Below are 56,453 nucleotides of genomic sequence, written 5' to 3' on the forward strand. Positions count from 1 at the left end.
CGCCCTGGTCAGCGTCTGGCAGGACAAGCACGCCGTGACAGACATCAGTGACCAGCTCGAGACCCAGGCAACCATGGACGCGGATGACCCGATGTTGGCCGACGTGGCCCCTGCTCTGCGCGATGCCTTTATTTCCGGCATGGCATCCGTGCATGACGCGGGACGGCTGCCGGCGGAGTTCCGCGGCCTGGCCAACGGCCACGAGGGCAGCCACCACTTCCTCGTGGACGACTTCGTCACCGCCATCAACACCGGCACACTGCCTCCGGTCAACGCCTGGGAAGCGGCCCGCTACACGCTTCCCGGCATTGTGGCCCACCAGTCGGCCCTGCGCGGCGGCGAACGCCTGCCGGTGCCCGACTTCGGCGACGCTCCGGCAGAGCTGCCCCGCCCGGTACTTCGCGAGTCCGCCAAGTGAAACGCCGATAGCATGGTTGCCATGCCGCACCCGACCTCACAAGCCAAGCCCATCACACGCGACGATGTTGCCCGGCTGGCAGGGGTCAGCAGCGCCGTCGTTAGTTACGTGGTCAACGGCGGGCCCCGGGCCGTTTCCCCTGCGAACGAGGCCAAGGTGCGGCAGGCAATCAGGGCGCTGGGCTACCGGCCCAACGCGGCAGCCAGGGCACTTGCCTTAGGTTCCAGTGAGATGCTCGCCATGATCATCCCCGATGCCCTGAATCCGTTTTTCGCCTCGCTCGCCCGCGCCGTCGAGAACGCCGCGGCCGAGCGGGGCTACACCCTCCTGCTGGCGGACTCTCAGGCTTCGCTGCGGACAGAGCGCCGCCTCATCAAGAACTTCGCCGCCCGGAAGGTGGACGGACTGTTCCTCTGGAGCGAACTGTCCGATCCCGATCTGATGGACCTTGAACAGGCAGACATCCCCGTAGTGCTCCTGAACCACAGCACCGACCTTGCCACAGCAGGCAGTCCCGCCGTCATGAAACACAGCGCGGGAGACCACGACGCCAACTCCGTCGGAGTAGCCTTCCGGGACGGAGCGCGCATGGCGGTTGAGCACCTCATCAGCCACGGCCACGAACGCATCGGGCTGGTCATGGGCAACACTGCTGGCGGCGACCTCGACGCACGCGAGGTCGGGTGGCGCCAGGGCATTCAGGACGCCGGCCTCACCCCGGGCCCGATCGTTCGGGTTCCGTTCACCCGCGAGGGCGGGTACCGCGCCGGGCAGGAGCTGCTGGCCCGCAGCGAGCGGCCGACCGCGGTCTTCGTCAGCTCCGACCAGCAGGCAGTTGCTCTGCTCTGCGCCCTCCAGGAGGGCGGCCTGCGGGTGCCGGAGGACCTCGCGGTGTTCTCCTTCGACGGCTCACCCGAAGCTGAATACACCTGGCCCCGGCTCAGCACAGTCGCCCAGCCCGTCAAGGACATGGCCCAAGCCGCCCTCGATGCCCTCCTGGCGCCGCCCGGAAAAGAAACTCAGACCAATATCTTCCCCGCCGAACTCGTACTGCGCACTTCCTGCGGCTGCCACTGAAACACACGGCTTCAACGCTGCGCTAAGGCGACAACCTGCCGGGGGGCCGGCATCCCCCAGCACTGGGAGAACCCGCCCCTCCGGGGTGCACGTCCGTCCGCAACCGCCCACCGGCGGGTGCGTTTCCTTGATGACCGGAAGCCACCCGGCAGCCGCCGCGGCCGCCACCTGCGCGCAGCGTACCCCACCGATTACCCACAAAGGCACCCAACGTCATGACTGCTAATCCCGCCCACGAGGATGACATCTTCAGGCCCGCCATCCACTACACGGCCAAAAACACCTGGCTGAACGACCCGAACGGGCTCGTCTACCACGAGGGCATTTATCACCTCTATTACCAGAACAACCCCTTCGGGAACGTTTGGGGCAACATGTCCTGGGGCCACGCCACCTCGGTGGACCTGGTCAACTGGGACGAGCAGCCCGTGGCCATCCTCTGCGACGCCGAAGAGGACATCTTCTCCGGCAGCATCGTCATCGACCAGTACAACACCAGCGGCCTCGGCAACGGGCAGGCCGCCCCGCTGGTGGCAATTTACACCAGCGCCTACAAAGACAGCTCAGCCCGCCGCGGCACACAGGCCCAGTCCCTGGCCTGGAGCTCCGACGGCGGCTACACCTGGACGAAGCACCAGGGCAACCCCGTCCTCGACAGGAACTCCGCAGACTTCCGCGACCCGAAGGTGTTCCGCTATAGCGGGCCCCCGGGCAGCTATTGGGTCATGGTGGCAGTCGAAGCAAACGAGCACAAAGTGGTCATCTATAGCTCCGATAACCTTCGGGACTGGCACTACCTCAGCAGCTTCGGACCCGCCAACGCCACCGGCGGCGTCTGGGAGTGCCCTGACCTTTTCCCCTTGCCACTGGACGGCGACGAAGAGCAGACCAAATGGGTTCTCACCGTGAATCTCAACCCCGGAGGGCCCAATAGCGGATCAGGGGGCCAATACTTTGTCGGCCACTTCGACGGCGTGGCCTTCACATCCCAAACAACAGTCACCGACGGCAGCAACCAAACGGCCGACCTCGACACCTACCACTGGCTCGATTGGGGGCGTGACTACTACGCGGCCGTCTCCTTCAACGACGCACCCGACGGGCGCCGTCTCATGGTCGGCTGGATGAACAACTGGCAATACGGCGCCGCCATCCCGACCTGGCCATGGCGCAGTTCCATGTCACTCGTACGCGAAATCTCCCTGGTCACACATCAGGGCCAGCCCCGACTGTCCCAACGGGTCGCCGACGAATATCGAACCGGCAACGCACTGTCGGTGAGCACCTGGGCTGATCTTGCAATAGATGAAGGAATGCGCCACCTGCACACCGGAGCGCCGGTAGAGATCATCGAGGTGATCTTCATCCCGGGATCCGCAGGGGAATTCGGACTCATCATTCGAGGCAACGGCACCGACGGCACACGCATCGGCATCCGTCCCTCCGAGAACCGGCTCATCATGGACCGGAAAAGCTCCGGCAACACGGAATTCCATGACGCCTTTGCTTCCACCGATACGGCACCACTGAAACAGGACTCTGACGGCTCATACACTCTCACCCTCTTCATCGACCACTGCTCAGTGGAAGTCTTCGCCCAAAACGGGCTGGTCACCATGACAGGCCTGATATTTCCCGGGCCGGACAGCACCCGTCTGTCGCTATACGCCAAAGGGGGGACCGCCACCGCCCCCTGCCTGAAAGTGACGCGACCCGCGGAGCCACCAGTGCGAATCGAAGAGCCACTGGTCCTGAGTCGGTAGCGCTTAATGACCAATGAGTAGGGCTTCCCATGGGCAATTCCTTAGATGTAATCCATCGCGACCAGAACAGTGCCAAGCAAGATGCCGCGGCCCAATCCGTTGTCAATTTCGAGGCGGCCCGAGTGAGAGATAGCGCCTGAGGCCCGATGCGCGGGCCGACGACTACCTGAGCCACGTACTGCTTCAAGGAGCGCCTAGCCTTCGCCCGCTCAGGTGTGATGAGGTTTTGAAGCGCCGTGTCGATCCCTGGCAGATAGCAGTCCTCGCCAGGAGTGAAGAACAGACGGCACTCAACGATTGTCGAGTCCACCATTCGCTTGTCGAGCCGCTGGTCTCCGATCCCGGTAATGCGCCACGTGTCCGCAGATTGATCCCCTTCCGGACATGTAGTGGCCGTGCAGACGACTTTGGACATTGCGTGCAACGACTTCGGAAAATGACAGCTATTGTGCTCTGCGCCACACGCATCCATAATAAACGAAAGCCTTTCGTTTAGCTGGGCTCCCAAGAAAGGACGGACTAGTGCCGGATACCCAAACCAGACCACCGACGTCGTCCGCGGACGGCGCCCTCAAGCGCAATGCCCTCGGTACGGGCGGCATCGCCTTCCTCGTCATCTCGGCAGCGGCGCCGCTGACCGTCATGGCAGGCGTGGCGCCGGTAGCCATCGGCGTGGGCGGCATCGGCGCCCCGGCCGGCTACCTGCTGGCGGGCATCGTGCTCACCCTCTTTGCCATCGGCTTCATGGCCATGACCCGCCACGTCAAGGCATCCGGCGGATTCTACACCTACATTTCGCTGGCCATGGGCAAGACCGTGGGGCTGGCCTCCGCCATCCTGGCGATCGTCTCTTACAACTGCCTCCAGATCGGTGTGTACGGCCTCTTCGCCGTCCAGACCCACGACATGTTCAAAGTGCTCTTCGGGCTCGAGGTGCCGTGGCCGGCCATCGCGCTGGCCGCCGTCGCAGCCGTGTGGTTCCTCGGCTACCGGGGGATCGACGTAGGGGCTAAGGTACTCGGAGTGCTCCTCGTGGCCGAGACGGGCATCCTCGCCGTGATGGGAGTGGGCATCCTCAGCAGCGGCGGAGCCCACGGGATCAGCGTGGGTTCCTTCAGCCCGGACCAGGCGTTCGGACCTGGCGTCCTGGCGATCCTTGGCATCTGCTTCGCCGCCTTCATGGGCTTTGAGTCCACCGTGCTGTACCGTTCCGAGGCCCGAAACCCGGACAAATCCGTGCCGCGGGCCATGTACATCGCCGTCGGCTTCATGTCCGTTTTCTACGCCTTCATTGTGTGGACCGTGGTCCAGGCGTACGGCGAAGACCGCGCCGTGCAAGCCGCGGGTGAACTGGGCGGCGGGATGTTCTTCCAGACCATCAACCACTACGTGGGCCCGTGGGCGGAAGTGGTCATGTACCTCCTGATCGTCACCAGCGTCTACGCTTCGCAGCTGGCCTTCCACAACGCCATCAACCGCTACGTGTACATGCTGGCCCGCGACGGCGTGCTGCCCGCCTTCCTCGGCCGGACCCACCACCGGTTCCAGTCCCCGCACCGGGCAGGCCAGCTGCAGACCGACCTGGCCGCGTTGGTCATCACCATCTGCGCCCTGCTCAACGCAGATCCCTACCAGCAGCTGCTGATCTGGGTGAACACGCCGGGAATTTTTGGCATCGTGGGGCTCCAGGGTCTGGTGTCGGTCGCGGCGTTCCTCTACCTGCGCCGGAACCCCGCCGCCGCGACGCACAAGCTGATGGTGCCGCTCAGCCTGGCCTCGGCGATTCTGCTCTTCGGTGTGGTGCTGCTGATCGGCCTGAACATCGAGCTGCTCACGTTCGCCGACGCACTGACCAACACCATCCTGATCCTGGTGACGCCCCTCGTCTTCATTGCCGGGCTCCTGGCCGCCCGCTGGGTGCGCCGCCACCGTCCCGCGATCTTCGCGCAGATTGGAAGCTTCGAAACCCATGAATCCTGATTTGATCATCCTGGCCGATACCATCCACACGATGGATGGCAGTCCCGCCCAAAGTCCTGCGCTGCAGGCGGTGGCAGTCCAGGACGGCGTGATTGCCGCCGTCGGAAGCCGTTCCGACGCCGAAAACTGGCCGGCCGCGGAGGTCATCGACTTCGGTGCCGCCGTGCTGACGCCCGGGCTGGTGGACTGCCACATCCACCCTGTTTTCGGACTGGAACTGACGCGCGGCACCGACCTGTCCGGCGCCGCCGACCTCGCCGGCGTGCGCGCACTGTTGCGTGCCGAAGCGGAAGCAGCCCCCTCGGGGGACTGGGTGCGGGGCTGGGGCCTGGACCCCAATGTGTTCGGATCCGCCGCGGCCCATCGCGAGCTGATTGACGACGTCGTCTCCGGGCGTCCGTGCCTCATCCGCCTCTTCGACGGGCATTCCGCGCTGGCCAGTTCCGGGGCACTCGAACTGGCGGGGATCACCGGACCGCGGGCGTTCGACCAGGCGTCAGAAGTGGTGTGCGACCACAGCGGCAGGCCCACCGGGCTCCTGCTGGAGGCCGCTGCCATCGAACTCGTGGCACAGGTAATGCCGGCGGAGTCCTTCGACGAACGGAAGGCGAGGCTGGCCGAATTCTTCACGCAGTTCGCGCGGTCCGGGCTGACGGGGGCGCACGTGATGGACTGCGGGGAGGGTTCACTGGAGCTTTTCCGGGCACTCGAAGACGACCTGGACGGCGGGCTCCCGCTGCGCCTGCGGATCTCGCCGTGGTGCATGCCCGGCAGCGGCGAGGAAGACTGGCAGCGGCTTGCGGAACAGATCGGACTCGGCGGACGACGCTGGGAGGTGGCAGGCATCAAGCTGTTCGTTGACGGGACGGTGGACAACGGCACCGCGTGGCTGTTCGAGCCCGACGCTTATGGGGCGTCGGTGGCCCCGTTCTGGCCGCGCCCCGAGGAGTACGCGGCCGCGGTGCGGTACTTCGCCGGCCGTGGCATTCCCACGGCCACGCACGCGATCGGCGACGCCGGAGTGGCTGCAGTCCTGGATGCCTTCGAGTCCCTGCCTCCCGGCGGACCGTCCGCCGTGCACCGGATCGAACACCTCGAAACTGTGCCGGACGCCCTCATCGGAAGGTTCTCCCGCTCGGGCCTGGTGGCCAGCATGCAGCCCACCCACTGCACGCACTACTCCCGCGCCGACCACACCGACAACTGGTCCACCCGGCTCGGACCGGAACGGGCCAATAACGCCTGGCGGTGTGCGGACCTCCGCGCGGCGGGAACCACCCTGGGGCTCGGCTCCGACTGGCCCATCGCTCCGTTCGAACCGCTGCCCATCCTGGCGGACGCGCAATTACGACGGCGGTCTGGCCGCCCGGGCGAACAGCCGATCGTTCCGGGCCAGGCCCTCACGGCACTGCAGGCGCTCGAAGGCTACACCTCGCACGCTGCCATGGCTGCGGGGGAGTGGGCGGTCGCCGGGTCAGTCACCGTGGGCAAGCGTGCGGATTTCACTGTGTTCGACGTCGATCCGCTCTCGGTTGCCCCGGATGACCTGGCTGCCGCTCACGTGTTGGCGACGCTCGTGGACGGACGGGTGCAGCACCTGGCGGTGGAGGCGGTCAGGTAGACCGTGGCAGCGCCGACGCGCTGCCGGCGAAAGGGTGCCCCGGCAGGACGGTCAGCCTTCCGAGTGGGCGCGGACGTCATCCTCCAACGCCGTGCGGAAGCCCAGGTTGCGTGAGACAGCCCTCGCCGTGGCCCGCACGGCGGGAGCCAGGACATTCGCCGGAGTGGTCCCGTCCGGGACGACGATCGAAAGCGCGGCCACCACGGTGCCCTGTGCATCGAAGATCGGCGCGGCGACGGATACCGTCAACGACGGCGCCGACCGCCGGATCATGGCGATGCCGGTCCGGTGCACGTCGGACAAAGTCCTGCGCAGCTGGCCCTCAGGCATGGCCTCCACCCCCGGCTCGATGTCCGCCGGAGCTTTGAGGATGCGTTCCTGGAAATTTTCAATGAGTGAAACGCGGGAATGGCGGAACCGCCGGCAACGCGGGGTCACCTAGGGCCGCATATTGTGTCCGGAAGCGGCCGTAAGTGACCCCGCGTTGCCTGAGTTGTCCAGCGGCAGGTCGTCGTTGTCCATGTCAGGCGGCGGGGACTGCAGCAACCTCCGGAAGGTCCGCCAGCAGTTCTTCAACGGTGGGTGGATTGGCGCCTGGCCGGCGGACGGTGATGGCTGCGGCCTTCGAGGCTGTTCGTCCGAGGGTTTCCAGTACGGCCGGGGCCAGGCCGTCCGTTCCGCGGGCCAGCAGTCCGTAGATCAGTGCGGCCATGTAGGAGTCGCCGGCGCCGATGGTGTCGGCGACCACCGACCTGATGGAAGGGATATGCAGCTGTGTGGCCGGGGTTGCCAGCAGGGACCCCTCGGAGCCGCAGGTCACGACGGCCAGTCCTGCGCCCAGTTCGAGAATGCGCTTCGCCGTGTCCTCGAGCTCGAGTCCGGGGTAGAGCCAGTGGGCGTCTTCGTCGCTGAGTTTGACCACGTCGGTCAGCGGAACCAGGTCCTCGAAGATTAGACGGGCCTGGGCCTGGCTGCCGAGGAGAGCAGGCCGGATGTTGGGATCATAAGTGACCATGCATTCACGRTGCGCCTGTTCCAGGAGCGCCTTGACCGCGGCGGCGCCGGGTGCCAGGAAGGTGGCGATCGAGCCGGTGTGGAGCACCTTGGGGAGGAATGCCGGGGCAACCTGCGGGAGCTCCCAGCTGATGTCGAAGTCGTACGTGGCGGAGCCGTCGGCGGCGAGGGTGGCGGTGGCGGAGGCCGTGCGGCCCTGGGATGTGGAACCGGGGAGGAGCTCGACGCCGGCGCGGCTCAGGTGCGCTTGGATCGCTTCGCCGCGGTCGTCGTCGCCGATGGAGGTCAGGAGGGCGGCGCGGACGCCGAGGCGTCCGAGTCCGTAGGCGACGTTTGCCGGCGATCCGCCGGGGTGCTCGATGGTGCCCTCGGGGGAGGTGACGACGTCGACCAGCGCTTCTCCGATGACGATGACATCAGGGGTTGTGGCGGGGGTGCCAGTGGGTTGGGTCTGGGGCATTGGGGGGCCTTTCATGGAGCCGTCCGCGGACCTGGTGCAGGCCCGCGGACGGAGTTGGGAGAGAGTCGGTGGTGCACTTCCGGACTAGGCGGTGGCCGCACCCGTCATGATTGCCACCGCATCGGTCATGCTGTGCGACTGCGGCGTGATGGTGGCCGCGCACTTGCCCAGGCGCTGGATGTGGATCCGGTCGGCCACGTCGAACACGTGGGGCATGTTGTGGCTGATCAGGATGACCGGCAGGCCCCTGTCCCGGAGGTCCCGGACCAGCTGCAGGACCTGGTTTGATTCCCGCACACCCAGGGCTGCTGTCGGCTCGTCGAGCACAACCACCTTGGAGCCAAACGCCGCGGCGCGGGCCACGGCGACAGCCTGGCGCTGGCCGCCGGAGAGGTTTTCCACCGGCACCGTCACGTCCTGGAGCGTGGAGATGCCGAGCCTGGTCAGCTCTTCCTTGGCTTTGCGGCGCATTCCCTTGGTATCGAGGACGCGGAAGATCTTACCCAGCGGTCCGGGAACCCGCTCTTCCCGCCCCAGGAACAGGTTGGAGGCGACGTCGAGTGCCGGTGACACGGCAAGGTTCTGGTAGACCGTTTCAATGCCGTGGACGCGGGCGTCCTGCGGGCGCTTGAAGTGGACCTGCTGGCCGGAAACGAACAACTCGCCCGAGTCAGGGACCTCGGCCCCGGTGAGGCACTTGATGAGCGTGGATTTTCCGGCGCCGTTGTCGCCAATGATCGCCAGGACTTCGCCCGGGTACAGGTCGAGGCTGACGCCGTCCAGGCCCACCACGCGGCCGAAGGTCTTGACGAGGTTCCTGGCCTGCAGGATCGGCTGGCGGACCTCGGTCTTGGCCGGCTGGAATTCTGTGGCGGTCATGATTTCACCTTTCGGATCCACTGGTCGATCGACACAGCGAGGATGATGAGGACGCCCACGGCGAGGGTCTGGTAGAGCACATCGAGGCCCGCCAGCGAGAGGCCGTTGCGGAACACCCCGACGATCAGCGCCCCGAGGAGGGAGCCCCAGATGGAGCCGCGCCCGCCGAAGAGGCTGGTTCCGCCGATGACGACGGCGGTGATGGAGTCGAGGTTCAGGTCCACGCCGGCGTTGGGGCTGGCTGCGTTCGTGCGGCCGATCTGGATCCACGCGCCGACGGCCAGCACGGCCCCGGCTGCGAGGTAAACGCTCATCAGGACCCGGTTCACCGGGATACCGGCCAGGCGGGCGGCTTCCTTGTCATCGCCCACCGCGTAGACGTGCCGGCCCCAGGCGGTCTTGCCGAGGATGAACGCGACCGCGATGTAGAGCAGGAGCATCATGACCACGCCGGTGGAGATCCGCACTGGGCCGACCGGGAACGTGCTGCCCATCCACGTCAGCAGGCCGGGCATGGCCGAGCCGCGGACTGTGGAGCCGCCGGAGTAGAGAAGCGTCACGGCGATGAAGATGTTCAGCGTTCCGAGCGTGACGATGAACGGAGGGAGCCGGAACCTGGTGACCAGGAAACCGTTCAGCGCCCCCGCCGCCAGACCCACGACGAGGCCGAGGAGCAGAGCGAGCGGAGCGGGCGTGCCGCTGCCGACGGCCAGCTGTGCCACCACCATGGAGGAGAGGATCATGACGGCGCCCACCGAGAGATCGATGCCGGCCGTGAGGATGATGAGGGTCTGGGCGATTGCGAGGGTTCCTACCACCGAGACCTGCTGGGTGATCAGGGACAGGTTCTCGACCCGCAGGAACCTCTCATTGAGGAGCCCGAAGACCACCACCGCAACAAGCAGGACAATGGCCGGGCTTAGTGCGGGATAGCGGTGGAGGATGTTGCGGATTCGGCTTAGCGGGGTCTGGCGGTCGAGGAATTCCTCGGCGGGGTCTGCATGCCCTGCGGTGGGCGGGCCTGCGGTCTGTTGCTGGGTCACTGTTGCTCCTGAACTTCAAGGTCCTGCTGGGGCTGGGGCTGGTTCGGCCGGGGCCGGTGCGGCGGCTGCTGCTTCTGCAGTCAATTCTCCTGCTGTGAACCGCGGGAAGATACTGAATTTTCAGCACCTTCCCGCGGTGTGAGGTTCACGCGGGCTACTTGCCCCAGCAGATCTTGGCGGCGTCGGACGTGGTGATGCTCTTGACGCCGTCGGCGGCCTTGTCCGTGACGAGTTCGACGCCGGTGTTATAGAAGTCCAGTCCTTCTGAGTTGGCTGGCTTCTTGCCGGTCTTGGCCAGCTCAACGATGGCCTTGACGCCCAGTTCCGCCATCTTCACCGGGTACTGCTGGGCAGTGGCGCCGATGACGCCGGCCTTGACGTTGTTGACGCCGGAGCAGCCGCCGTCAACGGAGACCACCAGCACGTCCTTTTCCTTGCCGGCGGACTTCAGCGCCTCGAAGGCACCGGCCGCAGCCGGCTCGTTGATGGTGTAGACCACGTTAACGTTCGGATTCTTGGCGAGGAGGGTTTCCATGGCGGTCCGGCCGCCGTCTTCGGCGCCCTGGGTTGCCTGGCTGCCCACGATCTCGTAGTCGCCGCCCTTGCCGCCGGTGTACTTGCCGGTCTTGGCCTCGTCACCGTTCTTCTTCTTGTCCGCGGTGTCGATGCCCAGGCCGGTGAGGAAGCCCTGGTCCCGGTTGTAGTCGACCGAGACAACCTTGTCATCGAACAGGTCCAGCAGCGCGATGGTGGCCTTCTTGCCGGCCAGCTGCGCGGCGGTCCACTTGCCGATCAGTTCACCTGCCGCGAAGTTGTCGGTGGCGAAAGTGATGTCGGCGGCGTCTGCCGGGTCCGGCGGAGTGTCCAGGGCGATGACGAACAGGCCGGCGTCCTTGGCTTTCTTCAGCGCATCCACGACGGAAGGGCCGTTGGGGGTGATGAGGATGCCTTTGTCGCCCTTGGAGATTGCATTTTCGATGGCCTGGATCTGCGTCTCCTCGTCGCCGTCGGCCTTGCCGGCCGCGAGCTTCAGGTCCACACCGTCGGCTTCGGCGGCCTTCTTTGCACCATCCTGCATGGAAACGAAGAACGGGTTCGAGGTGGTCTTAACAATCAGGGACACACCGACCTTCTCGGCCGAAGAGCTTCCGGACGACGAGGTGGATGGGGAACTCCCGCCACAAGCGGTGAGGCTGAGCGTGCCGAGGGTCAGGACTGCACCGATGGCAAGCAGGCGGTGGGCGACTGTCCGCGGGGCTTTGGAACTCAACATTGAATCTCCTGGTTTCGTGGCACTTCTGGTGCCTGACAACGATGTCATGCATCATGTAATCAAGATCACGGGGTACAGTCAAGAGAAATTTCGATGATGAAGGACCAGCCAATGACAACGGTGTCTAATCGTTACCAACCTGAAGCGACAAAGAACCGGCCCACAATGCGCCACGTCGCGGCACTGGCCGGCGTCGGCATCAAAACCGTCTCGCGGGTGATGAACGATGAACCGGGGGTGTCCGAGGCAACCCGCCAGCGCGTACTCGGCGCCTCCCAGCAGCTCAATTACCAGCTGGACATGGCAGCGGGAAGCCTTCGCCGGGCCGGTCGCCAGACCCTTTCCATCGGTCTCCTGCTGCCAAGCGTGTCCAACCCCTTCAGCGGCGAGATTCACCGCGCCCTGGAGGACTCCCTGACCGCCCGAGGCATTGCGGTCTTCGCCGCCAGCCTCGATGACGACCCGGAACGGGAGAAGGCCCTCGTTGCAGCTTTCCTGGGGCGGCGTGTCGACGGCCTGGTCCTGACGCCCATCGCGAAGAGCCAGTCTTACGTCATTCCAGAGCACTCACGCGACCTGCCCATGGTCTTCATCGACCGTGAACCGGTGGGCATTGAGGCGGACGCCGTGGTGACGGACAACGCTGTCGGAGCCGCCACGGCCGCCGGCCACCTGATTGCACACGGCCACAGGAAGCTTGCCTACCTGGGTGACCGCACAGACATCCAGACGGCCCGCGAACGCCGGCGCGGTTTCATTGAGGAACTCGGCCGGGCCGGCATCGCGACGTCCTCCGTTCCGGTGCTCGAAGGCCTCCACAACGAGGAGTCAGCCCGCCAGGCGGCCCTTGAGCTGCTCAGGTCCGACGATCCGCCCACCGCCATCTTCTCCAGCCAGAACCTCATCACGTTCGGTGTCATGCGTGCCCTCAAGGAGCTCGGTGCCAGCAGGAAAGTGGCACTCGTAGGGTTCGACGACTTCACCCTTTCGGACATGATGGATCCCGGCATCACCGTCATTGCCCAACATCCCGAGAGAATCGGGAAGCTCGCCGCAGAGCGGCTCCTGGCCAGGATCGACGGCGATGAACGGGCCCCGCAGACGTACGTTGTTCCGTCGGAGCTCATTGAGCGTGGATCAGGGGAACTCCGCCCACCGCACTGAACCGGGCCGCTCTTTGCCGGTCCGCCCTTGATCCGTCACGATTTCAACCACCCGTACCGAACCTTGAAGAGGAGAAAACCATGACCAAAACGCTGTACGCAGAATTTACCGTCAAGCCCGGAAGCGAAGACCGGGTAGCGGAAATGATGCGCGAACTGACAGACCACGTCCGCCGAGAACCGGGCAACCGACTGTTCCTGCCGTACACCCGGGAAACCAACCCCCGGGAGTACTTCGTCTTCGAGGTGTACGACGACGATGCCGCCTTCCAGGAGCACATCAGCGCCGATTATGGCGCCCGGTTCAACGGGGAACTCGCGGACCACATCGAGGAGGACGGCTCGGTCCTGACCTGGCTGCAGCCGGTCGCGTGAAGACGGGGGTCCCGCCCGAAAGCCGAAGACCCTGAGTCACGGCCCGAACCTGAACCCCAGGGTCACGCGCAAAGGCTGAAGCCTGGAGCCACAGCCCGAAGGATGTGCACGGAGGAGTGAGCAAAAACGGCCGGTGCCCGCATCTGATGCGGGCACCGGCTTCGGCTACCGGCGGTTCTTCTTGACCGTCGGCGCCGGGACAAACATCGACTTGCTCAGCGGCGTGACGGACACGGACTTCAACTGCGCGGTGCCCCCCTCGGCAAACAGCGACACTTGGCTGGCTCCCTGTTCGGGGAAGACCTGGTCGGTGACGGTCCGCAGGCCGTTCTGCGCAAATACCTCCACTGATGACCGGTCAACGTAGATGCGCAGGGTCACGTTGCCGCTGGCATCCAGGCTGACGGGCGCCGAGTCAACCGACGCGAAGAGCGGGTGGAAGGCGGTATTTCCGGAGTTTCGCCGGTCCACGTACACCTCGCCCGCCGCCCTGTCATAGCCGATGACCGTGGAGGAATTGCCGTTGCCCAGCACGGTGATCCCCGCCTTCGCGGCCGTGCCGGGCGCGAGAGTGACGTCGATCCTTTGGACCTGGCCCCAGGCTGCTGGCGGCAGGGCCTGGGTGCCTGGGGTTATGCTCCGTGCCTTCTTTTCGGCGTAGCTCACCCTTGTGCCGAGGGCGTCCACCTGCTGGACGGCCTTCTGGGTCAGGCGGGGTCCGGCGGCGGTCTGCGTGAGGGCAACCTCGCGGGGTAGGGACATGGCGCTCCGCCACGGCGACGTGGGAATGCTGTTGGCGTAGTCCCAGTTGTTCATCCAGCCGAGCATGATGCGCTTGTCCTGCGGCATGTTGCCGAAGGAGACGGACGCGTAGTAGTCCCTGCCGTAGTCCAGCCAGTCATAGGTCTGCAGCCGGGGCGTGGCGGGCCGGGGTGACGCCACGAACTCATCGGCAAGAATGTGGCCCCAGCCGAACCGGTTGTTATCCACCACCCGGATGCTCGCCTGCCGCCCCTTGAATTCCGAGACGTTCCAGGACTCCCAGTCAAGGACTTCGCTGTTGGCGCCCGTGGCGCTGCGGACAACCTTCCCGTCGACCACGAGGTTGACAGTGGTTTCGTCGGAGCGGGGAACGGCAGCCTGGTCGGTGAGCATGACGTGGTCCAGCGTGAGGTGCCCCCAGCCGCCTGTGGCCTGGTCAACGACCCTGAGCTGCGCGGTCTGCCCGGCAAACGCCGAGACGTCCCAGCCTTTCCAGTTGAGGGCGCCGGCGTCGTCACCGGAGAGAGTCCGCACCACGGTGCCGTTCACCAGCAGTTGCACCTCGAGCACTTGTCCTGACCCTGCGTCTCGGTGCCCGCCTCCCACGAGCATGCTCATGAAGTTCCGGGACACAGTGAACGACGGCGATGTCATGGTTCCCTGCCTGTCGTCACCGGGTGCGCCTCCGGTGTCGAACGTGTTGATGCGCTTGGCGCCGATGTAGAAGTCCCCGCCTGCTGTTGAGGGTTGGAACGCGGGGGCCAGATCCGCCGTACCGGTCCAGCCGGCGTCGGCCAGGGTGGTTCCGTCAGGGACCTCGAAGCCGCTGAACAGCAAGTCGCCGGGAGGTGGCGTGTTGTCCAATTTGTCCGAGATACGCGGATGCTGCCCGCCGCCCACAAGGAAGTTGAGGTAATCGCTGTTCACGGTGAACGCCGGTGAGCTCATCGAGCCCAAGGGCCAGTCGCCGTCGTTAAAGGAATTGATGAGGCCGGCGCCGGCAAAGCCGGTGACGGCGTTCTGCCCAGCTAGTGCCCCGCCGGCCGGGGCGTCCGCAAACGGCCCGTTCTTCCAGTTCCCCGGCTCGTTGTTTGCTGTCCAGCCGTTGTAAGTGCCGTCGTTGAAGCCGGCCAGGGACGTCCCGGCCGGCAGCGAGTCGCTGGCCTTGGTTGACTCCGACTTAAAAGTGGTCCCGTCGAAGTTGCCCACGAAGTACTGGCCGGCTGAGCCTCCGGCCACGCCGCCCGGGTTGATGTTGACCACCATGACCCACTTAACCTTTGCGGGATCACCGTCGACCGCCAAGGGAAACAGGTCGGGGCATTCCCAGAGCCCTCCCGTGGCGTTCGCCGGCCCGAACTCGCTGAGGAGCGCCCAGTCCTTGAGGTTGCCGGACTTGTACAGGAGCACCTTGTGCTCGGTGGCCTCGACGGCGGCCATCACCCAGTAGCCGCCGCCGGTTGGGGACTTGTACCAGAAGACCTTGGGGTCGCGGAAGTTCGCGGAGTTGCGGTTGAGTACCGGGTTGGCGCTGTACTTGGTCCAGGTCTGACCTTGGTCCAGGCTGTAGGCGAGCGACTGCGCCTGGAGTCCTCTATACGGCGAGGCATCCTTGTAGGCGCTGGTGAAGACGGCCACCATGGGTGGGTTTGCAGCGGTACCGAAGCCGGATGTGTTGTCCCTGTCCACCACCACGCTTCCGGAGAAAATGTCCTGCTGGTCATCGGTGGGGATGGCCAGCGGCTGCTCCTTCCAATGTGCCAGGTCTGTGGACGTGGCATGGCCCCAGGACATGTTCCCCCACGTGTTTCCCGATGGGTTGTGCTGGTAAAACAGGTGGTAAACGCCGTTGTAGTAGACCATCCCGTTGGGATCGTTCATCCAGTTCTGTTGAGGCGTGAAGTGGATCGCTGGCCTGTACTGCTCGTCTCCAACTGCCTCCGCAGCCGACGCCGGACCCGCCCCGGCCAGTGCCGCGGCCAGGGTGAGTCCCACCAGAGTCAGGGCAGAACATGTCTGCATTATTCGAGATTTTTTGCTTTGCATTTCGTTGAGGTCGCCCTTCATTGCGCGTGCCTTTATCCAAGACAACGTTGTCAGTGTGTGGAACGCTAAATTAAGTCCACGAGACAAGTCAACGGATTGACAAGGACTCCCATTGACACATCGGCGTCCGTTCAAATCTGACACCGTTGTCCACGCGGACTGTTCGGCCGCGGCGCACACCGAGGCGGCCGGTTGTTAGTGTGGGAAGCATGAAACGACGTCTCCTCGCTCTCGCCATGGTTCCCACGCTGCTGCTTCTGGCGGGGTGCGGCCAAGCTCAGGAGGCCGTGCAGAATGCGGCCAGCTCGGCCGCGTCCGGAGTTGCCAACGCCGCGGCAGACCAAGTCAAAAGCCAGATCTGCGCGTTGCTGAAGGACGGCCTCGTCAGCGCCTCGGACAAGGCCGCGCTCACCGGACTCGTGGCCGGTGCCGATACCGCGGGGGTTCCGTCCGAGATCACCGCCCCGTTGAAAGAGATCGCCCAAGCCGGAGACGAAGTGCCCAGCGAATCGGTGAAACAGCTGCAGAAGGCGTGCGCTGCCGGCTGATTCCGCGGTGGCCCCGACCTGTGCTGACGGGCCCGCAGTCGCTTGAGAGCGGCCTGGGGGTGCCGGGCGCCCCGCCCGGCCGTCCGTGGGTGTGGCCCCTGTCCCTCCCCGCCCTGCAATAATCGGAACCAACCGTTGCCTGGCAGCCGAATAGCGCCGGTCGCAACGGGAGCACTGCAAGTTTTGGCCGATCTAAGCAGACGAGGCGGACATCAATGAAGGCTTCCAGCCAGCAGCAAGCGCCAGGTTCCGGAGTAGCAGCAGATCCATCTGCTGCTACTCCGGCAGCGGGAGTCCATGCGCCCGGCAGTTCCGCTGACGCCGAAGCAGCCGGCTCCGCCCCTGCTGACGCCGAAGCAGCCGGCTCCGCCCCTGCTGACGCCGAAGCAGCCGGCTCCGCCCCTGCTGACGCCGAAGCAGCCGGCTCCGCCCCTGCTGACGCCGAAGCAGCCGGCTCCGCCCCTGCTGACGCCGAAGCAGCCGCCGCCCCAGCTGGCACCGGTTCCGTGAGCCCCGAGCTGTTGCACTGGCTCGCAGACGCCCACGGCGTGGGGACCACCTATCAGGGCTGGGACGGGCTTCCGCACGAAGTTGCACCCGCAACGTTGATCCGTGTCCTGGCGGCCCTTGGGGTCCAGGCCCACACCGACCAGCTCATCGAGCATGCCCTGGCCGAAGCGGAACTGGCGCCGTGGCGGCGGATGCTGCCTCCCGCCGTCGTGGTTCAGGAAGGGACACCCGTCCAGGTGCCGGTGCACGTCAGGAACGGTTCCGCCGTCCGTGTCAGCGTCATTACCGAGGACGGGCGTGAGCTCGACGCCCCGCAGCAGGACATCTGGATAGAGCCGCGCGATGTCGACGGCGTGACTACCGGCCGCGCAACCTTTGAGATGCCGGCGAACACCGGACAAGGCTGGCACACGCTTCGCGCGGAGTCGGAGGGCAAGGTTGCCGAGGCCACCCTTGTGGTGGTTCCGTCGAGGCTGACCACTGCCGCGCCGCTCGAGGAGCGCCGCGGCTGGGGCCTGGCCACGCAGCTGTATTCGGCGCGGTCCAAGCGGTCCTGGGGTGTGGGCGACTTCGCCGACCTGGCCGAGCTTGCGGCGCTTGCCGGTTCCCGCGGCGCCGACTACGTGCTCGTGAACCCGCTTCACGCGGCTGACCCCGTGCCTCCGGTGGAGCCTTCGCCTTACTCACCGTCCACCCGCCGCTTTTTCAACCCGCTCTACCTCCGTATCGAGTCGATTCCGGAGCTGGCGTACCTGAAGCCGAAGAAGCAGGCTGTGGTCCACGGCCTGATGAAGCAGGCGCGGAAACTGAACAACGACTCCTCGCGGCTGGACCGGGACACGGCGTATGGCGCCAAGCTGGCTGCGCTGGAGTTGCTCTACGGGGTCCGCCGTTCGCCCTCCCGGCAGCGTGCATTCGGGGAATTTTGCCGCGGGGCCGGGACCGGGCTGGATGACTTCGCCCTGTGGTGCGCCATCCGGGAAGATATCGACGCCGGCGATCCGTTCTGGACCGATCCTGCGGCAGCCCTGGGCTCTCCTCTCGTGGAGAAGTTGCGGATCGAACTTTCGGACCGGATCGATTTCCACCGCTGGCTTCAGTGGCTCTGCGATGAACAGCTCGAGTTCGCCCAGGCCGCAGCCAAGCGCGCCGGAATGCGCCTCGGAGTCGTGCATGACCTCGCCGTCGGGGTGGACCTCCAAAGCTCCGACGCCTGGACACTTAAGGGAGTCCTCGCCTCCGGCGTCAGCGTCGGGGCGCCCCCGGACATGTACAACCAGCTGGGGCAGGACTGGCACCAGCCGCCATGGCATCCCACCCGCCTGGCCGAGGCCGGCTACCGGCCCTTCCGCGAGATGCTGGCAACGATTCTGCGGCATTCGGGCGGGATCCGGGTTGACCACATTCTGGGGTTTTTCCGCCTCTGGTGGGTGCCCGCGGGCAACTCTCCGGAGAACGGGGCCTACGTCCGCTTCGACCATGACGCCATGATCGGCATCCTCGCGCTTGAGGCGCAGCGTGCCGGCGCCGTGGTGATCGGGGAGGACCTGGGCACCTTTGAGCCGTGGGTCCGCGACTACCTTGCCGCCCGCGGCATCCTGGGGACCTCCATTTTGTGGTTTGAGAACGACGGCGATGCTCCGCTCGCACCCGAAAAGTACCGTCTGCAGGCACTCTCCAGCGTGAACACCCACGACCTTCCGCCGACGGCGGGCTACCTCGCCGGCGACCACGTGACGCTTCGCAGCGGGCTGGGGCTGCTGGAGCGGTCAGCGGAGGAGGAGCGCATCGAGCACAACGCGACGCTCGAAAAGATGATGCTGCTGCTTCGGCAGCGTGGGCTGCTCCCGGCCGATGGCGCCGGTACGGAGGAGGAACGGATCGAGGCCCTGCACCGGTTGCTGGCGCAGACCCCGTCCGTGCTGCTTGGCGTGGCGCTCGTGGACGCCGTGGGGGAGCGCAGGGTGCAGAACCAGCCGGGGACAACGTCTGCCCAGTACCCCAACTGGCAGGTTCCGCTGGCCGATTCCGACGGTGGCTCCGTGCTGATCGACAGCCTGGACGGGAACGACCGGTTCAACTCCCTCCTGGCGGCGGTAGAGGAATCGATCCGCGGGTAGTGCGGCCGGACGGTGGGCCTGCGCGCGAAAGCGGGGCCGCCTCAGCTGGCCGTGATCACGTGCGTGGTGTGGTTGTACCGGAAGGTGACCGGGCCGCCGTCGTGCTTCAAAACGATGTTCGAACCGTTAGGCGCCCCGTCCTGGCCATAGTTCTCGTCCCAGGAACCGTTGATGGCCGCCTTGAACTCATAGGTGCCCGCGGGCATGTCCGCGGTCAGCTTCCAGACGCGGTTAACCGGATCGAATGTCATAAACGCCGACGTGCACGCCGGCTGCCAGTCGTCCGGGCAGCCCATCTCGCTGTTCAGGCTGCCTGCAACAGTGACCGACTGGGGCTGCGGGGCGGCTCCTACCACCACGGTCCGCACGCCGCTGGCCACCTTGAAGCCAGGGCCGCTCATCGTCGCCCGGTAGCTCACTTTGGTACCGTCGGCGAGGTTCAGTGCAGCCACGTCATCAACCACGGTGTAATCGGGGGATGAACCATCATCCGATCCGATGGCCGTCCAGGGGCCTCCGGCCACACTCCGTTTGAAGCCCACCACGTGGCTGGCTTTTTCCGGATCGGCGGTGGCAACAACTTCCGCAGTGCCTTGAACGGTGCTTCCTTCCTTGGGCTGCTGGATGGTCAGCACCGGCGCGGGCACGGTGGCGGTGCGCGGGTTGCTGACCGACGCGTGGCCCCCGTTGTCCAGGACGACTGCCCGGTACTTCAACGCCGTCCCGGGTTTGAGCCCCGCGACATCATGGAAGACCCGGTAGGGCGCAGTGTCGTCGGTGCCGATGGACTCCCAGTCGCCGCCAGCCGTTTTCGCCTGGAAGGTGACCTCGTAGAACGACGAACCGTCGACGTCGGCCGTTACCTGCATCCGGCCATTGTCACCTTGCGACGTGGCGGCGGCTGCCGCCGCAGCCGGTGCCTGCAGGGAGATGGCTGGGGCCGCCTTCGAGTGCGGAATCCGGCCGGAGGACTTGTAGACCACGGCGGACAGCGGCGGAACCGTGACGGTCAGCTTGCCCTCAGGCGAGGTTTTGGATTCGGCCGCGGCGTCTCCGTAGACCAGGCTGTAGGCGCGCTTCGCGATGTAGGTGGGGACTGACGCCGTCCGGGGCTGCTCGCTGTTGTTCAGCGCCACCACGTACTCGCGCTGGTCCTTGGCGTCGGTGCGTGAGAACGCGTAGATGCCGGGGCCGTCCGACGCGTAACGGTGTTGGTGGGCACCATTCCGCAGTGCCGGGTGGTCCTTCGTCAGCTTGGCGAGTTCGCTGATCTTGCCGTACAGCGGGTGCCCGGTGTTGAAGTTGTCGGTGGCGTGGGTAGCGTCGGTGCCGAGCAAATCGTCGTCGAGGTAATCGGGCACCTGGCTCGCGAACAGTGTCTGGCGTGCGTCCTGGTCTCCGCCGGGGCCGGTGAAGCCCTGCTCATCGCCGTAGTAGACCACCGGGTTTCCACGCGAGAAGTACATCAGCTCGTGGGCGAGCCCGTCGCGGGCAACACGTTCGGCGTCGTCCGCGTCCGGGTTGTCCGAGGCGATGAAGCTGCCGATCCTGCCCATGTCGTGGTTCCCCAGGAAGGTGGGCAGCTCATACACATTCGAGTCGGCGTCTGTGTACCAGTCGTCCCCGGCGAAGAACGTCTCCAGCTGCCGGGCATTCTGGCCGCGGGACGCGAAATTGCGGGCAGCCTCCTGGAAGGGAAAGTCCAGCACCGCCTGCATCTTGTCGCGGGTGGTGAACTGGGAGGTGAAGCTCTTGGAAGTGTCAAACACTTCGCCGAACATGAAGAATTCGTCCTTCCCCTGCGCTTTCGCATAGCTGAGGACATCCGGGCCGAACTGTTGCCAGAACTCGTCGTTCACGTGCTTCATGGTGTCGATGCGGAAGCCGTCCACGCCGAAATCCTTGATCCATGTTTCGTAGACCTCCGTCATTCCCTTCACCACGGCGGGGTGCTCGGTGAACAGGTCGTCCAGGCCGAAGAAGTCGCCGTAAGAGGAGTTCTCACCGGCGAAGGTGGTGTCCCCGCGGTTGTGGTAGAGCGTGGGATCGTTGAGCCAGCTCGGCACCTTGAGGTTCTTCTCTGCCGGGTCCAGGACCGGCGTGTAGGGGAAGGACCTCTCAGCGTCAAGCTTGGGGAAGTCCGCCTTGCCGGCGTAATCGCGGTCATCGAACGCCACGCCCGCTGCCGTGCGGTAGGGCGCCTCGTCCTTGGAAACGTAGCCGGTGCGGGCGCCTTCCTTGTAGCCGATGACATCCGCCGTGTGGTTGGTGATGATGTCGAAGTACACCTTCATGCCGCGTGCATGGGCCTCATCGATGAGTTTCTTGAGTTCGGCGTTGGTGCCCAGATGCGGGTCGATCTGGGTGAAGTCCGTGACCCAGTAACCGTGGTAGCCGGCGGAGTTGTCCTCCGGCTGCACGGCCTTGTTCTTGAAGCTTGGTGTCAGCCAGATGGATGTGGTTCCCAGCCCCTGGATGTAGTCGATCTTGTCCAGCAGGCCGGTCAGGTCGCCGCCGTTGTAGAAGCCCTTGCGCTTGGGGTCGAAGCCGGACACCATCGGATCCGGACCGAGTCCGCCGTCGTCGTTGGCCGCGTCACCGTTGCTGAACCTGTCCGCCATGACGAAGTAGAAGTTCTCGTCCGTGACCGGGGCCCGCAGGGCATGAAGGCCCGACGGCGGCCGGTCACCTGATGGCGACCCGGGCCCCTTTGCGCCCTGTGCCGCTTGGGCGGGAAGCGCGGCGGCCGCCAGGAGAACCAGGGCGGATGCTGTGGCCGCGACGGCACGGGGGAGGCCAGACGGGCCCGCGTCTGCACGCGAGCGCAAGAGGAATTGGACAGGGTTGGTGAACATGGCTGAAAACCTTCCGCGAAGCGACTCTGCTTGTCCCGGTCCAGCCGGGTGACCTGGGTGACGACCTGCCCAGGCCTCAGAAGCCATCATTACAACGGTTTATGCACCGCCGTAATAGGAGTGACGAATCTTGTATTGAGCTTGTCGATTCGGTTTAGCTTGCCACAACCAAGGCCGTAGGGGAACCCGCCACCAAGCGGTGGCGCACGTCGCCGGGTAGGCCGGATTCGGGGTCAAGCCGGAAAGTTGTCACGTCGTGGGAACGCTCATGGGCGACGTGAAGCCAGCCGTTGCGGACCAAGTGATGTCTGGGCCAATCGCCTCCGCTCGGATAGTCCGCGACAGGGCGAAGTTGCCCCGACGTTGCGTGGACCGCCAGCACACAGATCCGGTTGGAACCGCGAACTCCTACATACACATGGTGCCCGGCGGGGGAGAGGGCGATCTCCGCTGCCGAATCGCCTTCCTGGGCTCCGCCCGCCGTTGCCGGACCTTCGCCGACGAGCTCGAACCGTGCGGTGCCGGACGCGGCCCGCACGGCAAAAACCTCGATGGAGTACTCGGAGACTACGAATACGGTTCCCTCGGCATGCTGCACCAGATGGCGGGGGCCGCTGTCCTTGGGAAGTAGCACCTCGTGATCCAGTGACAGACCAGCCTCGGGGAGGTACTGCCACACCCGAAGCAGGTCGTGACCCAGGTCCGTGGTCATGACCCGGCCGTCGGCGAGCATCAGGCCGGCATGGGCACGGCTTGGCCGGCCGCCTTCGTAGGGATCCGCAGAAGGTGCCGCTGAGAAGCGGGCGGTGATGGCGCCGTCGTCATCCAGTTCGTAGAGCAGCACCTGCCCGTCGCCCCAGCAGGCAACAACAAGAAACCTGCTGCGGGGATCGACGGCCACATGGCAGGCAGCCTCGCCGGCGGGCCACGGCACGCCGATGGCTTCCAGGCCGAACTCGCCGCGTCGGCGATACGCCTGGACCGACTGCACGCTCTCACCGACGGCGTAGACCACGGGCAGGGAGGGATGCGCGGCCAGGAACGACGGCGAATCCGCCTTCGCAGCGGTGCCGCGCCAGATGAGGGTTCCGTCAGGAGCCACCGAGATGGCTCCGATGCCGGCGCCGTGCCCACCGCTGTCAGCAGTGTACGAGCCGGTCCAGATGAGCGGGTGGTTTTCGCTGGGCGTCATGGCTCCATCTTGCCAACGACTGCCCGGTTCCGGGTCAGCTAACATGAAGATTCGCAGGCGTCGAAGTGCGCGCCGCTTTGGAGAGCCAGGGGAGGTGAGAACCATTAGCGCAATGCCAGTCTGGGTTCTCCCTGCCCGCCGCCGTCCGGACCGCCGGGGCTAGCCGATGCGCGGAGTGCCCATCTTTCAACCGAAGGACGCTCCCATGCCGTTTGCGCATCCATCTCTTTCTCGTTCTGCCGTCACCGCCCAGCTTCGCGCCGCAGGCTGTGTCTTCGCCGAGGACGAAGCCGAACTCCTTTTTGCTGCCCCGTTCACCCCAGCGGAGCTGGCCGCAGCCGTCGAGCGGCGGGTTGTGGGCTTTCCCCTCGAACACATTCTGGGATGGGCGGAGTTCTGCGGTCTGCGGATTGCAGTGGGGCCCGGGGTCTTCGTTCCTCGCCGCCGCACGGAACTCCTGGTCCGCGAAGCCGCCGCGCTCCTGACAGCGAAGTCCGCGGTTTCTGTGACCGCGGCAGGGGCAACGCCGGCAAGTTCGAAAGGCAGCCGTTCGGCGCCTTTTGCTGGCGATCGGGGCTCCGGCGAGGGCTCGGTCGTGGTGGACCTTTGCTGCGGCTCGGGAGCTGTAGGCAGGGCGCTGGCGGCACTCGTGACGGGCATCGAGCTGCACGCTTCCGACGTCGACCCTGTTGCGGTGCGCTGTGCGCAGCGAAATGTTGATCCCGTCGGCGGCAGCGTCTATGAAGGCGATCTGTACTCGGCTCTGCCCGCTCGAATTAGAGGGAACATAGACATCCTCGCCGTCAACGCACCCTACGTGCCCACGGAGTCCATCAGCAGCATGCCCCACGAAGCCCGCGCCCACGAGCCGACGGTGTCCCTCGACGGCGGGCCGGACGGAGTCGATATCCAGCGGAAGGTAGCGGCCACAGCGCGTACATGGCTTAGGCCCGGAGGTCACCTGCTCATCGAAACGAGCCGACGCCAAGCGAAGCTGACTGCAACGGCCGTAGCCCAGGGTGGGTTGACGCCTCGCATTGCCAGGTCTGATGAGTTGGACGCCACCGTGGTTGTAGGACTGCGGCCCCTACTGTAAGCCACCACTATAGGCTGCCTGCTCGCGTAGTCGGCGCTGTGGGTGGCCCTGCTGCCGTGCTTCGGCACCTGCGGCACGGAGACCACAGAATGACCGTCACGCGGGCGGGCAGCGCCCGCAATCACGGCAAACCTTGCTTTCCGCTCTGCCCCCAGTCATACGTCCTGGCGCATAGTCCGTGAACTGCCAACCGATCGAGTGCCTCGAAATCAACACCGCACATGAGCCTCCTGCTAAGCACCGCATCTGGCTTGAGCGCACCTGGGCTCAGAGACTCAAGTAAATCGGAGCGTCTGAACAACCGTGGACCGGGGGAGTGTCTGAATAACGGTGGATCCGGGTTGGAGTGACAAGCCAGCCAGGTCCGATGGGGCAGCGTCTTATGTTCGGTGGTGGTGGTTGCGTCGGGGTTTTTGGGTGGGGTCGATGTGGGGTGGGGGGATGAACCAGGGGATGCCGGTGGTGATGTGGATTTGCCATTGTTCTTTGTGGATGAGGTGGTGGTGGTGGGTGCAGAGGAGGACGCCGTTGTCGGTGTTGGTGGGTCCGCCGTGTGACCAGTAGGTGGTGTGGTGGGCTTCGCACCAGGGTGCGGGGATGGTGCAGGTGGGGAAGGCGCAGCCTTGGTCGCGGGCGGTGAGGGCTTTGCGGAGGTGGGGTGGGAAGATCCGGGTGGTGCGGCCGATGTCCAGGATGCGGCCTTGGCTGCCGAGGAGGATGGGGATGATGTCGGCGTCGCAGGCGATTTTGCGGACGGTGGCGGGGGTGACGGGRCCGGTGAAGGCGAACGTCCCGGTYCCGGCGGGGGTTTCTGGCGCCTGAGCCGTTGGGGCCGGGGTGGCGGTTGAGGCGAAGGGCGTGGGTGTGGGTGTGTGGCGGGTGTAGCGGGGGCCGTTGGCGGCGGTGGTGTGGAGGCGGTTCAGGAGGTCCTGGTAGCTGATGGTGACCATGACCTGGGGCCGGAGTCCGCCGGTGGCTGGCAGGGTGTTGGTGGCGAGGGCTGTTTTGCAGGCGCCGACGAGGCCGTCGAGGAGTTGTTGGGGTCGGGTGCGGCGTTCGAGGTGGGCGTCCGCGGCCGCGGCTTCGGCCGCGTCGCCGAATCCCGGCCCGGTATGCGCGCCCGCGTCACCGCCGGCACAGTTCTCCCCGGTGCCCGCGCCCGCGCCGGTGCCTGTTCCCGAGCCTGTTCCGTCCGCGGTGGTGGTGGGTTGGGTGCGGGGGTTGGTGGCGGTGTTCATGGCGGTGAGGAGGTGTTCGTATTGGTCGGTGGTGGCGAAGATTTCCAGGTGGTGGAGGCCGCGGCGGGGCCGGCGGGTGAAGGCGCCTTGGCGGTGGCGGAGTTCTTCTTCGCTGGGTTCGGTGCTGTCCTGGTCGATGGCGTCGGTCCAGCGGTGGGCGATGCGGAGCAGGAAGTCGTGGTCGTTCTCCAGGGCGGTGCGGTTCAGGGCGGCCTCCATGGTGTGGAGGGTGGCGGGGTTGGTGATGGGGCGGGCCTTGTCCAGGGCGGTGGTGATGATGGTTCCGGCGCGGGAGGCGATGGCCCCGGCGGCGAGGTTCGCGGCGGTCTGTTCGCAGGCGGGGGGCATGGGGTGGGCGTTGRGGCCGGTGCGCGGCAGCACGGCCGCGGCGAGGGCGAGCCGGCGGCGGGCTTCGCCGATGCTGATCCGGAGCCGGACCCGGAGGTATTCGGCGGTGTTCCGGCACCCGTCATCGGCAGGCGCAGACCGCACCGGCCCCGGCCCCGGCGCTGTTCCCGGCGCCGCGGCTGCGGACATCGCTCCGGATCCGGAGACGTCCCCCGCGGTGTCGGTGCCGGTGCCCCAGCCGGTGGTCCAGCCTGTGGCTTTGGCCGCGGGTCCGGCGGCGTTGACCGCCTCGGTGCGGGTCCGTTCCACCGCGGCCGCGGCGAGCAGCTGAGGGTGCTCGGCCCGGCGGGAGAGCTCCTCGGCCAGGTCCGCGAAATCCGCCGCGTTACGGAAGGAGGTCAGAGCCAGTTCATCCGGCACGCTGTCGGCTGTGGTCTCCGCCAGCGCCAAGCACTGCCGGAGGCAGTCAAAAGCACCGCCGTTGGACGAAGAAGTGTCCGCAACGGCGGTGCTGGAAAGTTGGCCAGGGGCACAAGTCCCTGGATCCCGGACGCTGCGCAACGGATTGGTACGCGGGCCGGGCACTGCTGCCCGGCCCGCGTTACCAACGCTGCGTCCCCCAATGGCTTCCATATGAAAACTCTGCCAGAGGGGTCTGACAATTAAAGCGGGCGCCTAAAGCGGGCGCCTAAAGTCGGCGCCTAAAGCGGGCGCCGAACTTCAGTACCCAGCTTGGCTGAGGGGCTGGGCTGTTCGGCTAGTGCCTTTCAGGGTCCACGTTGGTGGCAGCCCCGGCCGGAGTGGCGCCGCCTTCATCGGACCAGTCCTGACCCGATGAGTCGTTCAATGCGGGGTCAGACTCAACGTCTGAAGTACCAAGGTTTACTGTCTCCGGGTGAGTACTGTGTGCGGGGACGTCCCCGCTGTCCAAAGTGTCGCCGTCGGGCGTGCCGCCTGAGGCGGGCGCGCCGCCTGAACCGGACGCGGCGCCGCCTGAGGAGTAGGTGCCGGACTTGGTGTCGCCCGATTTGGAAGCGTCGCGGTGCATGGCCGAGCTAAGCACTGTCCCGGCCCGACGCGCTGCTTCGGAGAGCTGGTCGCCCATGTCGGGTGCCTTTTCCTTCACAGCCTCGGTGGCCGCAGTGACCTTGTCCTGAACCGGTTTGCTGTCCCAAATGCTGGTGGCGCGGGCTTTGAGTTTGTCGTACGCTGCCCGGCCGGACCTGGATCCGAGAACGTAGCCTGCAGCAATTCCGGCGCCGAAGAGAAGTTTGGATTTCATGATGAACTCCTGCTCTTGAGAGGGATATGTACGATGTGGAAAGTTCAGCCTCTGAGGGAATCAGCTAAGAAAACGGCCCCGGGAAAGTGTCCCGGGGCCGTTTTCCAGCCAAGGTCCGACTAGCGGACGCTGCGGCGGGTGATCATGCCGTAGACCAGCAGGACGACGATTGCCCCGCCGATGGCCAGCAGCCACGTTGACAGCGAGAAGAACTCGTTGATTCCCACGCCGAAGAGCGCGCTGCCGATGAAGCCGCCGAGGATGGCTCCTACTACGCCAAGCAGAAGCGTGATGAAAATGCCGCCACCCTGTCGGCCGGGGAGGATCGCCTTAGCAATGGCTCCGGCAATGAGGCCCAGAATCAGAAATGCGAAAAAACCCATTTTTATCGTTCCTTCTTCTTCATAAAGGAGGCACCCGGTATGCCGGGTACGCTTCGTCCTTCTCCCCAATACTAAACATGCTTACTATTTTTCTGCCAGTCGGTTTGAGGAGAAACTCTCCTGCGGAGGGTTGTTCCCGCCGGCCTCAATGCCCTTGGACGTCTGAGTTCACGCCCGCCTCTGGCCCTTCATCCAGCGTCTCGATGGCCGTCAGATCTTCCTGGTCCAGGGTGAACCCGAAGACGTCGATATTCTCCTTCATGCGTTGCAGACTGGAGGACTTTGGGATGGCCACCAAGCCTTGGTGAACATGCCAGCGGAGCACTATCTGGCCCTCGGTTTTGCCGTGTTTTCTGGCGATTCTTGTCAGCACTGGCGCAGACAACAGGCCTGAACCTGCCCCGAGCGGGCTGTACGATTCGGTGACTATCCCGTGGTGCTCGTGATAGGCGCGGTCCGCAGAGCGCGTGACCGAGGGGTTGAGTTGGATCTGGTTCACTGCGGGAACCACATCAGTTGCCCACATGAGCTGTTCAAGGTGGGACGGTTTGAAATTCGACACGCCGATTGAACGGGCTTTGCCCCCATTCTGAAGCCGTTCAAAGGTCTTCCACGTCGAGATGAAATCGCCACGCCGGGGCAGCGGCCAATGGATGAGGAGCAGGTCCACGTAGTCCATGTTCAGCCGCCTGAGCGCGCCCTCCAGGCCTGCCACCGCCCTGTCCTCACCTTGGAATTCGCCGTCGAGCTTGGTGGTCACGAAGAGCTCGTCGCGGTCCAATCCACACCCGCGAATTCCCTCGCCCACCCCGGTTTCATTGCCGTATTTCACGGCGGTGTCGATATGCCGGTACCCGGCTTCCACGGCATGTACGACGGCGTCCGCCACCTCACGGTCGTTTAGCGGCCAGGTGCCAAGTCCAATCTGTGGTATCCGGTGGCCATCGTTCAGGTCGATTGCCGGTGAGAGTGCCATGCGCAAAGTCTTTCCTATGAGCAGCCGTTTGCACAGAGCCAATTGCGGTGCTCCGCTGCCAGAGCCGGTTGTTGCTACGATGAGCGCGAGGGGGCATATGGAGGTCTTGGCCAGGCGCCGCGCGATGACGGATGCGGCAATAGCGATGGCTGGTTTTCTTGTGGCCGGGAGTTGGCTTATGGCCACTTCGGCTGCGGATTCAGGATGGCTCTACGCGGCGCTGTCCGCTGGCGTCGCGGTGGTGGGAAACGCTGCCGTCTCAATCCTCAGGCGCAAGCCGCCAATGATCACTCCCGCAGATCGGGTCACGCTGGTCCGTGCTGTTCTGGCGGCATGCTGCGCAGCAATGGCCGTTCCCGCACTCTTCAGTGACCGCTTGCCCGGCGTCCCGTTCATCGTCATAGGCAGCGTGGCTTTCCTGCTTGATGCCGTGGATGGAGCAGTGGCGCGGCGTTTCGCCTGCGCATCCCCTGCAGGGGCACGACTGGACGTTCAAACAGATGCCGCCTTGGTTCTCGTACTGTCCGTCGCCGCAGTGGGAAGTTTCGGCCCGTGGGTCCTGGCTATCGGGCTGATGTGGTACGCCTTTATAGCGGCCGGCCGGCTCCGGCCTGCCCTCAGGGGAACGCTCGGCGTGAGCCGGCTCCGCAAGGTCATCGGCGCCTACCAGCCATTTGCGTTTCTGCTGGCGCTAACACCGGGCGTGCCCGCGGGGATCGGCGCCGCCGCCGTCATCCTTGCCCTCGTGACGCTGGTGGCCTCTTTCGGCCGAGACATCCTCGAGCTGGAGCGGACCCGCGCAGGGATGTTGGCTTGGAGTCCGGACAAGAACTGGTGAACTGACCGCCTGCCTGAGATCGGCAGCCCTGAGTGAAGCTCTGGACTAAGCGGCAAGGCGCTGGTATCCCTTGGGTGTAGCGGGAACGAGAGAAATATGCGGCCAAGTTTCGTGGCCACACCCGATGGCACCCCGACCAGCAAAGGATCCTGACCATGAGTGAAACGCCCGACGATTCCCAGCAGGATTCCACCCGGGACCCACAGGAGAATCCCTCGGAGGGATTTCCTTTCGACCCCACGCAGAACCCGCCCTTGGAGGATCCCGCAGTTCCTCCGCAGGATCCGCCGGGACCGCCTACGGGCCCCGACGGCGAACCCGACGATCCCGCCCTGGAGGACCCGCAGCGCCCTCCGGCTCGTTAGCGGTAGACGACGGTAGCAGTGCATGCGGCCGCGCGGGAGTCCGACGCCGGCCCGGCCCGGTCAGCGGCGCGGCCCACCGGTGAGCCAGCGCCAGCCCGTCACCAGGCATAGTCTTCGGGTGCGGTGCGGTGCCCCGGGAAGATGGCGTCCAGGCGCTTGAGTGCGTCACCGTTGAGCGTGACATCCAGGGCCCGGATGGCGGCGTCGAGCTGTTCCTGCGTGCGGGGGCCAACGATAGGGGCCGTCACCGCCGGTTGGTGCAGCAGCCAGGCGAGCGCCACGTCGCCGGGTTCGTGGCCCAGCTCTTCGGCGAAGTCCTCGTACTCCTGGATCTGGTCGGAGTGCTTTTTAAGTGTTTCCTGCGCGCGCCCCTCAAGGCGCCGTACGCCATCGCGCTCCTTCTTCAGCACGCCGCCGAGAAGGCCGCCGTGCAGGGGGGACCAGGGAATGATCCCGAGCCCGTATTGTTCGGCGGCGGGGATGACTTCAAGTTCCACATTCCGGGTCAGCAGGTTGTAGATGGACTGCTCGCTGACCAGGCCCGTGTAGTTGCGCCGGGCAGCGGTCTCCTGCGCCTGCGCAATATGCCAGCCGGCGAAGTTACTGCTTCCTGAATAGAGGATCTTGCCCTGCTGGACGGCCACCTCGATGCCCTGCCAGATCTCGTCCCAGGGAGTGTTCCGGTCCACGTGGTGGAACTGGTACACGTCGATGTAGTCGGTCTGTAGGCGCTTCAGGCTCGCGTCGAGGGCCCGGCGGATGTTGAGTGCCGAGAGTTTGGACTCGTTGGGGCGGTCTGTCATGGTTCCGTACAGCTTGGTGGCCAGGACGGTGCGTTCGCGCCGCTCGCCCCCTTGGGCGAACCACCGGCCGATGATCTCCTCTGTCCAGCCGCGATGACCGGTGCCGCCGTAAACATTGGCGGTGTCGAAGAAGTTGATGCCGGACTCCTGCGCGGAGTCCATCATCGAATGCGCTGCGGCCTCGTCGGTTTGAGGGCCGAAGTTCATGGTGCCGAGGCACAGGCGGGAGACTTTCAGGCCGGAGCGGCCCAGATGGGTGTACTGCATGGTCGTGGTCCTTAGGGCTAGAACTGGGAAAAGGCGGCGACGGCGGGATCCGCGCCCACCCGGGTACCGGCCTCCAGTGCATTGATTGATTCGACATCCGCGGCGCTCAGCGAGATGGACGCGGCGGCGAGGTTCTCACGCATACGAGCCGAGTCAGCGGACTTCGGAATCACAATGGTTCCCGCCGCGAGGTGCCAGGCCAGGATGATCTGCGCGGGCGTCGCGCCGCGGTCCTCGGCAAGGGCAGTGACGGCCTGGGCGTTCAGGTCGGCGCCTTGGCCGAGGGGGCTATAGGCCTCGACGGCAATGCCCTGGGAGCGGCTCTTCTCGGCCAGAACCGACTGCTGGAACGTGGGATGAAGCTCGATCTGGTTCACGGCCGGAACGATGCCGGCCTTGGCCAAGAGCGTATCCAGGTGGTCCTCCAGGAAGTTCGACACGCCGATGGCACGGATATTGCCTTCCACGTAGAGCGCCTCCATGGTTCGCCACGCTTCCGTGAACAGGCCTTGCGACGGCACAGGCCAATGGATGAGGTAAAGATCAATGACGTCCAGGCCGAGTGCTTTGCGGCTGTTTTCAAAGGCTTCGGCAGCAGAGCCCTGTTCGCCGTTCCTGAGCTTGGTAGTGATGAAGAGTTCCTTGCGGGGGATCCCTGAAGCCGCGATGGCCGCTCCGACGCCTTCTTCGTTGCGGTAAGCGGCCGCCGTGTCGATGTGCCGGTAGCCGGCCTCGAGGGCGTCTTCCACGATCCGCTGGGTCTCTGCCGGCGGCACCTGGAAGACACCGAACCCCAGCTGGGGGATGGTGACGCCGTTGTTCAGCGTGACCCCTGGTATTTCGAGGCTCTGAGGGGCAGTGGTGGTGGGTTCGGGTGTCTGGGACATGGCTGCTCTCCTGGGTATTTACGGAATCTGGGTATGTACAGAATCGGAAGGCTCTTCATCGAGCCTATGCACCAGGGCCGCCGCCGTCAGTAGATGTGCCTGTCCCTGTTTTTCCTAGGACTGGCAGTCCTACCTTCGTTGTAGAAAGCACCGCCCTGGCAAGTGCAGAATGGAGGGCATGGGTCAGAGCGCTGAGTTTGGAAAATTCCTCAAGGCAATGCGGTCGCGGTTGAAGCCGGAAGACGCCGGCATAGCCGACGGGTCCAGCGCGAGGCGGGTGCCGGGGCTCCGACGCGAAGAAATCGCGCGGCTCGCAGACGTCAGCACCGACTACTACACGCGGCTCGAGCAGGGCAGGAACATCCATCCGTCACGGGCCGTGCTGGATTCAGTAGCCAGGGCGCTCAAGCTCGACGCCGGCGAGCAGGCGCACATGATGGATCTCCTGGAGCACTGTGCTGAATCCGCCCGTTCTCCCGTTCCGGCCCAGGGCGTGCGTCCCGCAGTGCGCCAGCTTCTGGAGGCCGTGGGCGACGTTCCCGCCCTTGTCCTTGGCCGGCGCACGGATGTGCTCGCCGGCAACCGGCTGGCATTCCTGCTGTTTGCGGATTTCCCGGAGCTGCCGCCGGGCGAGCGGAACCTGACGCGCTGGCTCATCCTGGATCCACGGGCGCGTGAACTCTTCCGCGACTGGAAGTCGGTGGCCGCCGAGGCGGCAGGCGCGCTGCGCGTCGACGTCGGCCGGCATCCCAGCGACGCCCAGGCCAACCAGCTGGTGGGGGAGCTGGCGGTGCACAGCGAGCACTTCCGGCAATGGTGGGCGGGGCACCGGGTTGCCACCCGGTCGGCCGGCAGCGTGCGGCTCCACCATCCCGCCGTCGGGGACCTTGAACTGAACTTTGAAAACCTGATCCTTCGGGACGATCCTGACCAGGTGCTCCGGGTGTTCTCAGCGAAGCCGGGCTCCCCGTCCGCCGACGCGCTGGCCCTGCTCGGCAGCCTGGGCGCCCGCGCAGAGGGGGAAATTGCGACGGCGGAGGACGCTTCCACCGCTGCCGAACCGCAGCCGTCAGGTGCTCCGGGCGACCGCCCCGCCGCAATGAGGGCAGCCGAACAGCCGTAGGGCGCCAGAGCGTTGTGCTGCTGCCCAGCCCACCGGAGGGATTCTAGCCATCCGCCCATTGGGTCTGTGCTGCCGCCTTTCTAGCCTTGGAGGAGAACTTCTTCGACCACCAAGGATGACATTCAAGGATGAAACGCATCGCACTGCTCAGGGAACGCCACGCGCCGTCCGCATCGACAGGAACCCACTGCCCCGCATCGGGCCTGTGGACCCCGGATGAGTCGCCGCAGGAAACCCACACGTTCTTTGAAGGCCAGGTCCTTCCCGCTTTCCAGGGTGCACCCACCGTATGGCGCCGCCGGTCCGTAGGCCAGGAATCATGATGCGCGAGGCGGGGCTGCCCCAACGTCCCGCCACGGCCGCCGCACGGCTTGCGCCGAACCGGTGGGCGGAATTGGCGCCCGGCGAAGCGGTGTGGGTCGAAAGCGACGGCTACGGCTTCGATGCCGCACACGTGGACGAAGTCTCCGAGCACCACGAGATGCTCTGGGTGGAGTTTGCCGGACGGGGCCGCCGCCTCTTGTGCGGCGGCGACGCCGTCCAGGTGTGGACCAGGGACTGAAACAGCAGCTAAACCGCCTGGGCTGGCGGCTGGGGTCAGCGCTCCAGCCGGAAGCCGAGCTTGATGGTGACCTGCCAGTCGGCGACCTTGCCGTTGTCGAGGTGGCCGCGGATCTCCTTGACCTCGAACCAGTCAAGGTTCCGCAGTGTCTTCGAGGCCTCGGCTATTCCGTTGCGGACGGCATCGTCCACGCCTTCGTTCGAAGTCCCGACAATTTCAGAAATGCTGTAAGTGTGATTAGACAACTTCGCTCCTCGTGATCGCCATCGATACCCGGCTGCGGGCCGTTCCTGCAGAGTATCGGAAGGAGCGTCCCGGAACTAGGTTTCCAGGGGGTCAGGCTTCCAGGACGTAGCTCCTGAGGTCGTCAAGGGTCTGCTGCATATGGGCGTCCATGGCATCCCGTGCCCGCAACGGATCGCGGGCGGCCAGGGCCTCGTAAATGTTCTGGTGGTGGCCGATTGCGTGTTCCTGGATCTGCGGCACCTCGGAAGTTTCCGTGCGCCGCTTCTCCAGCACGCGGTGCAACGGCTCGAACAGGACCGCCACAAAGACGTTCTCGGAGGCATGAAGTATCAGGTCGTGGAAGGCGAGGTCGGCCGCCACGAACCGGGCAAGGTCGTTGGCATGGTGGGCTTCGCGCATGTCCTCAACGCGGCCGCGGAGTTCCTCCAGCTCGGCATCGGTGATGCGCTGCGCAGCCAGTTCGCAGGCACCAGTTTCCAGCATCCTGCGCAGCTCGATGAGCTGGATCGCCGCCGCGGGTCCGTTCTGCCCCTCGGAGGCTGCACGGAGCACGGCTTCCAGTGACGACCAGCGGTTCAGCGGGTTCACGAACGTTCCGCGGCCGCGTTCCACGCTGAGGATGCGCTGGGCCTCGAGGGTCTTCATGGCCTCGCGGACCGTCATTCTGCTGACCTCGTGGCGTGCGCTGAGCTCCAGCTCACCGGGGACGCTCGCGCCGGGCGGAAATTCCCCGGCAATAATGCGGTCCAGGAGCTCGTCAGCTACGACTCCCACCAGTGATTTGCGTGCCATTTTCCCCGTTCAGCGTTTCTCGCCCCATATGCCTGACAAGTCTACTTGCGCACGTCCTGTGCGTTATGCCACACTAGCAGTCAAACGACAGATGTCTGACATCTGACAAAATTCTGTTCGCAATATAGTTTCGACACAACGGAGTGCACTGTGCCCCTAGAAGCAGACATCCTGGCCGCCTACCCCGCGGAGCTCCAGATTCCCGCCCGGCAGGTAGCCAGCGCCCTGGCCGCCTCCGTTGCGGCGTCCCCGCGTGTGCTGGTGGTCCTCGACGACGACCCCACCGGAACGCAGTCGGTTTCCGATCTCCCCGTGCTCACCCGCTGGGAAGTCGAGGACTTCACCTGGGCCTTCACTCAGGGTGAGGCCGCAGTGTACGTGCTCACCAACACCCGAAGCTTGGATCCGGCGGAAGCCGCGGCACGAAACGAAGAGATTGTGCGCAATGCCCTTGCTGCCGCGCATGCGGGCGCAACTGACGGCGAGGCAGCAGTCCGCCTCGGATTCGTCAGCCGCAGCGACTCGACGCTGCGCGGGCACTTTCCGCTCGAACCCGACGTCATCGCCGCCACTGTCGCCGCCGAGAGCGGCGAGGAAACGGACGGCGTCGTGATTGTTCCTGCCTTCCCCGACGCCGGACGCGTCACCATCGGCGGCATCCACTACATGCGCGGAACCGGAAACGACGCCGGCCAGCTCACCCCGGTTGCGGAGACCGAGTTCGCCAAGGATGCGACATTCGGGTTCGCCAACTCCGAAATGGCAAAGTACGTGGAAGAGAAGTCGCAGGGCCGCTTTGCCGCGGACTCTGTGATCGTGCTCGACCTCAACATCATCCGCGCGGGCGCCGCTGGCAATGGCGACGCCGGCGACCCGGACGTGTCCGCCAAGGCCATTGCCGACGCGATTGAGCCGGCCACCGCCTCAACCCCGATCGTGGCGGACATCGTCACCGAAAACGACCTCCGTGCCCTCGCCCTCGGCTTGGAAGAGGCCGAACACCGCGGCAAGAAGCTCCTGTACCGCGTGGGTCCGCCCTTTGTCCGTGCCCGGATCGGGCAGGAGATCCGGAGCGAGCTCAGCGGTGAGGAAGCCTACGCCGGCAACGTCCCCTCCGAGGCCGGCGGCCTGATCGTCGTCGGTTCGCACGTGGGCGTGACAACGCGGCAGCTGAAGGTGCTGACCGACCAGCACAGCGCGGCCCGCATTGTGGAGATCGACGTCGAGAAGCTGCTGGGGGACGGCGCCGACACCTACCTCGACGAGACGGTGGACGCCGTCGTTGAGGCCCTTCACAGCGGCGACGTCATCGTCCACACGAGCCGCCTGCTTATCAAGACTGACGACCCGGCCGAAAGCCTCCGGATCGCGCGTACTGTCTCTGCCGCCGTCGTCGCCGTGGTCAACCGGACGCTCAAGACCTTCCCGCCGCGGTTCGTCATCGCCAAGGGCGGCATCACGTCCTCCGACGTGGCTGCCCATGGACTGGAAATCCGGCACGCGATAGTCCGCGGGCCGATGCTGCCGGGCATCGTCAGCCTCTGGGAACCGGTGGACGGCCCCGCCAAGGGAATTCCGTACATCGTGTTTGCCGGCAACGTGGGCGACGACGAATCCCTGGCCCAGGTCACCCGCAAGCTCAGCAACACTTTCTAGCCAATTCAATGGAGAACACCATGACCTCGACCTACAAAGTCACCGTCCTCGGCCTCGGCGCCATGGGCCTGCCGATGGCCACCCGCCTCGCCAGCCAGCTCACCGTCCACGGGTTCGACATCGCCGAACCCCGCCTGCGCCTGGCCGAGGAGTCCGGCGTGCGCACCTTTGCCTCGGCGCGCGAGGCCGCCGAGGACACTGACGCCCTGCTGCTGGCCGTCCGCAACAGCGAGCAGCTCAACGACGTCCTGTTCGGTGAGAACGGCGTAGCGTCCGTGCTTAAGAAGGGCGCCGTCGTCATCCTGACCAGCACCGTCGGTACCGAAGCGATCCCGGCCACCGTCAGCCGCTTGGCGGCATACGGTGTGGCGCTTATCGACGCACCGCTGTCCGGCGGTCCCAAGCGGGCCGGTGAAGGGGACCTGCTGATCGTCGTCGGCGCCGAGCCCGCCGCGCTCGAGTCGGCTCGTCCCGTCCTGGAACTGCTCGCCTCCACCCTGACCGTTGTGGGCGACAAGCCCGGCGACGGCCAGGCCCTGAAGACCGTCAACCAGCTCCTCTGCGGAATCCACATCGCAGCCGCCGCCGAGGCGATGGCGCTGGCCGACGCCCTGGGCCTGGACCAGGCGAAGACCCTCGCCGCCCTCGAAGCCGGCGCCGCCGGTTCCTTCATGCTTTCCAACCGCGGCCCGCGCATCCTGGAGGCCTACAGCGAGGATGGCGCCGAGGTGCTCAGCCGTCTGGACATCTTCGTCAAGGACATGGGCATCGTCGGCAAGGCAACCCGTGCGGCTGGCCTCGCCACCCCGGTTGCCGCCGCCGCCGAACAGCTCTACCTGCTGGGCCAGGCGCACGGCCTCGCTGCTGCCGATGATTCCGCGGTCATCAAGGTTGTGGCTCCCACCAAGCGCACCGCCGCACTCTGATGCGCGCGAGGCTCGACGAGCTTGTAAGCTCTGCTCTCCAGCAGGGCGCGGCTGTACCCGCCTTCACGTGCTACGACTTCACCACCGCGATGGCGGTAGTCGGCGCAGCCGAGGAGACGGGCCGCGGCGTCATTCTGCTCGTGGCGCCCAAGACTGCAGCCACCGCGAACGGACTGAGGCTCATCTCAGCGCTCCGGGGCCTGGCCGACGCCGCGTCGGTGCCTGTCGCCGTGCAGTTGGACCATGCCTCAGATCGCCAGGTCATCGTTGCGGCGGTTGTGGCCGGGGCGGATTCCGTCCTCGTGGATGGCTCGTCCCTGCCGTACGAGGAGAACATCGCGCTGGTTCGCGAAGTGCGGGCAGCCCTGGACGCACAGGGGAACGCCGACGTCGTGATCGAAGCGGAGCTGGGGGGACTCGCCGGTGATGAGGACCGGGCGTTCGGCGCCGATTCGGACGCAGATGCGTCCGGCAGCGAGGTGGCCGGCCTCACCGACTCCGCACAGGTGGAGGACTTTGTGGCCCGGACCGGCGCCCAGCTGCTCGCCGTGGCGGTGGGCAACGTCCATGGAAAGTACAAAGGCAAGCCCGAACTGCGCTGGGATGTCCTGCAGGACATCGCCGTGCGAACGCGCATCCCTCTGGTGCTCCACGGAGCATCCGGAATTCCGGCCGGGGAACTGGCCAAGGCCCCGGCCATGAACGTGGGCAAGGTGAACTTCAACACCGAGCTCCGGACCGGCGTTCTTGAAACGCTGGAGACACAAACTGCTGCGCACCGGGCAGACGGCGAGAACCTCCAGGGCCTCCTGGCCCGCTGGAACGACTCCGCCAAGGACTTCGCGACGTCGGCCCTGGCCATGTTGAGCCGCTGAAATACGTTTGAGTTGACGCCTCGAAGCGCAGGGGGAGGGGAGGCTAGGATCGAGCCATGATCCCGGCCTCCCTCGTCTTTGCACTCGTCGCGGCACTCCTGCACGTCTATATCTTCACGATGGAGTCGCTCACCTGGGCCCGGCCGGCCACGTGGAAGCGTTTCGGGGTCGCATCGCAGGCCGATGCCGAGACCACGAAACCACTCGCGTACAACCAGGGCTTCTATAACCTGTTCCTCGCACTCGGCGCCTTCGCCGGGATCGCGGCAGTGCTGTTCGGCCAGCCTCGCGTGGGCTGGACGCTCATCTTCAGCAGCTGCGGTTCGATGTTCCTCGCCTCCGCCGTCCTGGCCTTGAGCGGCAGGAAGTACCTCCGCGCCGCCGCGACGCAGGGCACTGCGCCGTTGCTCGCCGTCGTGGTTGGCGTCCTGGCGGTGCTGGCCGGCTAGCTTCGTGGCGGCTCAGCGCCGCTCAGGCGCCGCCGCCCCACAGCGCCTTGCGCAGCAGTGCCTTGAGCTGTGCGGCTTCGTCATCTGCCAGCCCAGACAGCGCTTCGGACTCCGCCCGGCCGGCGGCCTCGGCGGCCTGCGCCTGCAGCCGGCTCCCCGCCGCTGTGGCGGTGACCGTCTTAGCCCGGCGGTCCTGCTTGCCGGGGGCCCGCACCACAAGTCGGCGCTTTTCCAGCTCGTCCACAAGCGCCACGATTTGGCTCGGGTCAAGGCTGAGGAAGTCGGCCAGTTCACGCTGCGTGGGCTCGAGGCCGCTGTTGGCAAGGATCAGCACGGAGTACGAGCGCTCCTTGAGGTCGAACTCCGCCAGCGCCCGGTTGTTCAGCACCGACCCCGCCGCGTGCAGCTTGGCGAGCAGGAAGCCCAGGTCCTGAATGATGGACGCCGCGACGAGCTTGTCTGCCGGCTCTGTCTGCTGCCCGCCCTGTGTCTCGATGCTCATGCCCACCTCCGATAGTTCTCAAAATAAATCGTTGACTTTTTCAACTATCCATATTTTCATGGATACAGAACAGCATCGCATGCCGGACGGCAGGATGCACGGTCAGCTAGCAAGGGAGCAGCGATGAGCCTGTCAGGAAAAGTAGCAATCGTCACGGGAAGCGGCCGCGGACTGGGCCTCGCCTATGCGAGGGAACTCGCCCGCCAGGGTGCCGCCGTCGTCATTAACGACGTCGACGGGGACGTCGCCGGCGAAGCCGTCAGGACCATCGAGGCCGACCGCGGCCGCGCAGTGGCCGCCGTCGCTCCCGTGGGCAGCACGGAGGCCGCCAAACTGCTGGTGCAGACAGCCGTCGACGCTTTCGGCCGGCTGGACATCCTGGTCACCAACGCCGGAATCCTGCGGGACAAGTCCCTGCTGAAGATGACAGATGAGGATTTCGACCTTGTCATCAACGTCCACCTGCGCGGCACCTTCACCTGCGTCCGGGAAGCGTTCGGTTACTTCAAGGAGAACGGCATCGCGGGCCGGATCATCACGATCGGTTCGCCCACGGGGCAGCGCGGCAACTTCGGCCAGACCAACTACGCCGCAGCCAAGGCGGGCATCGTGGGCATGGTCCGCACCTGGGCGCTGGAAATGAAGAAGGCGGGCGTGACCGCCAACGCCGTCATCCCGGTGGCTGCCACTGCCATGACCAAGACAGTCCCGTACTTCCAGAAAGCAGTGGAAGCGGACGAGCGCAGCGAGTCCATGCCGGCGTTCTTCCGCCGCGAGCTCGGCTTCGGAACGGCCGACGACGTCTCCGGACTGGTCGCGTTCCTCGCCTCCGATGAGGCGGCGGGCATCACCGGCCAGGCGATCGGCGCCGGCGGCGACCGCCTGCAGGTGTGGACGCACCCGGAAGCCGCGGCAACTGAGTACCGTGAGGGCGGCTGGGGATACCAGGACCTCGTGGAGAACTTCAGCTCGCTCTTTGGGGACAAGCTGCAGAGCGTGGGCGAGGAATTCCTGCCGCTGCCCGAAGGCCTGAAGCCCGACACACAGCCGGCGGCAGCGGCTGCGAAGGTCGGCTAGCCGTGGCTGCAAACCGCTACGAGCTCGGCATTGACGCGGCCAAGCTGGACGCGATCGACATGCACGTCCACCTCGAAGTGGACGGCCACGGCCACGAATCGCTGCCGCCGGCCCTGACCGAGGCCTCCGCGAAGTACTTCAAGTCCGAGGACCGCAGCCCGTCGCTGGACCGCATCGCCGAGGTGTACCGGGAGCTGAACATGGCCGCCGTCGTGTTCACCGTGGACGCCAGCACCCAGCTCAAGCACGAGCCCAACAGCATCGAGGACCTCATCGCCGGGGCCGCCCGGAACAACGACGTCCTCATCCCGTTCGGCAGTGTCGATCCCCGCACAGGCGCCGAGGCCATCCAGGGCGCCAAGCGCCAGGCCATCGACCTGGGCGCCCGCGGCTTCAAATTCCATCCCAGCCTGCAGGGCTTCGACCCCTCCAATGAACAGTTTTACCCCCTGTGGGAGGCTCTCCAGGAACTGGGCCTGCCGGCCATCTTCCACACCGGACAAAACGGCATGGGCGCCGGGCTGCCCGGCGGTTACGGCATCAAGCTGGCGTATTCCAACCCGCTCCTGCTGGATGCCGTGGCAGCGGACTTCCCGGAACTGCAGATCATCATGGCTCACCCGTCCGTGCCGTGGCAGGACGAGGCCAATTCGATCGCCACGCACAAAGCCAACGTGTTTATCGACCTGTCCGGATGGTCACCGAAGTACTTCCCGGAGTCGCTGGTGCGCATGTCCAATTCGGTGCTGCAGGACAAGGTCCTGTTCGGCACTGACTTCCCGCTCATCACGCCGCAAAAATGGCTCGGTGCCTTCGCGGACCTGCCCCTGAAGGACGAGGTCCGGCCCAAAATCCTCAAGCACAATGCAGTGCGCCTGCTCGGATTGGGAGCCTGAGATGAGCCTGGATACCGGCCTGGCCCCGGGGCATAGGGCCGTGGTGGAGGAACGCCTCTACGGTGTCTGCGACTATTACGACGCCGAGTCCCTCCTCAGCGACGACGAGCGCCGCGTGCTGGGACGCCTGCGGAGCTTCCTCGATGAGAAAGCCCGGCCGCTCCTGGCGGAGTACTGGGAGCGCGGGGAATTCCCGCAGCAGCTCGCACAGCCGCTGGCTGACCTGGACCTCATGGAACCAGCGGAACTCACAGGCGCCGGCCCGGACCGCAGCCCCGCCCGGGGCATCTACCACGGCTTCCGGATCTTCGAGCTGGCCCGCACGGACGCGTCGCTGGCCACTTGGTACACCGCGCAAGCCGGACTGTTCCGCACAGCCGTCCGCGTGGGGGCCTCGGCGGAGCAGCAGGCTGAATGGATGCCGAAAGTCATCGACTTCTCGCTCAAGGGCGTCTTCTCGCTGACCGAACCGGAGTCCGGCTCCGACATTGCAGGCGGGCTTTTAACAACGGCCCGGCGCGAGGGGGATTCCTGGGTCCTGGACGGCGCCAAGCGCTGGATCGGAGGCGCCGCGACGGCGGACGTCCTTGCGGTGTTCGCCCGCGACGTGGCCGACGGGCAGGTCAAGGCCTTCCTGGTTGACCGTGAAGCCAATGGCGTGACGCTGGAGAAAATCCACGGCAAGACGGCATTGCGGATGATGCAGAACGCCCACATCACCCTTGAGGGCGTCCGCGTGCCGGAATCCATGCGGCTGCACAGCGTGAACTCCTTCAGGGATGTGGCCGCGATGCTCCGGGCCATGCGTTCGGACGTCGCCTGGATCGCCGCCGGCATCCAGGCCGGTGCCTTCGAGGCTGCTTTGCGGTATGTCACGGAGCGCCGGCAGTTCGGCCGGCCGCTGGGATCCTTCCAGCTGGTCCAGGAAAAGCTGGCCCGGATGCTCGGCAACGTCACGTCCTCTCTGTCCCTGGTGGTCCGGCTGACCGAACAGCAGGCGCGGGGCATCTACCGCGACCAGGACTCCGCCCTGGCCAAGATGCAGACGTCCCTGCTGATGCGGGAAACCGTGGCCCTAGCCCGCGAAGTGGTTGGTGGCAACGGCATCACCCTGGCCTCTGACGTCGCACGGTTCCATGCCGACGCCGAAGCCGTCTACTCCTACGAAGGCACCCACGAAATCAACGCCCTGATCGTTGGCCGCGCCCTCACAGGCGAAAGCGCCTTCACCCGCTAAGCCGTACGAACTGAACGTACTGAACCGGACGACAACTGAACTCCACAACGGCAGCGCCGTGCCGCCGTCGTACTTCCGCAATCCCAAAAACCGCCACAGGAGGCACAAATGCCCAATCTCGTCGTCGACTTCGACAAACTGCTCACCCTCGCCGGAACCGACCTCGGCGTGACCGAATACCGCGAAATCACCCAGGAACAGATCAACAAATTCGCCGATGCCACCGGTGACGACCAGTGGATCCACATGGACGCCGAACGAGCCAAAGACGGCCCGTTCGGCGCCCCGATCGCGCACGGTTTCCTCACGCTTTCGCTCATTATCCCGTTCTGGGGAGAGCTGTTCGACGTCGACGGCGTCACCACGAAGGTCAACTATGGCCTGGACAAGGTCCGCTTCACCTCACCGGTGAAGGTCGGTTCGCGGATCCGCATGCAGGCCACCATCGCCGAGGTAAGCGAGGTCAAGGGCGGCGCCCAGATCAAGGTATCCAACACCATCGAAATCGAAGGCCAGGAACGCCCCGCCGTCGTAGCTGAGTTCCTCGCCCGCTTCTACAAGTAGGCCGCTTCCACAAGTAGCCCGCTGCTACGAGCAGTCCCGCTTCTGGAGGCAGCCCGCGTCAAGGACGAAGCGCCGCCTCCACCCCCTTCCACCCACCCCTCTGCTTTAAGGAACAACGATGTCCCAAATATCGCAGCTTCAGGCCATGGACACTGCCAGCCGGCGCAAAGAGGCGCGCACCGTCATTGCCTCCAGCTACCTGGGCAGCACCATCGAGTACTACGACTTTCTCCTCTACGCCACAGCTGCGGCCGTGGTCTTTCCCAAGGTCTTCTTCTCCGGCATGGACGACTGGGTGGGTGTGGTGGCGGCGTACGGAACGTTCGCTGCCGGCTACGTGGCTCGACCGCTGGGCGGCATCATTTTCGGCCACTTCGGGGACAAAATGGGCCGAAAGGGCATGCTGATCATCTCCATGCTGGTCATGGGCCTGGCCTCCACGCTGATCGGGCTGGTTCCAGGCGCCTCCGTGGCTGGCCCGTGGGGCGCCGTAATGCTCGTAATCCTGCGCGTCTTCCAGGGCATCGCGGTAGGCGGCGAATGGGGCGGCGCTGCCCTGATGGCCTTGGAGCATTCCGAATCGGGCAAACGCGGCTTTGCCGCTTCCTTCGTCAATGCCGGCGCTCCGACCGGTGCCGTCCTCGGCACGTTCATCATGGGTGCTTTCTCCTCGCTGCCCAACGACCAGTTCCTTGCCTGGGGCTGGCGAGTGCCGTTCCTGCTGTCTTTCGTGCTGCTCGGCGTGGGCATGTTCGTCCGGCTCAAGGTGTCCGAGAGCCCCATCTTCAAGGCGGCCCTTGAACAGGAACGGCTTGAACAGGGGAAACACGCAACGGCCGCGGCCAAGCAGGGGATTCCGCTGCTCCAGGTCATCCGCAAGCCCAAGACCCTGATCTTCACCATGCTCGCGGGCGCAGCCGGTTTCGCGCTGCAGGTAGTCCTGGCCACGTTCGCCGTCACGTTCGCGGTTTCCAAGGGCGCCGACAGGCAGGGCGTGCTGTATGCCTACGCGGCGGCCTCACTCATCTCCATCGCGTTCGTTGTGATGGGCGGACGGCTCTCGGACAAACTGGGGCGGCGGCCTGTCATGATCGGCGGGCTGGTGCTCTTTATCCTTTACCTGGTGCCGATGTTCCAGCTGCTGTCCTCCAACAACATCGCGCTGATCTTCGTTGCCTTCACCGTGGGCCTCATGATCCACTCCACGCTGTTCGGCCCGCTCGCTGCGTTTGTCTCCGAACAGTTCGGCACCACGTCCCGCTACACCGGTGCGTCGCTGGGCTACCAGCTCGCCACGCTCCTGGGCGCAGGGTTCACGCCGGGCATCGTGGCGCAGATTTTCAAGGACTCGGGCCAAAACACGGCTTCGGTGGTTTGGTACCTCGCCATCATGTCGGTTGTTTCCATCGTCTTCATCCTGCTCACCAAAGAACCGAAGAACAACGATCTGCAGACCGTGAAGCTCTGACCCGCCTCCGCAGGACTACCTTGAGATAAGAAAGGACCAACGATGGAGAATTCAGGCATCGGTTCGTGGCTGCGACGGCGCAGCCCGAAGTCCGGCACCAAGACCGCCCTCATTTCCGGGGACCATGAACTCAGCTACGAGCAGTTGGCCGAACGAGCCGACCGGCTCGCGAACGCCCTGCGGGACCGGGGCGTGGCCCAGGGGGACAGGGTTGGTTACCTCGGCGAGAACCATCCAGCTTTCCTGGAAACGCTCTTCGCCTGTGGCCTTTTGGGTGCCATCTTTGTTCCGCTCAACACCCGGCTGGCGCCTCCGGAAATCCAGTATCAGCTTCAGGACTGCGCAGCCGGGGTCCTGATTTACGCCGAAAGCCTCAGCGACCTCGCCGCCCGCGGCGCCGCCGGGACGGCGGTGGGCAGGCTCATCGCCGTCGACGACTCCGGGGACGGCTCAACTGGGGGCGGCCCAACCGCCGCCGGCCGTCCCGGTGATTCCGCACCGGCCACCGACCAAACCACTTCCGGCGGGAAGAGCCGGGCTGCCGGGCAGCCGGCGCGGGAGGAGTACCGCGACGTCGTGGCTTCCGGTGCGGCGCAGCCCCTTGATGAGGCCGTCGGCCTGGATGACGGTGCCATGATCCTCTACACCTCCGGCACTACGGGTCGTCCCAAGGGTGCCCTGCTCACCCACGGCAACATCACGTGGAACTGCATCAACGTCATTGTGGACTTTGACTTCTCATCCGCCGACGTGGCCCTGATGATTTCACCGATGTTCCACGTGGCATCCCTGGACATGGGTGTGCTTCCCACCCTTCTCAAAGGCGGGACAGTAATCCTGGAAGCCAAATTTGATCCCCAACGGGTCCTGCAGCTCATCGGACAGCACAGGGTCAGCACCATCAGCGGCGTTCCCACCACGTACCAGCTGCTCTGCGAGCATCCGGACTGGGCGACGGCGGACATCAGCTCGCTGAACAAGCTCACCTGCGGCGGTTCCGCGGTACCCCTTCGCGTGCTGGAGGCCTACGAAGCGCGGGGACTCAGGTTCTCCAACGGCTATGGCATGACTGAAACGGCGCCGGGGGCCACGACCCTCCCGGTGTCCCGGTCCCGGGACAAGGCTGGCTCCTCAGGCCTGCCGCATTTCTTCACCGACATCCGGATTGCGGACCCGCTCGGGGATCCCTCTCCGGCCGGAACAGTCGGGGAAATCCAGATCAAGGGACCGAACGTCATCCATGAATACTGGAACCGTCCCGAAGAATCGGCAGCCTCCTACGCCGACGGCGGGTGGTTCAAATCCGGCGACATGGGGTACAGGGATCCGGACGGTTTTGTCTTTGTCTCTGACCGGCTCAAGGACATGATCATCTCTGGCGGTGAGAACATCTACCCGGCGGAAGTGGAGCAGGCCATCATCGAACTTGAGGCCGTCGGAAGCGTAGCTGTCATCGGTGTGCCCGACGAGAAATGGGGAGAGGTGCCCCGCGCGGTGATCCTGCTTCGCGAGGGCGCGGACCTGAGCGAACAGCAGCTCCGCGAGTATCTGGACGGCCGGCTCGCCCGGTACAAGATCCCCAAGTCGGTGATGTTCGTCAGCGAAATGCCCAGGACCGCGAGCGGCAAGATCAGGAAGGCCGAGCTGCGCCAGATGTCCAGCCAAGCCTGACCCTGCTGGCAACCGCCTTGGACCGGGCGGAGAATGGACGGTACCAAGACATTCGCCAGTTCCGCGTTTGTAAGGGGCGCCATGGAGGAATCACTGCGTCGGCCGGGGTCCGTTGCCGGTACAGCCGCGCCGGAGCGCGACCAGGCCATCGACTTGGCGCGGTTCGCATGCCTCACCCTTGTGGTGGTGGGACACTGCATGATGACCAGCCCGGTGCTGCACCCCGACGGCACGGTCACCACAGTCAACACCCTCGCGGAACAGGACTGGTTCGAACCCGTTATCTGGATCTTCATGGTGATGCCGCTCTTCTTTGTGGCCGGCGGCATCACCGGGCTGCAGTCATGGCGGCGCACGCAGGCCCGCGGCGGCAACGGCTATGAGTTCGCCCAGACGCGGCTGCTGCGGCTCATCCGGCCGGCGGCGGCGCTGCTGGCCGTGATGTTCCTCGGTTTGTGGGGTGCCCTGCTCCTTGGCGTTGCGCCCCAGGTGGTGGAACTCATGGCCAGCGGGGCCGGCATGCCGCTGTGGTTCCTCGCAGCCTATCTGGCGGCGCAACTGAACATCCCGCTCCTGGCCCGGCTCCATCGGCGCGCACCTTGGCTGACACTTTGCGGCCTGGCGTCCCTAATTGTGGCGATCGACTGTCTCCGCGGCGCCATGCCGCTGCTCGCCTATGTCAACATGATTTTCCTGTGGTGCGCCGTGCAGCAGCTCGGCTTTTTTGTGGCCGACGGTTATCTCGCCAGGCGCAGGATTTCCTGGCTGGTCGGGCTGATCGCCGCCAGCAATCTGCTGCTCCTCGTCGTTACGGGTCTGGGTCTGTACCGGAACAACATGCTGGTGAACCTGAATCCTCCCAACTTGTGCCTGCTGCTGCTCGGCGTTTCGCAGGCCGCCACGCTGCAGCTTTCCGGGCCCGTGCTGGGCCGGCTCGCTTCCATGCGGTGGGTTCGGACAGTGGTGGCATTGGTCGGCCGCCGTGCGATGACCGTCTACCTCTGGCACCTGCCCTTGCTCGCCGCCATGACCGGCTTGCTCCTGCTCACCGACTTCCCCAAGCCCGTGTCCGGAACCGCCGAGTGGTGGTGGTCGAGGCCGCTGGTGCTGCTTGGCGTTGTTGCCCTGCTATTGCCCGCCGTCGCATTGTTCGGCCGGCTGGAGGAACGGCCGACGGCGGCGCACTCGCGCGGGCGGCCTTCTGCCGCGGTGGTGACCGCCGCCGTCGTCGTCTTTATCCCCGTGGCTGACGCCGCGTTCAACGGGCTGACGCTCACCCTGCTGGGCGGGGGCGCCGCCTGCTTCACGCTCGCTGTCCTGCTGCTGGGCCGGGTGCCGGTCCGCGCGGAGGAGCCATTGCCAGCACAGTCATTAAGTGCCAATGTCGAACCATGACGGAGAACACGGTATCCACCGAGGACCAATTCACCCCGGATGTCACGACCTTCCGGAACGATGCGCTCCACCGCTACGAGCTGCACGTCGGCGGGAAACTGGCGGTCAACATCAGGATCATGGACAAACCCGGCCACGTCGACTTCATTCACACGGAGACGGCCGAAGAGTTTAAGGGCCAGGGCCTGGCCAACGTGCTGGTGCACTTTGCGCTGGACGACGTCGTAGCCGCGGGAAAACGCATCATTCCGCACTGCCCGTTCACGGCGCACTACCTCCGCAAGCATGAGATTTACACGCAGTGCATCGACTGGCCGGAGGAGGCCGCCCCCAAGCTCCTCGGTACGTGAGAACTCCGCCGGATACGGCAGAACACCTCGGGACGGTCCACCGGCCTTAAGCTGGCGTGCGTGCCCCGGGCGTTGGCGCCAAGCGTTCGTGCCCGACGTTCGTGCCCGGTGCCGCGACTTGTGACGCCCGCGACAGTTCCGTACGATTAAGTCTGGGCTATGCAGTTGGCTTACGGACTTTCCCTTGGAGAATTCTTTGAATCACAAACTGCGTGTCCTGGTCCGCGTGGATCTCGATCCCGGACGTGTCACCCTCGAAATTGGTGGCTGCCTGACCCAGACGAACTTCCCCGTGCTGCTTCACCTCCTGCTCCGCGCCCAGAGGCTGGGTACCGGCCCATGCATCACCCTGGACTTCCGCGGGTCTTCGCACCTTGAGCCGTCAGTACTGTCCTACCTGCAGAACGCCGCACTGCCGGAACCGCATGACAACAGCGAACATGCGGACGTGCATCCTGAACTAGGAAATGCTGCCGCTGCCGCCCTTGAAGACGCAGACATGTTCCAACTGACCATCCTCGAACCCGACGACATCCCGGTCTGCCCCATTCATTCCGGGGACGCCGACACCGAGCTGGTACCTGGCGCGCTGCCGCCGCTGACCGGGGCGGTTGGCCACCTGCCCGCCGTGAACGGAAAACTTGCCGGGCTGGTTGAAGCGGGGAGTGCCAGATGAATGAGAAGGACCTTGCCCGATACCTCGACGAAACCGTCGATCCGGCGGCGACAGTGGCGGCGATGCCCGAATCCGCGCTCGCAGAACTGGCCGATGCCCTGTACCGGCATTTGGACACCCCCAGCCCCGCTTTCGGTGCCTACGCGTGGTACATCCAGGTCGCGGACGAACTCCAGATGCGGCGGCCGGCAGCCACCGCGCGTGAGGCGGCGGACTCCGATGATCACAGCTCCGGAGGGCTCGCCGGCCATTCCGGAGGGCTCGCCGGTACTGAGGTGCCGGCCGGATAGCTTACGCGGCTGCGGCTGAACGCGGGCACCGCACCACCCCGTCTGGTGGATCCGGGTGGATTACGACGGCGGGGGCTGCTTTTCGCGGTTGCTGCCCCACTGGGTGGCGTGCCAGAACAGGAGCCCCAGCAGGCCGAGGACTCCGGCGAACAGCAGGAAGGGTGCGAAGCTCATCCACATATAGCCCATCTGCGGGGACTCGACTGACGTTGGCGCGTTGAGGGATTCCTGAGCGACGTTGAACGCTCCGAAGGCGGCCAGGATCAGACCTGCAACAAGGACCCACAGGACCGCGATGAACGGGTTGACCGGGAAGCGGCCTCCCCGCGGGGTGAACCCTGCCCCGGAGGCCTCGGCCGAACTCCATTCGCGGGCGCCAGGGCCGTTGGCCCCGGGGCTGTGGGTCCCAGGTCCGGGCGGGGATTCGCGGCCGGGATTCGCACGACCGAAATGGGTCGGATTTCCGTGTACATCAATCTCGCGGAAGTCGATCGGGTCAGAACCGGCGTCGGGCATGTCCCCCTGCTTCCTGCCGCGCCCCGACTGTACGCCTGGGCACAGGCCCTGTTGAAACCTTGTAGGCACTCTACTCCGCGCTCCCTCCGGCAGCCACGGATTCTGCAGCGAACGGCCCGGAGGCAAACCGCCCGGATGCAATTAGGCTGGGGCCATGACACCCAGATCCGGCAGTACAGCCCTTGTCACCGGCGCCACCGCGGGACTCGGAGCGGAGTTCGCGCACCAGCTCGCGGAGCAGGGCCACGATGTGGTGCTGGTGGCCCGCGATGAGGCGCGGCTGCAGTCGGTGGCAGCAGAGCTGACGCGGCGGTTCGGAACCACGGCTGAAGTGCTGCCCGCGGACCTGACGGACGACGACGGCGTGGCCGCCGTCGTCGCGCGTCTCTCCGACGCTTCTCGTCCCGTCGAAATTCTGGTGAACAATGCCGGGATCGGGCTGCTGCACGATTTCGACCAGAACAGCATCGAGGACGAGAAGAAGCACCTGAAACTGCACGTGGAAACAGCCATGGAGCTCAGCCACGCCGCACTGCAGGGGATGCTGGAACGCGGATCGGGCAGGATCATCAACGTGGCGAGCGTGGCGGCGTTCCTTCCCCGCGGTTCATATTCGGCGGCGAAGGCCTGGCTGCTGAGCTTCAGCCGCTGGGCCAACCTCGCGTACTCCCCGAGGGGAGTAAAGGTCACGGCGGTCTGCCCGGGATTTGTCCATACGGAGTTCCACGACCGGATGGGGATGGATAAATCCGTGGCTCCCGGCTGGACCTGGCTGCGTCCGGGCAGAGTGGTCCGGGAAGGCCTGGCGGACAATGCACGGGGCAAGGCGGTTTCCATTCCCACCAAGCGCTATAAGGTCCTCGCTGCTGCCGCGCGGATCCTGCCGGACCGGATCACGGCCGGGCCCCCGAAGAAGCCGAAGGAGCCGGGGCGGGCCTCCGCCGGGAACGGATAAGCACCACCACCAGGATGCCGGTCACGGCACCTACGAGGGTCTCCACGCCGCGCTCGGCAATGAGGATGTAGGGGTCGGCCGGAGCAGCCAGCTGCGTCATGAGGAGAATGACCGGGGTGAACGAGACCATGGCCAGGCCATAGTGCCGCGTCATGAACAGCTCAGTGGTGAACTGGAAGGTGATCACCAGGAATGCGAGGACGGCGGCTTCGGCTCCCGGAAAAAGGTGCAGCAGGGCCCACGGCCCCGGCAGCAGCACGACGGCGACGATCACCAGCCCGAGCAGCGTCCCGATAATGCGGTGGATGCCGCGGTGGACGCTGCTGGGCAGGTCGGCCCCCGCGAGCGGAACGGCGGCCGCCGCCATGGCCCAGTGCGGATGGCCGCTGCCCGTGAGGACGCCGACCGTACCGGCTGCTCCCACCGCCAGTACGTAGCGCGCGGCGTGGATGACGGCCTTCCGCCGTAGCCGTCCCTGCAGCCGGACGGAGTCCCTCGCCGCGCCGGGGTTCCAGACACGGCCGCGGACCCAGCCGCCGAAACCGACGAAGAGCGAGAACGCGGCCGATCCGGCGCCGATAAGCAGGGCGCCGTACCAGGGAACTGCCGTGGGGACTGAGGCGCAGGCGCCGAGGGCGAGAATGCCGAAAAAGGGGCCATTGGGCTTGAGGCGGACTTTGTCCGAGTAGACGGAACCCACCCCGGCAAGGAGGGCTTCGATGGCTACAAGCCACCACGAATGAAGGTGGTTGACGGAAAGGAAGACACCTACCCCGACGCCGGAGAGCAGCACCAGCGCCGCCTGCAGTTGGTGCCGCAGCCGGAGCTGGTGGGGCTCATTCCGTCCGTACATCCCGGTCAGTGCCCCGAACACGGCATAGATGATCAGGTCCGGCCGGCCGCAGAGGAGAAGCAGGAATGACGGAACCGCCACGCTGACGGCTACCCGCAGTGCGGAGAGATGGTCGTTGTTGGATGGCCCCAGGCTGTGCAGCTGCCGGACGTGGCGAAGGACAGGCCGCACGGGAGCTCCTCCAACCGTCTACGCTGGCTGCCCCCGGCTGGAGCAGCACCCTAGAAAAAGTAACACCGACGGAGTGACTCCGCAGTGGTTAAGGCGACACAGTGGTTAATGCAACACAGAGCGAAGGCCCGCCCGGCGTGCCGCCCCCAAGGACAGCACGCCGGACAGGCCTTCATCACGGAGACGGAGCTGCTACCGCATCAGGCGTTGGCAGGAACCTTGGCCTGGTCTGCGTCCCGGTCCTGTGTGTCCTGGGCCTCGAACGGCAGTTCGTCGAGGTCAATCAGCGGGTTCTCGTCCTGCGTGGCCACGAGTTCACGGGCCTCGGCCTGCGTGTCGACGCTGGGCATGGAGCCCGGCAGCGGCCGCTGCGCGGATTCCTTCAGGAAGTAGATCGCGACTGCACCGATGGCCGAGGTGGCCATGAGGTAGTAGGCAGGCATCATGTCATTGCCCGTGGCGCTGATCAGGGCGGCCACGATGAACGGGGTGGTGCCGCCGAAGATCGCTACGGCGAAGTTGTAGGCGATGCCCATGGCGCCGTAACGGCTTGCAGTGGGGAACTGGGCCGGCAGGGCCGAGGCCAGGTTTGCCACGTAGAACGTCACGGGGAAGGCGACCAGGGCCAGGCCGGCCAGCGTTGACCAGATGCTGCCGATGCCGATCAGCATGAAGGCCGGGGCGGCCAGCACCACGGTGCTCAACGCGCCGATCCAGAGCACCGGGCGGCGCCCGATTCGGTCAGACAGCTTGCCGGTCAGCGGAATGCAGAGGCTCATGATGACCAGCACGGGGATGGTCAGCAGCGTGCCGTGAACGGGATCGTAGCCCTTGGACTCTGTCAGGTACGTGGGCATGTAGGAGGTGAGGGCATAGCCGGCGGTGTTGGCGGCGGCCACCAGGATCATGGCCACGATGAGGGAACGCCAGTAGGCCTTGACGATGCCCAGAGGCCCCTTGACGGCAGTCTCGTCTCCGGCGGCTGCATCCTTGGCCTGGTCTTCCTGGGCGTCCAGGGTGGCCTGGAACTGCGGGGATTCTTCGATCTTGCTCCGGAAGTAGACGGCGATGAGGCCCAGGGGGCCGGCGAGGAGGAACGGCAGGCGCCAGCCCCACTCCTCCATGGCGGTCTGGCCAAGGGTCAGCTGCAGCACGGATACGAGGGCGGCGCCGAGGGCGAAGCCCAGGTAGCTGCCCATGTCGAGGAAGCTGGCAAAGAAGCCGCGCCGCTTGTCCGGGGCGTACTCGCTTACGAACGTGGTGGCGCCGGCGTATTCACCGCCCGTGGAGAAGCCCTGGATGAGCTTGAGTACAACCAGGAGCGCCGCGGCCCAGATGCCGATCTGCGCGTAGCCGGGCAGGAGGCCGACGGCGAAGGTGCTGGCGGCCATCAGCATCAGGGTTGCGGCCAGAACCTTCTGGCGGCCGACCTTGTCACCGAGCCAGCCGAAGATCACGCCGCCCAGCGGACGGGCAATGAAGGTCGCGGCGAAGGTGCCCAGCAGGAACAGCGTCTGGACTTTGGCATCCGCCTCAGGCAGGAACACCGGTCCCATGGTGGTGATCAGGTAGCCGAACACGCCGACGTCGTACCACTCCATGGTGTTACCCACGATGGTTCCGCCGAGCGCCTTCTTAAGCATGGGCTGGTCAACGACATTGACGTCGGACACCTTGAGCCGCCGACGTGCGAGCAGCTTTGGTTTCTTTACACCCTGGGGTGCCACTTGGTTGGTTCCGCTGGCGTTAATAACGCCTGCTGAAGAGTCGGTCGTGCTTCGGTCTGTGGGCATTTGGGCGACTCCTGTGGAGGTCATTTGCTTGCGACTTGTAGCTGCCCCGCTCCGGGCAGGCCTTCAATTTTACGCGATTTCCATGGCAAATCAGAGTTTGGTGCCGTATGATCAACAGTTTCACCGCCCTCAGGAAGCAAATATCAGATTTGTTTTGCCCGGTTTCACCGCGCCATTCCGGGGAATCCGGGCTCCGGGTGGCATCGTTATCAAACTTTTTGTTCCGGGGTCCGTTTGGGGCCGTATTTTCCGGGTAATGGGCCGCCCGCGAGCGCTTTTGGACTGCCTATCGAGGTACCCGAGAAGGTACCCTGCAGACGCGACAGAAGGCCCCTCGATTGGCACAACAGGCCTGCCGGCGCGGCCACAGGAAGCCAGGGCGGGAGTTCCCCGATTGAACCGTTCTTCGCCGGTGGTCGTCTGAGTGGGTAAACCCGGTATGGATGATCCGGGGAAGCCCGGAACAGATTCGTTAATTCCAGACAGGGGTGTTCGGCATGGACTACGTAATCAACGGTCTGCCAATGCATGTGTTGCTGGTGCATGGCACCGTGGTCTTTGTTCCGCTGGCCGCCTTGTGCACCGTGCTGAGCATCGTCTGGCCAATTGCCCGGCGGCGGCTGGGAATCGTGACCCCGCTGATAGCCCTGGGGGCGCTGGTGCTGGTCCCGATCACCCAGCAGGCCGGGGAGTGGCTGATGAAGCGTGTGGATACGACCCCGGCAATCACCGCGCACACCGGCATTGCCAGCTCATTGCTGCCCTGGGTCATCGGCGTGTTTGTCGTAGCCATGGCGCAGTGGCTGTGGTTCCGGTACGGGACCACGCAGGCGGATGGAATGCGGAAGAAGCTGGGAACCGCCGGCTCCCGGATAGCGGGGGCGGTCGCCGTCGTACTGGTTCTCATCCTGTGCGGCGGAACGGTCTTCAAGGTGGCGGAGATCGGGGAAGCCGGATCCCGTGCCGTCTGGGAGAACTCCTTTAGCCAAGAAGCCCAGGACTGATTGGCTTCCCGGGGGTTCCCGCGCGGCTGGTTTCTGCCTATCGTGGAGCCATGGGAACACTGATCTTTGAGTAGCTGGCCGGCTGGTGGCCTTCGGTTCGCGCCGAGTCCCAATGACACAACCTTTCGTGATTACAGCAGCGACGCCTGAATCACGGCCCTCATACGGGTGAACGCTTCGTTTCATTGCAGAAAGGAAGAACAAATGGGTGACATGAATATAGGAAGCTCCATCAAACCGGATGTGGCTGCACATCTGACTGAGTCTATGGACAGGCCGCCGCTGCCCACTCCGGAAACCATCGCCGTCACCGCGGCCATGGGCGGAGCGCGTCAGTGGCCAGACGGCAACGGTAAGCGCCGCCATCCCAAGGACCGCGGTTCGAGCCACGGCCGCGCAGGGCAAGAGGCTGCCGTGACCGCCGTCCACCGGACCGGCCGTCCCCAGATGCCGCACTCGTCCTAGTACCGTTCGAGACTGAAATGGTCTGGCGACACCCGAATTCGGGTGTCGCCAGGCCATTTGCGCGTCTTGGGCCGTTGTGCGCGTCCCGGTGACTTTGAGGTTGCCCGTCCGGGTCAGGAACCGGCGGATTCGGCGACGACGTCCTCCGGCTTCTTATCCAGCCGCCAGCCGCGCCACACCGGGTGCCGGAGTTTTCCGCTGCCGGTCCACTCGCCGAAAGTCACCTCGCCCACGAGGCCGGGCGTAACCCAGCGGGCGTCGGCTGCGTCGAGGGCGGGAACCTCTTCAAACGGCGAGGTCTTCCGGGTCAGCCCGTCCATGGTCTGGCGCAGTTCCTTCAATTCGCGGCTGCTGAAGCCGCTGCCAACGCGGCCCACGTAGCGGAGTTTCTTCCCGTCGGGTATGCCCAGCAGCAATGACCCCACGGTGTCCGACCGTTCACCCCTGCCCGGCCGCCAGCCGCCCACCACCACTTCCTGCGTCTGCTCAATCTTGAGCTTGATCCACGACCGGCTCCGCTGGCCGCTGACATAGCGGCTGTCAGCGCGTTTGGCCATGACCCCTTCCAGGCCAAGTTCCCGCGCACTTTCCAGGATGTGTTCCACACGCTCGTCCAACGTCTCGGAGAGCTCCACCGGGAACTCCGACGGACGGTAAAAGTCAGCGAGCCGGTCCCGGCGTTCCTCGAGGGGGAGCCTGCGCAGGTCCTCGCCGCCGTCGGCGAGCAGATCGAAAAGCATGAGCCGCACCGGGATGGCGGCACGGGCCTTCTTCACATCACCGGGTTTGGTTAGCTTCATCCGCCCCTGAAGGAGCCCGAAGTCCGGCCTGCCGCGGGGTCCGACGGCGATGATCTCACCATCCGCTATGAAGTCCTGCGGCGGCCAGCAGTCCCGGTCCGTCAGTTCCGGGTAGCTGGCGGACATGTCGTTTCCGTTGCGGCTGATGAGTCGGATCTTTTCGCTGTCCGCCACCACCAGGGCACGGATCCCGTCCCATTTGAGTTCGAAATGCCACTCGCTGCCGTGGAGGTCGGCGGTGGTGCCCGCGGTGGCCAGCATCGGGACAGGGTCCTCGATGATGCTGTTTCGTCGGGATGCGGCCTTCGTGGGTGGGCCATTGGTGGACGCGGCCTCGGCAGCGGTGTCCTCACCGGGCGCCGCCTTGGCGGGCGCAGACTCCGTTGCTGCCGTTGAGGCGGCGCGCTTTGTCCGGATACCGGATCCCTTGTCCATCAGGTGGATGAGCCACTGGCTTTGCTCGCTCTGGCCCTGCCCGGTGTGGATCAGGGCGAATCTCCTGGTACCGCCAAGCCCGCCGCCCTCCTGGCCAGTGAGCGTGGCGATGACTTCCTTGCCGTTAACCCACTTTTCCAGTTCGTACACGCCCCTGTCCCAGAGACTGACCGTGCCGGCGCCATATTGACCCTTGGGAATGGTGCCTTCGAAATCCGCGTAGTCCATCGGGTGGTCCTCGGTCTGGACGGCCAGATGGTTCTTGGCGCCGGTGTCCGGAACGCCCTTCGGCAGCGCCCACGAGACCAGTACGCCCTCGTGCTCAAGCCGGAAGTCGTAGTGCAGGCGGCTGGCATGGTGCTCCTGTATCACGAAGATTTCGTTCGCATCCTGGTTCCCGGCGTTCTCTGCTGCGCTGGCCTGGGCGTCTTCCAGGACCCGGTCGCCGCTGCCCTTGGCTGAGTGGTGCTTTTCGGCGGTAAAGGGCTCCGGCGTCTCACCCTGGTCCCGCAGGGAGCGGTACTTGTCCAGACGCGGATCCTCATGGCCGCCGCTTCGGCGAGCGCCGCCGTCGGCCGTTCCAGCGGCCGGCGTTGCGCTGTGGTGGCCGGTGCCGACGTGTCCGGGTAAGTGGTCCCCGTGGCTGTGGTCCGCGCTGGAGGGTACGGTGTGGGTGGCTCCGCTGCTCTCGTCAATGATGGCAAAGGGATCCTTGCCGGCTCCTACCCGGCGCATGACCTCCTCGTAGTCCAACTGCCGGAGGGACGCGGAACTCAGCTCCCGCCAGGTCCGCGGAGCAGCCACGGTGGGCGTCAGCCGTCCGCGCAGCGAGTACGGAACGATGGTGGTCTTGGCCGCGTTGTTCTGGCTCCAGTCCACCAGGACCTTGCCCGTTCGAAGTGCCTTTTTCATGTCGCTGACGGCAAGATCCGGGTGGTCGGCCTCGAGCGCGCGGGCCAGTTCATGGGCGAAATCGGAAATCTGGTCCGAGGTCTGCGTGCCGTCGAGGCCGGCGTAGAGGTGGATGCCCTTGCTGCCGCTCGTCACCGGAACCGGGTCCAGTCCCACGTCCTTGAGGATGTCCCGCGCCAGCAATGCCACCTGCACGCATTCAGGGAGGCCTG

53 protein-coding genes (2 of these 53 only partly in view) are annotated in these 56,453 nt (G+C 65.5%); 32 read left to right on the top strand and 21 right to left on the bottom strand.

Annotated features, from left to right (window positions below):
- The 5 genes from AC1D14_RS16000 to AC1D14_RS16020 all read left to right on the top strand — a co-directional run.
- Positions 1-418 carry the 3' end of a Gfo/Idh/MocA family protein gene (locus AC1D14_RS16000; RefSeq protein WP_230119274.1) on the top strand. The gene continues 815 nt to the left of window position 1, outside the view, so only the last 418 of its 1,233 coding nucleotides appear in the window; its start codon lies beyond the left edge, outside the window; it ends in the stop codon at positions 416-418.
- 21 nt (positions 419-439) lie between these two features.
- Entirely contained in the window at positions 440-1,495 is a 1,056-nt protein-coding gene (locus AC1D14_RS16005) for a LacI family DNA-binding transcriptional regulator (protein WP_230119275.1), read from the top strand.
- Between the two features lie 215 nt (positions 1,496-1,710).
- Positions 1,711-3,258 carry a glycoside hydrolase family 32 protein gene (locus AC1D14_RS16010; RefSeq protein ID WP_476968753.1) on the top strand — a complete coding sequence of 516 codons (1,548 nt, stop codon included), beginning with the start codon at positions 1,711-1,713 and terminating at the stop codon, positions 3,256-3,258.
- Between the two features lie 522 nt (positions 3,259-3,780).
- A complete protein-coding gene (locus AC1D14_RS16015) occupies positions 3,781-5,238 on the top strand; it encodes an APC family permease (protein ID WP_476968754.1) in 1,458 nt (485 codons plus the stop codon).
- Entirely contained in the window at positions 5,228-6,859 is a 1,632-nt protein-coding gene (locus AC1D14_RS16020; RefSeq protein WP_476882218.1) for an amidohydrolase, read from the top strand. The genes AC1D14_RS16015 and AC1D14_RS16020 overlap by 11 nt, the downstream gene beginning before the upstream one ends.
- Positions 6,860-6,910: 51 nt before the next feature.
- On the opposite strand, the gene AC1D14_RS16025 is transcribed toward AC1D14_RS16020, so the two are convergent.
- From AC1D14_RS16025 to AC1D14_RS16045, 5 genes are all read right to left on the bottom strand, one after another.
- On the bottom strand, positions 6,911-7,297 hold the full coding sequence (locus tag AC1D14_RS16025; RefSeq protein ID WP_476968755.1) for an IclR family transcriptional regulator domain-containing protein: 387 nt from the start codon (positions 7,295-7,297) through the stop codon (positions 6,911-6,913).
- A gap of 85 nt (positions 7,298-7,382) precedes the next feature.
- The gene (locus AC1D14_RS16030; protein ID WP_476968756.1) at positions 7,383-8,333 is read right to left on the bottom strand and encodes a carbohydrate kinase family protein; all 951 of its coding nucleotides are present in this window, start codon (positions 8,331-8,333) and stop codon (positions 7,383-7,385) included.
- An 84-nt stretch (positions 8,334-8,417) separates the two neighbouring features.
- Positions 8,418-9,212, bottom strand: a complete 795-nt coding sequence (locus tag AC1D14_RS16035) for an ATP-binding cassette domain-containing protein (RefSeq protein WP_230121293.1) — start codon at positions 9,210-9,212, stop codon at positions 8,418-8,420.
- Positions 9,209-10,255: an ABC transporter permease gene (locus AC1D14_RS16040; RefSeq protein WP_230121294.1), complete on the bottom strand. Its 1,047-nt coding sequence runs from the start codon at positions 10,253-10,255 to the stop codon at positions 9,209-9,211. Before AC1D14_RS16040 ends, AC1D14_RS16035 begins: the two co-directional genes overlap by 4 nt.
- A 154-nt stretch (positions 10,256-10,409) precedes the next feature.
- On the bottom strand, positions 10,410-11,528 hold the full coding sequence (locus AC1D14_RS16045) for a substrate-binding domain-containing protein (RefSeq protein ID WP_230121295.1): 1,119 nt from the start codon (positions 11,526-11,528) through the stop codon (positions 10,410-10,412).
- 165 nt (positions 11,529-11,693) lie between these two features.
- Between AC1D14_RS16045 and AC1D14_RS16050 the strand changes: the two genes are divergently transcribed.
- Positions 11,694-12,692 (top strand): LacI family DNA-binding transcriptional regulator, encoded by a 999-nt coding sequence (locus tag AC1D14_RS16050; protein ID WP_230121303.1) that lies wholly within the window; start codon positions 11,694-11,696, stop codon positions 12,690-12,692.
- A gap of 80 nt (positions 12,693-12,772) precedes the next feature.
- Positions 12,773-13,066: a putative quinol monooxygenase gene (locus tag AC1D14_RS16055; protein ID WP_476968757.1), complete on the top strand. Its 294-nt coding sequence runs from the start codon at positions 12,773-12,775 to the stop codon at positions 13,064-13,066.
- 165 nt (positions 13,067-13,231) lie between these two features.
- Here the strand turns inward: AC1D14_RS16055 and AC1D14_RS16060 are convergent, their stop codons facing one another.
- Positions 13,232-15,850, bottom strand: coding sequence for a GH32 C-terminal domain-containing protein (locus AC1D14_RS16060; RefSeq protein WP_230121297.1), 2,619 nt, complete (start codon positions 15,848-15,850; stop codon positions 13,232-13,234).
- 233 nt (positions 15,851-16,083) lie between these two features.
- Between AC1D14_RS16060 and AC1D14_RS16065 the strand changes: the two genes are divergently transcribed.
- The gene (locus AC1D14_RS16065; RefSeq protein WP_230121298.1) at positions 16,084-16,422 is read left to right on the top strand and encodes a hypothetical protein; all 339 of its coding nucleotides are present in this window, start codon (positions 16,084-16,086) and stop codon (positions 16,420-16,422) included.
- Positions 16,423-16,637: 215 nt separating this feature from the next.
- Positions 16,638-19,052, top strand: a complete 2,415-nt coding sequence (malQ, locus tag AC1D14_RS16070) for a 4-alpha-glucanotransferase (RefSeq protein ID WP_476968758.1) — start codon at positions 16,638-16,640, stop codon at positions 19,050-19,052.
- Between the two features lie 41 nt (positions 19,053-19,093).
- Here malQ and AC1D14_RS16075 read toward each other — a convergent pair whose 3' ends face one another.
- Both AC1D14_RS16075 and AC1D14_RS16080 read right to left on the bottom strand, forming a co-directional pair.
- Positions 19,094-21,907 (bottom strand): alpha-amylase family glycosyl hydrolase, encoded by a 2,814-nt coding sequence (locus AC1D14_RS16075; protein ID WP_476968759.1) that lies wholly within the window; start codon positions 21,905-21,907, stop codon positions 19,094-19,096.
- Between the two features lie 154 nt (positions 21,908-22,061).
- Positions 22,062-23,099, bottom strand: a complete 1,038-nt coding sequence (locus tag AC1D14_RS16080) for a lactonase family protein (RefSeq protein WP_476968760.1) — start codon at positions 23,097-23,099, stop codon at positions 22,062-22,064.
- A 205-nt stretch (positions 23,100-23,304) separates the two neighbouring features.
- On the opposite strand from AC1D14_RS16080, the gene AC1D14_RS16085 reads away from it, so the two are divergent.
- Positions 23,305-24,195 (top strand): putative protein N(5)-glutamine methyltransferase, encoded by an 891-nt coding sequence (locus AC1D14_RS16085; protein WP_476968761.1) that lies wholly within the window; start codon positions 23,305-23,307, stop codon positions 24,193-24,195.
- 380 nt (positions 24,196-24,575) lie between these two features.
- Here AC1D14_RS16085 and AC1D14_RS16090 read toward each other — a convergent pair whose 3' ends face one another.
- From AC1D14_RS16090 to AC1D14_RS16105, 4 genes are all read right to left on the bottom strand, one after another.
- Positions 24,576-26,414: an HNH endonuclease signature motif containing protein gene (locus tag AC1D14_RS16090; RefSeq protein ID WP_476968762.1), complete on the bottom strand. Its 1,839-nt coding sequence runs from the start codon at positions 26,412-26,414 to the stop codon at positions 24,576-24,578.
- 124 nt (positions 26,415-26,538) lie between these two features.
- The gene (locus AC1D14_RS16095; RefSeq protein WP_230121272.1) at positions 26,539-27,063 is read right to left on the bottom strand and encodes a hypothetical protein; all 525 of its coding nucleotides are present in this window, start codon (positions 27,061-27,063) and stop codon (positions 26,539-26,541) included.
- A 119-nt stretch (positions 27,064-27,182) separates the two neighbouring features.
- Positions 27,183-27,446 (bottom strand): GlsB/YeaQ/YmgE family stress response membrane protein, encoded by a 264-nt coding sequence (locus AC1D14_RS16100; RefSeq protein ID WP_230121273.1) that lies wholly within the window; start codon positions 27,444-27,446, stop codon positions 27,183-27,185.
- A gap of 145 nt (positions 27,447-27,591) precedes the next feature.
- Entirely contained in the window at positions 27,592-28,422 is an 831-nt protein-coding gene (locus tag AC1D14_RS16105; protein WP_476968763.1) for an aldo/keto reductase, read from the bottom strand.
- A gap of 178 nt (positions 28,423-28,600) precedes the next feature.
- Between AC1D14_RS16105 and AC1D14_RS16110 the strand changes: the two genes are divergently transcribed.
- Both AC1D14_RS16110 and AC1D14_RS16115 read left to right on the top strand, forming a co-directional pair.
- A complete protein-coding gene (locus AC1D14_RS16110; protein ID WP_476968764.1) occupies positions 28,601-29,260 on the top strand; it encodes a CDP-alcohol phosphatidyltransferase family protein in 660 nt (219 codons plus the stop codon).
- A gap of 155 nt (positions 29,261-29,415) precedes the next feature.
- Positions 29,416-29,625: a hypothetical protein gene (locus tag AC1D14_RS16115; protein ID WP_230121276.1), complete on the top strand. Its 210-nt coding sequence runs from the start codon at positions 29,416-29,418 to the stop codon at positions 29,623-29,625.
- A 98-nt stretch (positions 29,626-29,723) separates the two neighbouring features.
- Here AC1D14_RS16115 and AC1D14_RS16120 read toward each other — a convergent pair whose 3' ends face one another.
- Together AC1D14_RS16120 and AC1D14_RS16125 are read right to left on the bottom strand one after the other, a co-directional pair.
- On the bottom strand, positions 29,724-30,695 hold the full coding sequence (locus AC1D14_RS16120) for an aldo/keto reductase (RefSeq protein ID WP_476881659.1): 972 nt from the start codon (positions 30,693-30,695) through the stop codon (positions 29,724-29,726).
- Positions 30,696-30,712: 17 nt separating this feature from the next.
- Positions 30,713-31,582 (bottom strand): aldo/keto reductase, encoded by an 870-nt coding sequence (locus tag AC1D14_RS16125; protein WP_476968765.1) that lies wholly within the window; start codon positions 31,580-31,582, stop codon positions 30,713-30,715.
- A gap of 178 nt (positions 31,583-31,760) precedes the next feature.
- Between AC1D14_RS16125 and AC1D14_RS16130 the strand changes: the two genes are divergently transcribed.
- The 3 genes from AC1D14_RS16130 to AC1D14_RS16140 all read left to right on the top strand — a co-directional run bounded on the left by AC1D14_RS16130 (position 31,761) and on the right by AC1D14_RS16140 (position 33,267).
- On the top strand, positions 31,761-32,705 hold the full coding sequence (locus AC1D14_RS16130; protein WP_230121279.1) for a helix-turn-helix transcriptional regulator: 945 nt from the start codon (positions 31,761-31,763) through the stop codon (positions 32,703-32,705).
- Between the two features lie 128 nt (positions 32,706-32,833).
- Entirely contained in the window at positions 32,834-33,028 is a 195-nt protein-coding gene (locus AC1D14_RS16135; protein ID WP_230121280.1) for a hypothetical protein, read from the top strand.
- Positions 33,025-33,267, top strand: a complete 243-nt coding sequence (locus tag AC1D14_RS16140) for a hypothetical protein (RefSeq protein WP_476876407.1) — start codon at positions 33,025-33,027, stop codon at positions 33,265-33,267. Before AC1D14_RS16135 ends, AC1D14_RS16140 begins: the two co-directional genes overlap by 4 nt.
- Positions 33,268-33,302: 35 nt before the next feature.
- Here AC1D14_RS16140 and AC1D14_RS16145 read toward each other — a convergent pair whose 3' ends face one another.
- Positions 33,303-33,512 carry a dodecin gene (locus tag AC1D14_RS16145; protein WP_230121282.1) on the bottom strand — a complete coding sequence of 70 codons (210 nt, stop codon included), beginning with the start codon at positions 33,510-33,512 and terminating at the stop codon, positions 33,303-33,305.
- 91 nt (positions 33,513-33,603) lie between these two features.
- Positions 33,604-34,305, bottom strand: a complete 702-nt coding sequence (locus AC1D14_RS16150) for a FadR/GntR family transcriptional regulator (RefSeq protein WP_230121283.1) — start codon at positions 34,303-34,305, stop codon at positions 33,604-33,606.
- 150 nt (positions 34,306-34,455) lie between these two features.
- Here AC1D14_RS16150 and AC1D14_RS16155 point away from each other — a divergent pair, with 150 nt between their 5' ends.
- Genes AC1D14_RS16155 through AC1D14_RS16170 form a run of 4 tightly spaced genes read left to right on the top strand, consistent with a single transcriptional unit; the run spans position 34,456 to position 38,211 of the window.
- On the top strand, positions 34,456-35,961 hold the full coding sequence (locus tag AC1D14_RS16155) for a four-carbon acid sugar kinase family protein (RefSeq protein WP_476968766.1): 1,506 nt from the start codon (positions 34,456-34,458) through the stop codon (positions 35,959-35,961).
- Positions 35,962-35,981: 20 nt separating this feature from the next.
- The gene (locus AC1D14_RS16160) at positions 35,982-36,887 is read left to right on the top strand and encodes an NAD(P)-dependent oxidoreductase (RefSeq protein ID WP_230121285.1); all 906 of its coding nucleotides are present in this window, start codon (positions 35,982-35,984) and stop codon (positions 36,885-36,887) included.
- Entirely contained in the window at positions 36,887-37,762 is an 876-nt protein-coding gene (locus AC1D14_RS16165; protein ID WP_230121286.1) for a class II fructose-bisphosphate aldolase, read from the top strand. The genes AC1D14_RS16160 and AC1D14_RS16165 overlap by 1 nt, the downstream gene beginning before the upstream one ends.
- A gap of 56 nt (positions 37,763-37,818) precedes the next feature.
- Entirely contained in the window at positions 37,819-38,211 is a 393-nt protein-coding gene (locus tag AC1D14_RS16170; RefSeq protein ID WP_230121287.1) for a DUF1304 domain-containing protein, read from the top strand.
- A 22-nt stretch (positions 38,212-38,233) separates the two neighbouring features.
- Here AC1D14_RS16170 and AC1D14_RS16175 read toward each other — a convergent pair whose 3' ends face one another.
- The gene (locus AC1D14_RS16175) at positions 38,234-38,713 is read right to left on the bottom strand and encodes a MarR family winged helix-turn-helix transcriptional regulator (protein WP_476968767.1); all 480 of its coding nucleotides are present in this window, start codon (positions 38,711-38,713) and stop codon (positions 38,234-38,236) included.
- A 123-nt stretch (positions 38,714-38,836) separates the two neighbouring features.
- Here AC1D14_RS16175 and AC1D14_RS16180 point away from each other — a divergent pair, with 123 nt between their 5' ends.
- The 10 genes from AC1D14_RS16180 to AC1D14_RS16225 all read left to right on the top strand — a co-directional run bounded on the left by AC1D14_RS16180 (position 38,837) and on the right by AC1D14_RS16225 (position 48,337).
- Positions 38,837-39,790, top strand: a complete 954-nt coding sequence (locus AC1D14_RS16180; protein ID WP_476968768.1) for an SDR family NAD(P)-dependent oxidoreductase — start codon at positions 38,837-38,839, stop codon at positions 39,788-39,790.
- A 59-nt stretch (positions 39,791-39,849) separates the two neighbouring features.
- Positions 39,850-40,686 (top strand): amidohydrolase family protein, encoded by an 837-nt coding sequence (locus AC1D14_RS16185; protein WP_230121292.1) that lies wholly within the window; start codon positions 39,850-39,852, stop codon positions 40,684-40,686.
- Between the two features lies 1 nt (position 40,687).
- Positions 40,688-41,923 carry an acyl-CoA dehydrogenase family protein gene (locus AC1D14_RS16190; protein ID WP_476968769.1) on the top strand — a complete coding sequence of 412 codons (1,236 nt, stop codon included), beginning with the start codon at positions 40,688-40,690 and terminating at the stop codon, positions 41,921-41,923.
- A 108-nt stretch (positions 41,924-42,031) separates the two neighbouring features.
- The gene (locus AC1D14_RS16195) at positions 42,032-42,487 is read left to right on the top strand and encodes a MaoC family dehydratase (RefSeq protein ID WP_476968770.1); all 456 of its coding nucleotides are present in this window, start codon (positions 42,032-42,034) and stop codon (positions 42,485-42,487) included.
- A 118-nt stretch (positions 42,488-42,605) separates the two neighbouring features.
- Positions 42,606-43,955, top strand: coding sequence for an MFS transporter (locus AC1D14_RS16200; protein ID WP_230120083.1), 1,350 nt, complete (start codon positions 42,606-42,608; stop codon positions 43,953-43,955).
- A gap of 42 nt (positions 43,956-43,997) precedes the next feature.
- Entirely contained in the window at positions 43,998-45,626 is a 1,629-nt protein-coding gene (locus AC1D14_RS16205) for an acyl-CoA synthetase (RefSeq protein ID WP_476968771.1), read from the top strand.
- 81 nt (positions 45,627-45,707) lie between these two features.
- Positions 45,708-47,021 (top strand): acyltransferase family protein, encoded by a 1,314-nt coding sequence (locus AC1D14_RS16210; protein ID WP_476881653.1) that lies wholly within the window; start codon positions 45,708-45,710, stop codon positions 47,019-47,021.
- Complete coding sequence (locus tag AC1D14_RS16215) at positions 47,018-47,371, top strand: GNAT family N-acetyltransferase (protein WP_476876420.1); 354 nt, start codon at positions 47,018-47,020, stop codon at positions 47,369-47,371. Before AC1D14_RS16210 ends, AC1D14_RS16215 begins: the two co-directional genes overlap by 4 nt.
- A 196-nt stretch (positions 47,372-47,567) precedes the next feature.
- Positions 47,568-48,047 (top strand): hypothetical protein, encoded by a 480-nt coding sequence (locus tag AC1D14_RS16220; protein WP_230120079.1) that lies wholly within the window; start codon positions 47,568-47,570, stop codon positions 48,045-48,047.
- Positions 48,044-48,337 carry a hypothetical protein gene (locus tag AC1D14_RS16225; protein ID WP_230120078.1) on the top strand — a complete coding sequence of 98 codons (294 nt, stop codon included), beginning with the start codon at positions 48,044-48,046 and terminating at the stop codon, positions 48,335-48,337. Before AC1D14_RS16220 ends, AC1D14_RS16225 begins: the two co-directional genes overlap by 4 nt.
- Before the next feature lie 60 nt (positions 48,338-48,397).
- Here the strand turns inward: AC1D14_RS16225 and AC1D14_RS16230 are convergent, their stop codons facing one another.
- Positions 48,398-48,853 (bottom strand): hypothetical protein, encoded by a 456-nt coding sequence (locus AC1D14_RS16230; RefSeq protein ID WP_230120077.1) that lies wholly within the window; start codon positions 48,851-48,853, stop codon positions 48,398-48,400.
- A gap of 154 nt (positions 48,854-49,007) precedes the next feature.
- On the opposite strand from AC1D14_RS16230, the gene AC1D14_RS16235 reads away from it, so the two are divergent.
- Positions 49,008-49,808, top strand: a complete 801-nt coding sequence (locus AC1D14_RS16235) for an SDR family NAD(P)-dependent oxidoreductase (protein ID WP_230120076.1) — start codon at positions 49,008-49,010, stop codon at positions 49,806-49,808.
- Here AC1D14_RS16235 and AC1D14_RS16240 read toward each other — a convergent pair.
- Both AC1D14_RS16240 and AC1D14_RS16245 read right to left on the bottom strand, forming a co-directional pair.
- Positions 49,747-50,832 (bottom strand): FUSC family protein, encoded by a 1,086-nt coding sequence (locus tag AC1D14_RS16240; protein ID WP_230120075.1) that lies wholly within the window; start codon positions 50,830-50,832, stop codon positions 49,747-49,749. The genes AC1D14_RS16235 and AC1D14_RS16240 overlap by 62 nt on opposite strands.
- A 200-nt stretch (positions 50,833-51,032) precedes the next feature.
- Positions 51,033-52,625, bottom strand: coding sequence for an MFS transporter (locus AC1D14_RS16245; protein WP_230120074.1), 1,593 nt, complete (start codon positions 52,623-52,625; stop codon positions 51,033-51,035).
- A 497-nt stretch (positions 52,626-53,122) separates the two neighbouring features.
- Between AC1D14_RS16245 and AC1D14_RS16250 the strand changes: the two genes are divergently transcribed.
- Together AC1D14_RS16250 and AC1D14_RS16255 are read left to right on the top strand one after the other, a co-directional pair.
- Positions 53,123-53,629 carry a DUF2231 domain-containing protein gene (locus AC1D14_RS16250; RefSeq protein WP_230120073.1) on the top strand — a complete coding sequence of 169 codons (507 nt, stop codon included), beginning with the start codon at positions 53,123-53,125 and terminating at the stop codon, positions 53,627-53,629.
- A 204-nt stretch (positions 53,630-53,833) separates the two neighbouring features.
- A complete protein-coding gene (locus AC1D14_RS16255) occupies positions 53,834-54,094 on the top strand; it encodes a hypothetical protein (RefSeq protein ID WP_230120072.1) in 261 nt (86 codons plus the stop codon).
- A 113-nt stretch (positions 54,095-54,207) separates the two neighbouring features.
- Here AC1D14_RS16255 and AC1D14_RS16260 read toward each other — a convergent pair whose 3' ends face one another.
- A protein-coding gene (locus AC1D14_RS16260; protein ID WP_476968772.1) for an ATP-dependent DNA ligase crosses the window boundary here: on the bottom strand, positions 54,208-56,453 show its 3' portion. The gene runs 448 nt beyond the window's last position; the window shows 2,246 of its 2,694 coding nt (coding positions 449-2,694); the start codon falls outside the window, past its right edge — the gene reads right to left on this strand; its stop codon occupies positions 54,208-54,210.

The sequence above is a fragment of the Arthrobacter sp. P1_B11 genome (assembly GCF_056406715.1).

Bases quoted from the DNA above. Each gene is read 5' to 3' on its own strand.
- AC1D14_RS16005 (WP_230119275.1), top strand. From the start codon at position 440: ATGCCGCACCCGACCTCACAAGCCAAGCCCATCACACGCGACGATGTT.
- AC1D14_RS16010 (WP_476968753.1), top strand. From the start codon at position 1,711: ATGACTGCTAATCCCGCCCACGAGGATGACATCTTCAGGCCCGCCATC.
- AC1D14_RS16020 (WP_476882218.1), top strand. From the start codon at position 5,228: ATGAATCCTGATTTGATCATCCTGGCCGATACCATCCACACGATGGAT.
- AC1D14_RS16035 (WP_230121293.1), bottom strand. From the start codon at position 9,212: ATGACCGCCACAGAATTCCAGCCGGCCAAGACCGAGGTCCGCCAGCCG.
- AC1D14_RS16045 (WP_230121295.1), bottom strand. From the start codon at position 11,528: ATGTTGAGTTCCAAAGCCCCGCGGACAGTCGCCCACCGCCTGCTTGCC.
- AC1D14_RS16050 (WP_230121303.1), top strand. From the start codon at position 11,694: ATGCGCCACGTCGCGGCACTGGCCGGCGTCGGCATCAAAACCGTCTCG.
- AC1D14_RS16055 (WP_476968757.1), top strand. From the start codon at position 12,773: ATGACCAAAACGCTGTACGCAGAATTTACCGTCAAGCCCGGAAGCGAA.
- AC1D14_RS16060 (WP_230121297.1), bottom strand. From the start codon at position 15,850: ATGCAGACATGTTCTGCCCTGACTCTGGTGGGACTCACCCTGGCCGCG.
- AC1D14_RS16065 (WP_230121298.1), top strand. From the start codon at position 16,084: ATGAAACGACGTCTCCTCGCTCTCGCCATGGTTCCCACGCTGCTGCTT.
- malQ (WP_476968758.1), top strand. From the start codon at position 16,638: ATGAAGGCTTCCAGCCAGCAGCAAGCGCCAGGTTCCGGAGTAGCAGCA.
- AC1D14_RS16075 (WP_476968759.1), bottom strand. From the start codon at position 21,907: ATGTTCACCAACCCTGTCCAATTCCTCTTGCGCTCGCGTGCAGACGCG.
- AC1D14_RS16080 (WP_476968760.1), bottom strand. From the start codon at position 23,099: ATGACGCCCAGCGAAAACCACCCGCTCATCTGGACCGGCTCGTACACT.
- AC1D14_RS16085 (WP_476968761.1), top strand. From the start codon at position 23,305: ATGCCGTTTGCGCATCCATCTCTTTCTCGTTCTGCCGTCACCGCCCAG.
- AC1D14_RS16095 (WP_230121272.1), bottom strand. From the start codon at position 27,063: ATGAAATCCAAACTTCTCTTCGGCGCCGGAATTGCTGCAGGCTACGTT.
- AC1D14_RS16100 (WP_230121273.1), bottom strand. From the start codon at position 27,446: ATGGGTTTTTTCGCATTTCTGATTCTGGGCCTCATTGCCGGAGCCATT.
- AC1D14_RS16105 (WP_476968763.1), bottom strand. From the start codon at position 28,422: ATGGCACTCTCACCGGCAATCGACCTGAACGATGGCCACCGGATACCA.
- AC1D14_RS16110 (WP_476968764.1), top strand. From the start codon at position 28,601: ATGGCCACTTCGGCTGCGGATTCAGGATGGCTCTACGCGGCGCTGTCC.
- AC1D14_RS16115 (WP_230121276.1), top strand. From the start codon at position 29,416: ATGAGTGAAACGCCCGACGATTCCCAGCAGGATTCCACCCGGGACCCA.
- AC1D14_RS16120 (WP_476881659.1), bottom strand. From the start codon at position 30,695: ATGCAGTACACCCATCTGGGCCGCTCCGGCCTGAAAGTCTCCCGCCTG.
- AC1D14_RS16125 (WP_476968765.1), bottom strand. From the start codon at position 31,582: ATGTCCCAGACACCCGAACCCACCACCACTGCCCCTCAGAGCCTCGAA.
- AC1D14_RS16130 (WP_230121279.1), top strand. From the start codon at position 31,761: ATGGGTCAGAGCGCTGAGTTTGGAAAATTCCTCAAGGCAATGCGGTCG.
- AC1D14_RS16135 (WP_230121280.1), top strand. From the start codon at position 32,834: ATGAAACGCATCGCACTGCTCAGGGAACGCCACGCGCCGTCCGCATCG.
- AC1D14_RS16140 (WP_476876407.1), top strand. From the start codon at position 33,025: ATGATGCGCGAGGCGGGGCTGCCCCAACGTCCCGCCACGGCCGCCGCA.
- AC1D14_RS16150 (WP_230121283.1), bottom strand. From the start codon at position 34,305: ATGGCACGCAAATCACTGGTGGGAGTCGTAGCTGACGAGCTCCTGGAC.
- AC1D14_RS16160 (WP_230121285.1), top strand. From the start codon at position 35,982: ATGACCTCGACCTACAAAGTCACCGTCCTCGGCCTCGGCGCCATGGGC.
- AC1D14_RS16165 (WP_230121286.1), top strand. From the start codon at position 36,887: ATGCGCGCGAGGCTCGACGAGCTTGTAAGCTCTGCTCTCCAGCAGGGC.
- AC1D14_RS16170 (WP_230121287.1), top strand. From the start codon at position 37,819: ATGATCCCGGCCTCCCTCGTCTTTGCACTCGTCGCGGCACTCCTGCAC.
- AC1D14_RS16175 (WP_476968767.1), bottom strand. From the start codon at position 38,713: ATGAGCATCGAGACACAGGGCGGGCAGCAGACAGAGCCGGCAGACAAG.
- AC1D14_RS16180 (WP_476968768.1), top strand. From the start codon at position 38,837: ATGAGCCTGTCAGGAAAAGTAGCAATCGTCACGGGAAGCGGCCGCGGA.
- AC1D14_RS16185 (WP_230121292.1), top strand. From the start codon at position 39,850: ATGCACGTCCACCTCGAAGTGGACGGCCACGGCCACGAATCGCTGCCG.
- AC1D14_RS16190 (WP_476968769.1), top strand. From the start codon at position 40,688: ATGAGCCTGGATACCGGCCTGGCCCCGGGGCATAGGGCCGTGGTGGAG.
- AC1D14_RS16195 (WP_476968770.1), top strand. From the start codon at position 42,032: ATGCCCAATCTCGTCGTCGACTTCGACAAACTGCTCACCCTCGCCGGA.
- AC1D14_RS16200 (WP_230120083.1), top strand. From the start codon at position 42,606: ATGTCCCAAATATCGCAGCTTCAGGCCATGGACACTGCCAGCCGGCGC.
- AC1D14_RS16205 (WP_476968771.1), top strand. From the start codon at position 43,998: ATGGAGAATTCAGGCATCGGTTCGTGGCTGCGACGGCGCAGCCCGAAG.
- AC1D14_RS16210 (WP_476881653.1), top strand. From the start codon at position 45,708: ATGGAGGAATCACTGCGTCGGCCGGGGTCCGTTGCCGGTACAGCCGCG.
- AC1D14_RS16215 (WP_476876420.1), top strand. From the start codon at position 47,018: ATGACGGAGAACACGGTATCCACCGAGGACCAATTCACCCCGGATGTC.
- AC1D14_RS16225 (WP_230120078.1), top strand. From the start codon at position 48,044: ATGAATGAGAAGGACCTTGCCCGATACCTCGACGAAACCGTCGATCCG.
- AC1D14_RS16230 (WP_230120077.1), bottom strand. From the start codon at position 48,853: ATGCCCGACGCCGGTTCTGACCCGATCGACTTCCGCGAGATTGATGTA.
- AC1D14_RS16235 (WP_230120076.1), top strand. From the start codon at position 49,008: ATGACACCCAGATCCGGCAGTACAGCCCTTGTCACCGGCGCCACCGCG.
- AC1D14_RS16245 (WP_230120074.1), bottom strand. From the start codon at position 52,625: ATGCCCACAGACCGAAGCACGACCGACTCTTCAGCAGGCGTTATTAAC.
- AC1D14_RS16250 (WP_230120073.1), top strand. From the start codon at position 53,123: ATGGACTACGTAATCAACGGTCTGCCAATGCATGTGTTGCTGGTGCAT.
- AC1D14_RS16255 (WP_230120072.1), top strand. From the start codon at position 53,834: ATGGGTGACATGAATATAGGAAGCTCCATCAAACCGGATGTGGCTGCA.